This is a genomic window from Pseudomonas sp. 2(2015), assembly GCF_000955865.1.
GTDB lineage: Bacteria > Pseudomonadota > Gammaproteobacteria > Pseudomonadales > Pseudomonadaceae > Aquipseudomonas.
Map to the genome: position 1 here is coordinate 851,296 of NZ_JYOF01000003.1, position 55,573 is coordinate 906,868.

52 protein-coding genes, 5 tRNA genes and 1 pseudogene (1 of these 58 cut by a window edge) are annotated in these 55,573 nt (G+C 62.8%); 19 read left to right on the forward strand and 39 right to left on the reverse strand.

Translation table 11 applies throughout. The features are described 5' to 3' along the window. Positions 1-508, reverse strand: the 5' portion of a protein-coding gene (locus UB48_RS06780) for a YceD family protein (protein WP_045195168.1). It extends 20 nt beyond the left edge of the window; 508 of the gene's 528 nt are visible here — the first part of the coding sequence; it begins with the start codon at positions 506-508; the stop codon falls past the left edge of the window. A 95-nt stretch (positions 509-603) separates the two neighbouring features. Between UB48_RS06780 and UB48_RS06785 the strand changes: the two genes are divergently transcribed. Further along, positions 604-1,182: a nucleoside triphosphate pyrophosphatase gene (locus UB48_RS06785; RefSeq protein WP_045195170.1), complete on the forward strand. Its 579-nt coding sequence runs from the start codon at positions 604-606 to the stop codon at positions 1,180-1,182. Between the two features lie 52 nt (positions 1,183-1,234). On the opposite strand, the gene UB48_RS06790 is transcribed toward UB48_RS06785, so the two are convergent. Genes UB48_RS06790 through rluC form a run of 3 tightly spaced genes read right to left on the reverse strand, consistent with a single transcriptional unit; the run spans position 1,235 to position 3,858 of the window. Beyond that, on the reverse strand, positions 1,235-2,227 hold the full coding sequence (locus UB48_RS06790) for a S49 family peptidase (protein WP_045195172.1): 993 nt from the start codon (positions 2,225-2,227) through the stop codon (positions 1,235-1,237). Next, entirely contained in the window at positions 2,220-2,912 is a 693-nt protein-coding gene (locus UB48_RS06795; RefSeq protein WP_045195174.1) for an HAD family hydrolase, read from the reverse strand. Before UB48_RS06795 ends, UB48_RS06790 begins: the two co-directional genes overlap by 8 nt. Continuing rightward, complete coding sequence (gene rluC, locus UB48_RS06800; protein ID WP_045195176.1) at positions 2,902-3,858, reverse strand: 23S rRNA pseudouridine(955/2504/2580) synthase RluC; 957 nt, start codon at positions 3,856-3,858, stop codon at positions 2,902-2,904. The genes UB48_RS06795 and rluC overlap by 11 nt, the downstream gene beginning before the upstream one ends. A gap of 744 nt (positions 3,859-4,602) precedes the next feature. Between rluC and rne the strand changes: the two genes are divergently transcribed. After that, a complete protein-coding gene (gene rne, locus UB48_RS06805; protein WP_045195178.1) occupies positions 4,603-7,770 on the forward strand; it encodes a ribonuclease E in 3,168 nt (1,055 codons plus the stop codon). Positions 7,771-8,603: 833 nt separating this feature from the next. Here rne and murB read toward each other — a convergent pair. The 8 genes from murB to UB48_RS06845 form a co-directional block, all read right to left on the reverse strand. Further along, positions 8,604-9,623: a UDP-N-acetylmuramate dehydrogenase gene (murB, locus tag UB48_RS06810; protein ID WP_045195180.1), complete on the reverse strand. Its 1,020-nt coding sequence runs from the start codon at positions 9,621-9,623 to the stop codon at positions 8,604-8,606. Further along, positions 9,620-10,084 carry a low molecular weight protein-tyrosine-phosphatase gene (locus tag UB48_RS06815; RefSeq protein WP_045195182.1) on the reverse strand — a complete coding sequence of 155 codons (465 nt, stop codon included), beginning with the start codon at positions 10,082-10,084 and terminating at the stop codon, positions 9,620-9,622. Before UB48_RS06815 ends, murB begins: the two co-directional genes overlap by 4 nt. Next, complete coding sequence (gene kdsB, locus UB48_RS06820; protein ID WP_045195184.1) at positions 10,084-10,848, reverse strand: 3-deoxy-manno-octulosonate cytidylyltransferase; 765 nt, start codon at positions 10,846-10,848, stop codon at positions 10,084-10,086. The genes UB48_RS06815 and kdsB overlap by 1 nt, the downstream gene beginning before the upstream one ends. Then, complete coding sequence (locus tag UB48_RS06825; RefSeq protein WP_038994143.1) at positions 10,845-11,030, reverse strand: Trm112 family protein; 186 nt, start codon at positions 11,028-11,030, stop codon at positions 10,845-10,847. The genes kdsB and UB48_RS06825 overlap by 4 nt, the downstream gene beginning before the upstream one ends. A gap of 38 nt (positions 11,031-11,068) precedes the next feature. Next, positions 11,069-12,079, reverse strand: a complete 1,011-nt coding sequence (gene lpxK / locus UB48_RS06830; protein WP_045195187.1) for a tetraacyldisaccharide 4'-kinase — start codon at positions 12,077-12,079, stop codon at positions 11,069-11,071. Further along, entirely contained in the window at positions 12,079-12,510 is a 432-nt protein-coding gene (locus tag UB48_RS06835) for a biopolymer transporter ExbD (protein ID WP_045195189.1), read from the reverse strand. Before UB48_RS06835 ends, lpxK begins: the two co-directional genes overlap by 1 nt. Further along, positions 12,507-13,142, reverse strand: a complete 636-nt coding sequence (locus UB48_RS06840) for a MotA/TolQ/ExbB proton channel family protein (protein WP_176794233.1) — start codon at positions 13,140-13,142, stop codon at positions 12,507-12,509. The genes UB48_RS06835 and UB48_RS06840 overlap by 4 nt, the downstream gene beginning before the upstream one ends. 70 nt (positions 13,143-13,212) lie before the next feature. Then, the gene (locus UB48_RS06845; RefSeq protein ID WP_045195191.1) at positions 13,213-15,435 is read right to left on the reverse strand and encodes a DNA internalization-related competence protein ComEC/Rec2; all 2,223 of its coding nucleotides are present in this window, start codon (positions 15,433-15,435) and stop codon (positions 13,213-13,215) included. Between the two features lie 143 nt (positions 15,436-15,578). On the opposite strand from UB48_RS06845, the gene UB48_RS06850 reads away from it, so the two are divergent. Next, positions 15,579-16,121, forward strand: a complete 543-nt coding sequence (locus tag UB48_RS06850) for a DUF2062 domain-containing protein (RefSeq protein WP_045195193.1) — start codon at positions 15,579-15,581, stop codon at positions 16,119-16,121. Here the strand turns inward: UB48_RS06850 and UB48_RS06855 are convergent. The 3 genes from UB48_RS06855 to UB48_RS06865 form a co-directional block, all read right to left on the reverse strand. Beyond that, entirely contained in the window at positions 16,089-16,868 is a 780-nt protein-coding gene (locus tag UB48_RS06855; protein WP_045195195.1) for an ABC transporter permease, read from the reverse strand. The genes UB48_RS06850 and UB48_RS06855 overlap by 33 nt on opposite strands. Further along, the gene (locus UB48_RS06860) at positions 16,865-17,797 is read right to left on the reverse strand and encodes an ABC transporter ATP-binding protein (protein ID WP_045195197.1); all 933 of its coding nucleotides are present in this window, start codon (positions 17,795-17,797) and stop codon (positions 16,865-16,867) included. The genes UB48_RS06855 and UB48_RS06860 overlap by 4 nt, the downstream gene beginning before the upstream one ends. 154 nt (positions 17,798-17,951) lie before the next feature. Next, positions 17,952-18,575, reverse strand: coding sequence for a glutathione S-transferase (locus tag UB48_RS06865; RefSeq protein WP_045195199.1), 624 nt, complete (start codon positions 18,573-18,575; stop codon positions 17,952-17,954). Positions 18,576-18,758: 183 nt separating this feature from the next. Here UB48_RS06865 and UB48_RS06870 point away from each other — a divergent pair, with 183 nt between their 5' ends. Together UB48_RS06870 and UB48_RS06875 are read left to right on the forward strand one after the other, a co-directional pair. Continuing rightward, positions 18,759-21,206 carry an acyl-CoA dehydrogenase gene (locus tag UB48_RS06870; protein WP_045195201.1) on the forward strand — a complete coding sequence of 816 codons (2,448 nt, stop codon included), beginning with the start codon at positions 18,759-18,761 and terminating at the stop codon, positions 21,204-21,206. A gap of 68 nt (positions 21,207-21,274) precedes the next feature. Continuing rightward, positions 21,275-21,682 carry a PA2817 family protein gene (locus tag UB48_RS06875; RefSeq protein WP_045195203.1) on the forward strand — a complete coding sequence of 136 codons (408 nt, stop codon included), beginning with the start codon at positions 21,275-21,277 and terminating at the stop codon, positions 21,680-21,682. 103 nt (positions 21,683-21,785) lie between these two features. Here the strand turns inward: UB48_RS06875 and UB48_RS06880 are convergent. From UB48_RS06880 to UB48_RS06900, 5 genes are all read right to left on the reverse strand, one after another. Then, a tRNA-Gly gene (locus UB48_RS06880) sits at positions 21,786-21,861 on the reverse strand. Between the two features lie 91 nt (positions 21,862-21,952). Continuing rightward, positions 21,953-22,028: transfer RNA gene (locus tag UB48_RS06885), tRNA-Gly, on the reverse strand. A gap of 5 nt (positions 22,029-22,033) precedes the next feature. Further along, positions 22,034-22,109 (reverse strand) — tRNA-Glu (locus UB48_RS06890). 103 nt (positions 22,110-22,212) lie between these two features. Further along, positions 22,213-22,288: transfer RNA gene (locus UB48_RS06895), tRNA-Gly, on the reverse strand. A 2-nt stretch (positions 22,289-22,290) separates the two neighbouring features. Further along, positions 22,291-22,366 (reverse strand) — tRNA-Glu (locus UB48_RS06900). Between the two features lie 335 nt (positions 22,367-22,701). On the opposite strand from UB48_RS06900, the gene UB48_RS06905 reads away from it, so the two are divergent. Beyond that, a complete protein-coding gene (locus tag UB48_RS06905) occupies positions 22,702-23,469 on the forward strand; it encodes a hypothetical protein (protein WP_045195204.1) in 768 nt (255 codons plus the stop codon). Positions 23,470-23,562: 93 nt separating this feature from the next. Here UB48_RS06905 and UB48_RS06910 read toward each other — a convergent pair whose 3' ends face one another. Together UB48_RS06910 and UB48_RS06915 are read right to left on the reverse strand one after the other, a co-directional pair. Beyond that, positions 23,563-24,045: a GAF domain-containing protein gene (locus UB48_RS06910; protein WP_045195205.1), complete on the reverse strand. Its 483-nt coding sequence runs from the start codon at positions 24,043-24,045 to the stop codon at positions 23,563-23,565. Continuing rightward, positions 24,042-24,932: an ATP-binding protein gene (locus tag UB48_RS06915; protein WP_045195206.1), complete on the reverse strand. Its 891-nt coding sequence runs from the start codon at positions 24,930-24,932 to the stop codon at positions 24,042-24,044. The genes UB48_RS06910 and UB48_RS06915 overlap by 4 nt, the downstream gene beginning before the upstream one ends. 82 nt (positions 24,933-25,014) lie before the next feature. Here UB48_RS06915 and UB48_RS06920 point away from each other — a divergent pair, with 82 nt between their 5' ends. Further along, the gene (locus UB48_RS06920) at positions 25,015-27,375 is read left to right on the forward strand and encodes a response regulator (RefSeq protein ID WP_082075403.1); all 2,361 of its coding nucleotides are present in this window, start codon (positions 25,015-25,017) and stop codon (positions 27,373-27,375) included. Here the strand turns inward: UB48_RS06920 and UB48_RS06925 are convergent. Next, positions 27,368-27,853, reverse strand: a complete 486-nt coding sequence (locus tag UB48_RS06925; protein WP_045195209.1) for a glutathione peroxidase — start codon at positions 27,851-27,853, stop codon at positions 27,368-27,370. The two genes, UB48_RS06920 and UB48_RS06925, sit on opposite strands and share 8 nt — an antisense overlap. A gap of 15 nt (positions 27,854-27,868) precedes the next feature. Then, on the reverse strand, positions 27,869-28,261 hold the full coding sequence (gene msrB / locus UB48_RS06930) for a peptide-methionine (R)-S-oxide reductase MsrB (RefSeq protein WP_045195211.1): 393 nt from the start codon (positions 28,259-28,261) through the stop codon (positions 27,869-27,871). A 167-nt stretch (positions 28,262-28,428) separates the two neighbouring features. Between msrB and UB48_RS06935 the strand changes: the two genes are divergently transcribed. Next, complete coding sequence (locus tag UB48_RS06935; RefSeq protein ID WP_045195213.1) at positions 28,429-29,640, forward strand: pyridoxal phosphate-dependent aminotransferase; 1,212 nt, start codon at positions 28,429-28,431, stop codon at positions 29,638-29,640. A 225-nt stretch (positions 29,641-29,865) separates the two neighbouring features. Next, positions 29,866-30,753, forward strand: a complete 888-nt coding sequence (htpX, locus tag UB48_RS06940; RefSeq protein ID WP_045195215.1) for a protease HtpX — start codon at positions 29,866-29,868, stop codon at positions 30,751-30,753. Positions 30,754-30,800: 47 nt separating this feature from the next. Here htpX and UB48_RS06945 read toward each other — a convergent pair whose 3' ends face one another. Continuing rightward, positions 30,801-31,451, reverse strand: a complete 651-nt coding sequence (locus UB48_RS06945) for a thiopurine S-methyltransferase (RefSeq protein WP_045195217.1) — start codon at positions 31,449-31,451, stop codon at positions 30,801-30,803. A 104-nt stretch (positions 31,452-31,555) separates the two neighbouring features. Here UB48_RS06945 and UB48_RS06950 point away from each other — a divergent pair, with 104 nt between their 5' ends. Next, on the forward strand, positions 31,556-32,323 hold the full coding sequence (locus UB48_RS06950) for a class III extradiol ring-cleavage dioxygenase (RefSeq protein WP_045195219.1): 768 nt from the start codon (positions 31,556-31,558) through the stop codon (positions 32,321-32,323). Positions 32,324-32,439: 116 nt separating this feature from the next. Here the strand turns inward: UB48_RS06950 and UB48_RS06955 are convergent. Next, a pseudogene (locus tag UB48_RS06955) lies at positions 32,440-34,135 on the reverse strand (DEAD/DEAH box helicase). Positions 34,136-34,456: 321 nt separating this feature from the next. Continuing rightward, positions 34,457-35,212: a spermidine synthase gene (locus UB48_RS06960; RefSeq protein ID WP_045195222.1), complete on the reverse strand. Its 756-nt coding sequence runs from the start codon at positions 35,210-35,212 to the stop codon at positions 34,457-34,459. Positions 35,213-35,342: 130 nt separating this feature from the next. Here UB48_RS06960 and UB48_RS06965 point away from each other — a divergent pair, with 130 nt between their 5' ends. After that, on the forward strand, positions 35,343-36,689 hold the full coding sequence (locus UB48_RS06965) for a class II 3-deoxy-7-phosphoheptulonate synthase (protein WP_045195224.1): 1,347 nt from the start codon (positions 35,343-35,345) through the stop codon (positions 36,687-36,689). On the opposite strand, the gene UB48_RS06970 is transcribed toward UB48_RS06965, so the two are convergent. Both UB48_RS06970 and UB48_RS06975 read right to left on the reverse strand, forming a co-directional pair. After that, a complete protein-coding gene (locus tag UB48_RS06970) occupies positions 36,670-37,911 on the reverse strand; it encodes a winged helix-turn-helix domain-containing protein (protein ID WP_045195226.1) in 1,242 nt (413 codons plus the stop codon). The two genes, UB48_RS06965 and UB48_RS06970, sit on opposite strands and share 20 nt — an antisense overlap. 58 nt (positions 37,912-37,969) lie before the next feature. After that, on the reverse strand, positions 37,970-38,200 hold the full coding sequence (locus tag UB48_RS06975) for a DUF1127 domain-containing protein (RefSeq protein WP_045195228.1): 231 nt from the start codon (positions 38,198-38,200) through the stop codon (positions 37,970-37,972). A 97-nt stretch (positions 38,201-38,297) separates the two neighbouring features. On the opposite strand from UB48_RS06975, the gene UB48_RS06980 reads away from it, so the two are divergent. Beyond that, a complete protein-coding gene (locus tag UB48_RS06980; protein WP_045195230.1) occupies positions 38,298-39,152 on the forward strand; it encodes a LysR family transcriptional regulator in 855 nt (284 codons plus the stop codon). Here UB48_RS06980 and UB48_RS06985 read toward each other — a convergent pair. Continuing rightward, complete coding sequence (locus tag UB48_RS06985; RefSeq protein ID WP_045195232.1) at positions 39,142-39,891, reverse strand: sulfite exporter TauE/SafE family protein; 750 nt, start codon at positions 39,889-39,891, stop codon at positions 39,142-39,144. The genes UB48_RS06980 and UB48_RS06985 overlap by 11 nt on opposite strands. 111 nt (positions 39,892-40,002) lie before the next feature. Between UB48_RS06985 and UB48_RS06990 the strand changes: the two genes are divergently transcribed. The 3 genes from UB48_RS06990 (at position 40,003) to UB48_RS07000 (ending at position 42,033) form a co-directional block, all read left to right on the forward strand. Continuing rightward, positions 40,003-40,959, forward strand: a complete 957-nt coding sequence (locus UB48_RS06990) for a LysR family transcriptional regulator (RefSeq protein WP_045195234.1) — start codon at positions 40,003-40,005, stop codon at positions 40,957-40,959. 56 nt (positions 40,960-41,015) lie between these two features. Next, positions 41,016-41,477 carry a MarR family winged helix-turn-helix transcriptional regulator gene (locus UB48_RS06995; RefSeq protein WP_045195236.1) on the forward strand — a complete coding sequence of 154 codons (462 nt, stop codon included), beginning with the start codon at positions 41,016-41,018 and terminating at the stop codon, positions 41,475-41,477. A 127-nt stretch (positions 41,478-41,604) separates the two neighbouring features. Continuing rightward, positions 41,605-42,033, forward strand: coding sequence for an organic hydroperoxide resistance protein (locus UB48_RS07000; RefSeq protein ID WP_045195238.1), 429 nt, complete (start codon positions 41,605-41,607; stop codon positions 42,031-42,033). A gap of 69 nt (positions 42,034-42,102) precedes the next feature. Here UB48_RS07000 and UB48_RS07005 read toward each other — a convergent pair whose 3' ends face one another. Next, complete coding sequence (locus UB48_RS07005; protein WP_038994110.1) at positions 42,103-42,675, reverse strand: elongation factor P; 573 nt, start codon at positions 42,673-42,675, stop codon at positions 42,103-42,105. A gap of 48 nt (positions 42,676-42,723) precedes the next feature. After that, positions 42,724-43,854 carry an elongation factor P maturation arginine rhamnosyltransferase EarP gene (gene earP, locus UB48_RS07010; protein ID WP_045195241.1) on the reverse strand — a complete coding sequence of 377 codons (1,131 nt, stop codon included), beginning with the start codon at positions 43,852-43,854 and terminating at the stop codon, positions 42,724-42,726. A 122-nt stretch (positions 43,855-43,976) separates the two neighbouring features. On the opposite strand from earP, the gene UB48_RS07015 reads away from it, so the two are divergent. Then, entirely contained in the window at positions 43,977-44,363 is a 387-nt protein-coding gene (locus UB48_RS07015) for a hypothetical protein (protein ID WP_045195243.1), read from the forward strand. A 4-nt stretch (positions 44,364-44,367) separates the two neighbouring features. Then, positions 44,368-44,850: an elongation factor GreAB gene (locus tag UB48_RS07020; protein ID WP_045195245.1), complete on the forward strand. Its 483-nt coding sequence runs from the start codon at positions 44,368-44,370 to the stop codon at positions 44,848-44,850. Between the two features lie 17 nt (positions 44,851-44,867). On the opposite strand, the gene UB48_RS07025 is transcribed toward UB48_RS07020, so the two are convergent. Continuing rightward, positions 44,868-45,800 carry a LysR family transcriptional regulator gene (locus UB48_RS07025; protein WP_045195247.1) on the reverse strand — a complete coding sequence of 311 codons (933 nt, stop codon included), beginning with the start codon at positions 45,798-45,800 and terminating at the stop codon, positions 44,868-44,870. Between the two features lie 123 nt (positions 45,801-45,923). Here UB48_RS07025 and UB48_RS07030 point away from each other — a divergent pair, with 123 nt between their 5' ends. Then, positions 45,924-46,673 (forward strand): 3-oxoacyl-ACP reductase family protein, encoded by a 750-nt coding sequence (locus tag UB48_RS07030; protein ID WP_045195248.1) that lies wholly within the window; start codon positions 45,924-45,926, stop codon positions 46,671-46,673. Positions 46,674-46,679: 6 nt separating this feature from the next. Here UB48_RS07030 and UB48_RS07035 read toward each other — a convergent pair whose 3' ends face one another. Next, positions 46,680-47,567: a LysR family transcriptional regulator gene (locus tag UB48_RS07035; RefSeq protein ID WP_045195250.1), complete on the reverse strand. Its 888-nt coding sequence runs from the start codon at positions 47,565-47,567 to the stop codon at positions 46,680-46,682. Positions 47,568-47,673: 106 nt separating this feature from the next. Between UB48_RS07035 and UB48_RS07040 the strand changes: the two genes are divergently transcribed. Next, positions 47,674-48,867 carry an MFS transporter gene (locus tag UB48_RS07040; RefSeq protein WP_045195252.1) on the forward strand — a complete coding sequence of 398 codons (1,194 nt, stop codon included), beginning with the start codon at positions 47,674-47,676 and terminating at the stop codon, positions 48,865-48,867. Here the strand turns inward: UB48_RS07040 and UB48_RS07045 are convergent. From UB48_RS07045 to UB48_RS07065, 5 genes are read right to left on the reverse strand one after another with little or no spacing between them, the layout of a single operon-like run. Next, positions 48,864-50,192 (reverse strand): TolC family outer membrane protein, encoded by a 1,329-nt coding sequence (locus tag UB48_RS07045; protein WP_045195254.1) that lies wholly within the window; start codon positions 50,190-50,192, stop codon positions 48,864-48,866. The genes UB48_RS07040 and UB48_RS07045 overlap by 4 nt on opposite strands. A 24-nt stretch (positions 50,193-50,216) precedes the next feature. Next, positions 50,217-51,515 (reverse strand): HlyD family type I secretion periplasmic adaptor subunit, encoded by a 1,299-nt coding sequence (locus tag UB48_RS07050; RefSeq protein WP_045195256.1) that lies wholly within the window; start codon positions 51,513-51,515, stop codon positions 50,217-50,219. Next, on the reverse strand, positions 51,512-53,254 hold the full coding sequence (locus UB48_RS07055) for a type I secretion system permease/ATPase (RefSeq protein WP_045195259.1): 1,743 nt from the start codon (positions 53,252-53,254) through the stop codon (positions 51,512-51,514). Before UB48_RS07055 ends, UB48_RS07050 begins: the two co-directional genes overlap by 4 nt. 46 nt (positions 53,255-53,300) lie before the next feature. Continuing rightward, positions 53,301-53,711 (reverse strand): AprI/Inh family metalloprotease inhibitor, encoded by a 411-nt coding sequence (locus UB48_RS07060; RefSeq protein WP_275559164.1) that lies wholly within the window; start codon positions 53,709-53,711, stop codon positions 53,301-53,303. A gap of 24 nt (positions 53,712-53,735) precedes the next feature. Then, on the reverse strand, positions 53,736-55,199 hold the full coding sequence (locus UB48_RS07065; protein WP_045195261.1) for a serralysin family metalloprotease: 1,464 nt from the start codon (positions 55,197-55,199) through the stop codon (positions 53,736-53,738). Positions 55,200-55,573: the final 374 nt, after the last annotated feature.

Below are 55,573 nucleotides of genomic sequence, written 5' to 3' on the forward strand. Positions count from 1 at the left end.
TTAACTGCGCCAATACACTGAACGGGTTGGACCGTGTTACCTCGTCCTTGCTCGGTTCGGGCTCATCGGCGCCCGCCGGCTGCTGGCATTCTTCCGGATGATGAGCAGGCACGATAGGCAAGGCGAGCAGAAGCTCTTCCTCGACCAAGGCCTGCAGATCCAAAGGATCTTCGCCCAGTTCCAGCACGTCATAACCTTTCGGCAACGACTGGGTATTCGCACCCTCCTTCACCACGGCGTAAGTACATTCGCTGTGGATCGGCAGGGTGACCAGCTCAAGACAACGCTGGCAAACCATCTTGACCTCGACGCGCAGGTCGGTGTGGATAACCACAGCCTTCTGCTCGTCGCGCTCAAAATCGAATTTAGCCTGCACCGTACCGACAGTGTCGGAAAGCGGGTCGCAGAGTCTCTCCAAATCGGCGAGCTGCAGTGTTCCTTCGAGGGAAACACCACGATCGGCCAATTTGCGCGGGTCAACGTGAGGTGGAATCGGGTCATTCAACATAGGCGCAGCATTCTAGGGATGACCCCCGCCCCTGTCAAAGGAAATTCGGCTCCGTTCAGCATGTTAGAATCGTTTCACCTGTTCAGGAGTCTATCATGCTGCCTTTATTACTGGCTTCCAGCTCACCCTACCGACGCGAACTGCTCGAGCGTCTGCGTCTGCCCTTCAGTTGGGCATCGCCGGATATCGACGAACATCGGCTGGACGAAGAGCCCGCCCTTGAGCTGGTCAAGCGCCTGGCCCGGGAGAAAGCCCAGGCCCTGGCCGGCAGCCATCCCGGGCACCTGATCATCGGCTCCGACCAGGTCGCGGTGCTCGGCGAGCAGATCCTCGGCAAGCCGCACACCTTCGAGCGCGCCTGCGAGCAACTGCTGGCAGCCAGCGGCAACCATGTGACCTTTCTCACCGGCCTGGCGCTGCTCAACAGCGCCACCGGCCACTGCCAGGTCGACTGCGTGCCGTTCACGGTAAACATGCGCGAACTGGACCTGCCACGCATTGAGCGCTACCTGCGCGCCGAACAGCCCTACGACTGCGCCGGCAGCTTCAAGGCCGAAGGCCTGGGCGTCAGCCTGTTCCAGAGCACCCACGGCGTGGATGCCACCAGCCTGATCGGCCTGCCACTGATCCGCCTGGTAGACATGCTGCTGGCCGAAGGCGTCAGCCTGCCCTGACGCGCACAAAAAAGCCGACCTCGATGGTCGGCTTTTTCAATGCATCAGGCAATCAACGCAGCGATGGCCCCTGAAAGCCCATCCACATCGCCAGGTGCTCGGCCACACTGGCCCCCAGGCGCTTGGAGAAGCGATCGAACGGCGACTCCTCGACGGTGAAGTCAACCAGCTCCTTCTCCCCTACCACCTCGCGTGCCACGTAACCGGCGCTGCCCAGGCCATCCACCAGGCCCAGGGAGAGGGCTTGCTCGCCCGACCAGATCAGACCACTGAACAGCTCAGGGTGCTCCTTGTCCTTGAGGCGCTCGCCACGACCCTGCTTGACACTGGCAATGAACTGCTTGTGGGTGGTTTCCAGCACGCCCTGCCAGAACGCCGTCTCTTCAGGCTTTTGCGGCTGGAACGGATCAAGGAAGGCCTTGTGCTCACCCGCGGTGTAGGTACGACGCTCGACGCCGAGCTTTTCCATGGTGCCGACAAAACCGTAACCGGCAGCCGTTACACCGATGGAGCCCACCAGGCTGGCCTTGTCGGCGTAGATCTGATCAGCGGCACTGGCGATATAGTAAGCGCCGGAAGCGCCGAGATCGCTGATCACCGCATACAGCTTGATCGTCGGGTATTCGGCACGCAGGCGGCGGATTTCATCGTAGATGTAACCCGACTGCACCGGACTGCCGCCCGGGCTGTTGATACGCAGGATCACCGCCTTGGTTTTCGGGTCCTTGAACGCTTCGCGCAGGCCGCTGATGATATTGTCGGCACTGGCCGGCTCCTGGTCGGCGATCATGCCGCGCACCTCGACCAGTGCGGTATGGCTGACGCTGCGCGAGGCCGCCTTGTCCATGTTCATCAAAGGCGTGAACAGGGCAAAAATGCCGAACAGGTAAACAAAGGTCAGCAGCTTGAAAAAGATCCCCCAGCGCCGCGCCCGACGCTGCTCCTGAACACCGGCCAGAAGGGTTTTCTCCAGCAGCTTCCAGCTCTTCTGTTCTTCGTTGCTGTCGTTACTTTCGGCGCTGGGCGCCTTCCACTCGTCAGCCATGCTCACCTACCCTGGAATGTACTGCTGCAGGCGTGCAGCGAAGCCAGGCCTGCAACTGTGAAAAATGATCGATACACACCTGTGGCCCGAAGGCACTCAAGGCCTCAAGCGACATGGCGCCGTAACCCACCGCCACCGAATGCATGCCGGCATTGCTGGCCATCAACAGATCGAAGGAAGAATCTCCGACCATCAATGCACGCTGCGGTTCGACCTGGCAATGGGCAAGAATCTCTTCAAGCATCTGCGGGTGCGGCTTGCCGCGGCTTTCGTCGGCTGCACGGGTGATATCGAAGTAATCTTCCCAACCGTTGGCGCGCAAGACCCGGTCGAGCCCGCGCCGGGCCTTGCCGGTCGCTACCGCCAGGCGATAACCCTCGGCACGAAAGGCCTCCAGCGACTCAACCACACCCTCGAACAGCGGCGAAGGCTGGTCATCCAGGGCCATGTACACGTCGGCATAGTGCTGGCGAAACTGCACGATCTGCTCGGCATCCAGCTGCGGATACAACACGCTGATGGCCTCGGGCAACGCCAGGCCAATGATACCTTTGACCGCGTCATCCGCGCAGATGGCATAGCCGGCGCGACCGGCGGCCAGGTGCATGGCCTCGACGATACGGCCAATGGAGTCGGCGAGGGTACCGTCCCAGTCGAAGATCAGCAGGTCGTAATTACGCTGCACCCAGGCGCTCCACGGTCTTTGCCCACATTTCGTCTACCGGCGCTTCGAGCTTGAGCTCGCCACCATCGGGCAGCGGCACGGTCAGGGCGTAGGCATGCAGGAACAGGCGCTTGCCACCCAGATCACGGATCTCACGGGTGAAATCTTCATCGCCATACTTGCTGTCGCCAGCAATGCAATGCCCGGCATGCAGGGCATGCACGCGGATCTGGTGGGTACGACCGGTGATCGGCCGCGCCTCGACGATGGTGGCAAATTCGCCAAAACGGCGCAGCACGCGGAAGATCGTCAGCGCTTCCTTGCCTTCGTCGTTGACCTCGACCATGCGCTCGCCGGAGCGCAGGTTGCTCTTGAGCAACGGCGCATTGACCTGCTTCTTGGCGGTGGCCCAATGACCGCGGACCAGGGCCATGTAGCGCTTGTCGACACCGTCGCCGCGAAGGGCAGCGTGCAAATGGCGCAACATGCTGCGTTTCTTGGCAATCATCAACAGGCCCGAGGTGTCGCGGTCCAGGCGATGGACCAGCTCCAGCTCCTTGGCGTCCGGGCGCATCTGACGAAAGGCTTCGATCACGCCGAAATTCAGGCCGCTGCCACCGTGCACGGCGATGCCGGCCGGTTTGTTGAGCACAATCAGCGCCTTGTCTTCATAGACAATCGCCGCCTCAAGGCGCTGAAGCAAGCCCTGGGCCACCGGTACCGGCTCGTCGCGCTCGGGCAGACGAACGGGCGGCACGCGCACGATGTCGCCCGCCTGCAGCTTGTACTCGGGCTTGATCCGGCCCTTGTTCACGCGCACTTCGCCTTTACGCAAAATGCGGTAAATCAAGGTCTTGGGAACACCCTTGAGCTTCGTTACGAGGAAATTATCGATTCGTTGGCCGGCAAGTTCCGGCGCGACCTCGATCAGCTGGACGCCGGAGGTCGGAGGGGCAGTAGTCGTCATTTGCCAATCATAACAATTTTTTATGGATTTGAAGCACTTAATGATTGCTGCTATAGTCGCGAACGCCGCCAAAAGCGGCTGGCCAGCGGACTCACGGCTTTCAGCCGGCCCTGACCGACGCAATTCTCGAGGACGCGAGGCCGTCCGACGGGGCTTTCGCCAGTTTACAGAAATGCCTGGAATCGCCACCAGCGCCGTGCAGAGAAGACCGATAAAAAACTACAAGAGCGGTATTTCACCCTCCCCCACGTTTTTTTCGCTGCCACTCTGTCAGTGCCGTCAATTTCACGCAGTCATGGCGACGGCTTCGGAAATACCAGCCTTGGACATAAAAGGCGCGGGCTCCCGTATGGAGCTGGCGAAAATGCAACCCGTTGCGGATTCAGCGCGCGGCAGCACCCGAATTATCAGGGATACGTGTAGGGTGGAGATGCACAACCGTCGGACCGTGTAGTACTGCGTCCAGTCCACCGGCCTATTGGCCAGGCGACCGGACCCGGTCTTGATCAAGATGCCCCACGGGCGTCCACGGCCGAAGGCTGATTCCTCCTCCTGACTGAGTGCATTTGACACCACAGCAAGCAGGACGCGTCGTCGCGACTTCGGCAGTACTGGGTGACCAGTCGGACTCGAAAGTTGCTGGACACGGGGGTGGCCCGCCACCCCTTGCGCACCTGACACCGACCGTGAGAAGTCGTGTGTGCCGAACGCCGTTTCCGGCAGCCCGGAAACCGACGGTATTACATGAAAAGAATGCTGATTAACGCGACTCAACCCGAAGAGTTGCGTGTAGCTCTGGTGGACGGCCAACGTCTCTACGACCTGGACATCGAGTCCGGCGCGCGTGAGCAGAAGAAGGCCAACATCTACAAAGGCCGGATCACCCGGATCGAACCTAGCCTGGAAGCCGCTTTCGTCGACTTCGGCTCCGAGCGTCACGGCTTCCTGCCGCTGAAGGAAATCTCCCGCGAATACTTCAAGAAGTCGCCCGAAGGCCGGGTGAACATCAAGGAAGTGCTCAGCGAAGGCCAGGAAGTCATCGTCCAGGTCGAGAAAGAAGAGCGCGGCAACAAGGGCGCCGCCCTGACCACCTTCATCAGCCTGGCCGGTCGCTACCTGGTGCTGATGCCGAACAACCCGCGTGCCGGCGGCATCTCCCGTCGTATCGAAGGCGAAGAGCGCAACGAACTGCGCGAAGCCCTCAACGGCCTGGTCGCCCCTGCCGACATGGGCCTGATCGTGCGCACTGCCGGCCTTGGCCGCAGCAGCGAAGAAATGCAGTGGGACCTCGACTACCTGCTGCAGCTGTGGACCGCGATCAAGGAAGCTTCCCAGGACCGCGCCGCGCCATTCCTGATCTACCAGGAAAGCAACGTCATCATCCGCGCCATCCGTGACTACCTGCGTCAGGACATCGGCGAAGTACTGATCGACAGCATCGACGCCCAGGAAGAAGCCCTGACCTTCATCCGCCAGGTCATGCCGCAGTACGCCAGCAAGATCAAGCTGTATGAAGACAGCGTGCCGCTGTTCAACCGCTTCCAGATCGAAAGCCAGATCGAGACCGCCTTCCAGCGCGTCGTCGACCTGCCGTCCGGCGGCTCGATCGTTATCGACCCGACCGAGGCCCTGGTCTCCATCGACATCAACTCGGCGCGCGCCACCAAAGGCAGCGACATCGAGGAAACCGCCCTGCAGACCAACCTGGAAGCGGCTGAAGAAATCGCCCGCCAGCTGCGCCTGCGTGATATCGGCGGCCTGATCGTGATCGACTTCATCGACATGACCCCGGCCAAGAACCAGCGCGCCGTGGAAGAAAAAGTCCGCGAATGCCTGGAAGCCGACCGTGCCCGCGTACAGGTTGGGCGCATCTCGCGCTTCGGCCTGCTGGAAATGTCCCGTCAGCGCCTGCGTCCTTCGCTGGGCGAAAGCAGCGGCATCGTCTGCCCACGCTGCAGCGGCACCGGCATCATCCGTGACGTCGAATCGCTGTCGCTGGCCATCCTGCGCCTGATCGAAGAAGAAGCCCTGAAAGACCGCACCGCCGAAGTCCGCGCGCAAGTGCCGATTCCGGTTGCCGCCTTCCTGCTCAACGAGAAACGCAATTCGATCACCAAGATCGAGCTGCGCACCCGGGCGCGTATCGTCATCCTGCCGAACGACCACCTGGAAACCCCGCATTTCGAAGTCCAGCGCCTGCGCGACGACAGCCCGGAAGCCCTGAGCAGCCAGTCCAGCTACGAAATCGCCGCCGCCGAGACCGAAGAAGTCCAGCCGACTGCCGCTACCCGCACCCTGGTGCGCCAGGAAGCTGCGGTCAAGACCGCTCCGGCCCGCGCCAACGCTCCAGTACCTGCCGAAGCTGCCGCGCCAGTGGCTGCTCCAGTCCACGCTCCTGAGCCAAGCCTGTTCAAAGGCCTGGTGAAGTCGCTGGTCAGCCTGTTCGCCGGCAAGGACGAGCCTGCCGCCGCCCCTGTGGTTGCCGAGAAGCCCGCCACCGAACGCCCGCAGCGCAACGAAGAGCGCCGCAACGGTCGCCAGCAGAGCCGCAACCGCAACGGCCGTCGCGACGAAGACCGCAAGCCGCGTGAAGAGCGTGCCGAGCGCGCCCCGCGTGAAGAGCGTCAGCCTCGCGAAGCCCGCGAAGAAGCACCGGCCCGCGAAGAACGTGCACCACGCCAGCCGCGCGAAGAGCGTCAAGCTCGCGCCCCACGTGAAGAGCGCCGCTCCCGTGAAGAGCGTCCGGTCCGCGAACTGCGCGAGCCGCTGGACGCTGCTACCCCGGCGGTCCGTGAAGAACGCCCTGAGCGCGCCCCACGTGAAGAGCGCCAGCCTCGTGAAGAACGTGCTCCACGCGAAGAACGCGCCCCACGTGAAGAGCGCGCACCGCGCGAAGAACGTGCACCGCGTGAAGAGCGTGCCCCACGCGAAGAGCGCGCCCCGCGCCCACCGCGTGAAGAACGCCAGCCGCGCCCGGCCGAACAGGCTGCCGACGCTGCTGAAGAGCAACTGCCGAACGAAGAGCTGCTGCAGGATGACAACCAGGAAGGTACCGAAGGCGAACGCCCTCGCCGCCGCTCCCGTGGCCAGCGTCGTCGCAGCAACCGTCGTGAGCGTCAACGCGATGCCAACGGTAACCTGGTAGAAGGTTCGGAAGACGGCAGCGACGAGCAGCCTCAAGCCAGCGAACTGGGTGCTGAACTGGCCGCAGGCCTGGCCGTGACCGCCGCTGTTGCCACCAGCAACATCAGCGCCGCTGCCGAAGCCCAAGCCAACCAGCAGGCTGAACGCGCCACCGCTACTGTCGAAGAGCAGGCGGTTGTTGAAGTCGCGGCCAGCGAAACCGTCGTCGAAGCAACTCAGCCAGTAGTTGAAGCGGCTGAAGTCGCCGAAGTGGTTCAAGCAACTGAAGCAACCGAAGTGGTAGAAACTGCCCAGGTCGCTGAAGTCGCTGCCGCGCCGGTTGTCGAACAGCCCTTCACTGCCCCGGTCGAAGCAGCAGAAGCCGTAGAAACCAGCATCGCGCCGGTTATCGAAGCCCCTGTTGCTGCCCCGGCTGAAGTGGTCGAGCCGGTTGCTGCGGTCGAGCCAGCGCCTGAAGTCCAGACACCTGTAGTGGCCGAACCGGTAGTCGTTGCTGAAGTGGTCGAAGCGCCTGCGCCAGTAGTTGCCGAGCCTGCAGCGGTTGAAGAGCCAGCGGTTGAAGCTCCTGCCAGTGCTCTGACCAGCAACGGTCGCGCACCGAACGACCCACGTGAAGTACGCCGTCGCAAGCGTGAAGCCGAAGCTGCCGCAGCCGCTGCTGCAGTGGCCGCCGCCGAAGCCAGCGCTGCTGTAGTCGCTGAAGAGGCGCCTGCTGCACCGGCTGAAGAAGTGGTTGAAGAGAAAGAAGAGCACAAACCGCTCGTCTGATCTTCCAGGCTGAAAAAAAGCCCCGCCAGGTGACTGGCGGGGCTTTTTTATGGTTCTTCACGGAATCCCGGGGGCTATGATTCTTGGGTTGGGTTGCGGGCTTATCCATTCGGTGTGGCGCCGCTGTTGGCCCCTTCCGCCCTTACGGCGGGTCCCTTTTGTTCTTGGCAAAAGTAACCAAAACCGCTCGCTCCAGCATACGGCCCTACGCTGCGCTCCGGGTTCCTTCGCTACGGTGCCTTCCAGGGGCATCGCGGCCTACGACTTGCTACGCCAAGTCTACATCTCGCGACTTCGGCTCAGGCCGAAGGGTGCTGCGCACCAGCCCCCTCCAGACACCTACGCTCAGCCTCCTGAAGTCGCGAAGTTACGGGCGGCGCCTGCACTGACGTATCTGCGAAAGCAGATGTTGGCGAAGCCATGCTGACGCAGGAGCGGGACAGCCCGCTGATAAAACGAGCACCAACTTGATCTTGATATTCATGCACGCACTTCCAGACGCCGCGAAAAGCGACTTCAGGAGGCCGAGCGTAGGTGCCTGTAGGGGCGGTGCGCAGCACCTTCGGCGGCAGCCGAAGACGCGAGATGTAGACTTGCGAAGCAAGTCGTAGGCCGCGATGCCCCGGAAGGTGCCGTAGCGAGGGGACCCGAAGCGCAGCGTAGGGCCGTATGCAGGAGCAAGCGGTTTTGCCTACTTCTTCCCAAGAGAAAAGTAGGCCGCCGTAAAGGCGGAAGGGGCCAGCAGCAGCCCCACACTAAATGGATAAACTCGCAGCCTCAACATCCCAACCCGGGATTCCGTGAAGAGCCTTTTTTATTGCCGTTGGGAGCGGTTAATAAAGGTTTGGCTCCATCTCCAGCTCAACCCCGAAACGCTCGAGGATATCGGCCTGGATCTTCTGCGCCAGCTGATGCAACTGCACACCGGTGGCCTGGCCATAGTTGACCAGCACCAGCGACTGCAATCGGTGCACCCCGGCATCGCCTTCGCGATGGCCCTTCCAGCCCGCCTGTTCGATCAGCCAGCCGGCAGCCAGCTTGAACTGGCCATCAGCCTGTGGATAAGCCACCAGCCCCGGATACTGCAAACGGATCTTGTCGGCCAGCACAGCTGCCACCACCGGGTTCTTGAAGAAACTTCCGGCATTGCCCAGCTCGACCGGGTCAGGCAGTTTTTCCCGGCGGATGCTGCAAATCGCATCACTGACATTTTGCGCAGTCGGCTGGCTGATGCCTTGCTCGTTCAGGCGCTGGCGCACCGGACCGTAATCCAGGTGGGCATGCATGAGCCGGCTCAAGGCAAAGCGCACCCGCAGGATCAACCAGCGCCCAGGATTGCGCTTGAACAGGCTGTCGCGGTAGGCGAAGGCGCACTCTTGCAGGCTGAAGTCGCGCAGCTTGCCCGTCTGGCGATCCAGTGCGGTGAGCCCGGCGAACACGTCCTTGATCTCGACGCCATAGGCGCCAATGTTCTGCATCGGCGCGGCGCCGACCGTACCCGGAATCAGGCTGAGGTTCTCAAGCCCGGCCAGGCCTTGGGCCAGACTCCATTGCACAAACGGGTGCCAGGGTTCGCCAGCTTCGGCCTCGACCACCACCCGCTCACCATCGTCAGACAAGATGCGCAGGCCACGGCTGGCCATGCGCAGCACCAGCGCCTGGATATCGGCAGTCAGCAACAAGTTGCTACCGCCTCCCACCACCAGCACCGGTACTCCCTGATCAGCCGCCTGGGCCAAGGCCTGACGAGCCTCTTCGTCGTTGTGGGCTTCAGTGAAAAACTGGGCCTTAACGTCGATACCGAAGGTGTTAAATGGCTTGAGCGAAACTTGTTGCTGCCACTGCCCGCTCATAGACGACCCTTGAGTTCGGTGACCAAACGGCTGCAGGCGATTTCGATCAGGTCGAGGACCTGTTCGAAATCCTCCTCGGCGCCGTAGTAAGGATCCGGCACCTCATCCAGCGCGCCGTCATAGCGGCGCAGGAACAGGTCCAGCTCGGCTTTGGCCGTGGCCGGGCGCATGCCCTGCAGATGGCCAAGATTGCTCTTGTCCATAGCCAGGATCAGGTCGTAGTCATTGAAGTGCGCGGCCTTGATTTGCTGCGCACGCTGCTGCGACAAGTCATAGCCACGAATGCGCGCGGTGCGGCAGGTGCGCGCATCAGGCTGCTTGCCGACATGCCAGTCGCCAGTGCCAGCCGACGCCACTTCGACCAGTTCGGCCAGGCCTTCGGCGCGCAATTGCTGACGCAGCACGCCTTCGGCGGTAGGCGAGCGGCAGATATTGCCCAGGCACACGAACAAAACCCGCATCAGGCCTCCAGCAAGCGCCGTACGCGCTCCAGGTCTTCAGGGGTATCGACGCCCACGGGCGGCGCATCGATGGCATCGGCAACGTGAATACGCACGCCATGCCAGAGCGCCCGCAACTGCTCCAGCGATTCGGTCTTCTCCAGCCAGCACGGGCCCCAGGCGACGAAGTCCTGCAAGAAGCCGGCGCGATAGGCGTACATGCCGATGTGGCGACGGTACGGCACGCCTTGCGGCATCTGCTCACGGTTCTGGGCAAAGGCATCCCGCGCCCAGGGCAACGGTGCGCGGCTGAACGTCAGGGCCAGGCCATTGCAATCGCTGACCACCTTGACCGCATTGGGATTGAACAGCGCTTCGACGTCACTGATCGGCTCGGCCAGGGTGGCGATGCCGGCCTCGGGATGGGCCGCCAGGTTGGCCGCCACCTGATCGATGATCACCGGCGGAATCAGCGGCTCGTCACCCTGCACGTTGACCACGATGGCATCGGCAGCCAGGCCCAGCTTGGCGGCGACTTCAGCCAAACGGTCGGTACCGGAGTCATGGTCTTCGCGGGTCATCAGCACTTCAGCGCCAAAGGCCTCGCAGGCCTTGAAGATATCCGCGTCGTCGGTGGCGATTACCACACGGTTGGCGCTGCTTTTGCGAGCCTGTTCCCAGACGTGCTGGATCATCGGCTTGCCGGCAATCGGCAGCAACGGCTTGCCGGGCAAGCGCGTGGAGCGCAGCCGCGCCGGAATCACAACGGTAAAGGCCAGGCTCATTTGTCCAGACGCTCGTCATCGGTCAGGGTACGGGCTTCGCTTTCGAGCATCACCGGGATACCGTCGCGGATTGGATAGGCCAGACCCGCGCCCTTGCTGATCAGCTCGGTCTTGTCGGCGCTGAGCTTGAGCGGGCCCTTGCAGATCGGGCAGGCAAGGATATCGAGCAGTTTGGTGTCCATGGAAATTCCTCAGGCCAGTGGCCGGAAAAAGAAACGAATCAGGAGGGCCGCGACCCGGGCAGCAAGCGTGCAAGCTGTGTGTCGAGCCAGGCCTTGAAGGCCGGCGAAGGCACAGCATCGACCGCAAGGTACCACCAGTCGTCGGCAGCGAAGGCGCGGCATTTGACCGCGTCCTTCTCGGTCATGACCAGGGGCAGCGCAGGGCTGAAGCTCAGGGCCTGGGCGCTGTATTGGGCATGATCGGCAAAAGGGTGTGGCACAGGTCGCCAGTTTAGCCCCTGCAAGGTATTGAAGAAACGTTGCGGGTTGCCAATGCCGGCCACCGCGTGCACGGCCTGGCCTGGCTCAAAGAAGTCGAGGCCACGGCGCTCGCCACTGCGCAGGTTGACCAGTGCAGTAGGTTGCAGGGCAAAGGCAAAACCGTCTTCGCGGTCGGTCGTGGCGCCGTTGTAAAGCACCGCGTCGACGTCCTGCAGGCGTTCCACCGGCTCGCGCAGGGGGCCGGCCGGCAGGCAGCGGCGGTTACCCAGGCCACGGGCGGCATCGATCAGTACCAGCTCCAGGTCGCGGGCCAGGCGGTAATGTTGCATGCCGTCGTCACACAGGATCAGGTCCAGCGGCTCGCTGGCCAGCAATGCCTGAACCGCACGCGAACGGTCCGGGTCGATCATCAGCGGCACGCCGCTGCGCTGGACGATCAGCAAAGGTTCATCACCCGCCTCAGCCGCGCTTTGCTCGGCACGCACGCGCCACGGCAACTGTGGCGGCCTGGCGCCATAGCCACGGCTGACCACGCCGACACGCAGGCCCTGCTGGCGGCAATGCTCGATCAACCAGAGGATCATCGGTGTCTTGCCGGTGCCGCCGACGGTGATGTTGCCCACCACGATGACCGGCACCGGCGCGCGGTAGCTGCGGCTCTCGCCACTGAGAAAGCGCGCGCGCTTGCCCAGCACCACGCGACGATAGAGGGCTTCGAGCGGACGCAGCAGCGCCAGGGCCGGATGCCCGGCGTACCAGGCATCGAGCAGACGATCGGCAAAGGCCATCAGGGCGTCCCCTGAGCCGCCTCGACCGTGGTCATGCGCAACTGGCTGAAACCGAGCTTGCCGGCCGCATCCATGGCAGTCACCACCGCCTGGTGCGGGGTCTTGCCGTCGGCGCTGATCGACAACGGCAGTTTGGTGTCCCCTGCGGATTCCTGCTGCAGGGCTTCAATGAGGGTCGCCAGGTCGCTCTTGGGCAACAGGTGGTTGTTCACCGAATAGACGCCGTCGGCGCTGATGGTGATGTCCAGTTGCTTGAGCTCCGAATCCGGTGCCGGCGCGCCGCTGACCGACTCCGGCAGCTCGACACGCAACTGGGTTTCGCGAGTGAAGGTGGTGGTGACCACGAAAAACAGCAGCAGGATGAACACCACGTCGATCAGCGAGGCCAGGTTGATGTCCACGGTCTCCCGTGGCTTGCGCCGGAATTTCACGCCTTGCCCTCGGCCAGGTCGACATCACGGTCGCCCTGCACCACTTCGACCAGCTTGATCGCTTCCTGCTCCATACCGACCACCAGCTCGTCGATACGACGCTGCAGGAAACGGTGGAAGAACACCGACGGAATACCGACCATCAGGCCGGCCGCGGTGGTGATCAGTGCCTTGGAGATACCGCCGGCGAGCACTGCGGCATTGGTGGTCATGCCGGTACCCATGAAGGCGCTGAAGATGTCGATCATGCCCAGCACGGTGCCGAGCAAGCCCAGCAGCGGCGCCATGGCGGCGATGGTGCCCAGGGCGTTGATGTAGCGCTCCAGCTCGTGAATGACACGCGCTGCGGCCTCTTCGATGCATTCCTTCATGATTTCGCGGCCATGGCGCGAGTTGGCCAGGCCTGCGGCAAGGATCTCGCCCAGCGGCGAATCGGCGCGCAGGGCCTTGAGCTTGTCACTGGTGAGCTGTTTGTCCTTGATCCACATCCACACCTGGCCCAGCAGGTGCGGTGGCGTGACCCGGCTGGCGCGCAAGGTCCAGAGACGCTCGGCGACGATCGCCATGGCAGCGATGGAACTCAGAATGATCGGCAGCATCATCCAGCCACCGGACTTGACCAATTCCCACACAGTAAGCATCCCCTCGAAAAAGTCCGCCACTTTACCATAGGACCCCAGGGGGCTCATCTGCCGAAGGTCGTCATCTCGGTTCACGCCAGAAACGCCGCTGGGCACGCAACCCCTCAGGCTCGCCGAACACACCCAGGCGCAGGCGCAAGGCACCGTGGTCGACATTGTCATAGGCCTGAATACCGTGCGTCCGATAGCGCGCCATGACCTCCGGGTGCGGATGCCCGAAGGCGTTGTAGCGCCCGCGCGAAATCAGCACGCCGCGCGGGCTAGCAGCCTTTAACAAGGCCTCGCTGGAGGAGCTGCGACTGCCGTGATGGGGCGATTGCAGCCAGTCGACCGTGGTCGCCTGCCAGCCCCGCGCCCAGGCCCGTTCGCCACGGGCATCGAGATCGCCGGTGAGCAGCAGTTTTTCGCCGTTTGCCTCGACCAGCAGCACACAGGAATCCTGGTTGCTGTCGCCAGCATCCTGCCACTGCCACAGTGAAAAATTCACCCCGTCCCACTGCCAGCGTTCGCCGCTGCTGCACGGCTGCGCTTGCAGCACTTCAGGCAAGGCCGCAGCCTCACCAGCCTGCACCCGCAGCACCGGCAACCCGCGCTGCACGGCGCGGGCGCCCCCGGCGTGATCGGCGTCGGCGTGGCTGAGCAACATCAGGTCGAGCTTGCTTACCCCCAGCTTGCGCAAGCTGGGAAGCACTACCCGCTCGCCCAGATCGAAATCGCCCATGGCCGGGCCGGCGTCATACAACATGGCGTGGTGCCGGGTGCGCAGCACAAAGGCCAGCCCCTGGCCGACATCCAGCTGCCAGACCTCTACCTGCCCCTGCGGAACGCGCTCCCGGGGCGCAAACACCGCCAACAGCAACAATGGCCAGCCCAGCACCCGCATCGGTATGCCGCGCGGCAACAACACCAGCAATGCCCCCAGGCACACCAGCAACCAGGCCCAGAACGGCAATGGTTCTGGCATCCAGGCCGGTTGCCAAACCGCCACATGCGCCAGCAAGCGAAACAAACCGTCGAGCAGGCCGCCGGCAAGCCACAGCAAGCCTTCCCCCAGAACCGGCACCGGCAGCAACACAGTGCCGAGCAACGCCATTGGCAACACCGCAAGGCTGATCCACGGCACTGCCAGCAGATTGATCAGCGGCGCCGTCAGGCTCACCGGCAACCCTTGCGCCAGCAGCACCGGCAACAAGCCGATGGCGATCAACCACTGGGCGCGACTCCAGGCCAGCCAGGGGTTCCAGGCGCCAAGGCGACCGCTGAAGGTGAAGATCAGAATGGCCACGGCCATGAACGACAGCCAGAAGCCCGGCTGCAAGCTGGCCAATGGTTCCCACAGCAGCACTGCATCGAGCGCCAGCAACAACGGCAGCCCGACACCCAGGTGACGAAAGCGCAGGCGCCAGAGCAGCACCATGGCCAGCATCATGCAGGCGCGCTGCACCGGCACCTGAAACCCGGCCAGCAAGCCATAGGCCAGTGCTGCGGCAAAGGCCAGCGCACAGGCCCAAGGCAGCCAGGATAGCCGTTGCGGCCACCAGCCCAGGCGCGCCAGCCCGGCAATCAAGGCGTATACCAGCCCGGCCAACAGGCCAATATGCTGGCCGGAAATCACCAGCAAGTGCACCGTGCCGGTGGCCTGCAGCGCTTGCCAGTCCTGGCGCGCCAGAGCACCGCCATCGCCGAGTATCAAGGCCACCAGCGCCGCCTCCCGGCCCTGGGCATCAACGCTGAGCAAGCGTTGGCGCAGATCATCCCGCCAGGCCGCCGTTGCCGGCAGCAGCCGCTCGCCGGCCTTGACGCTGCCGGTGGCGCCGATGCGCCGGGCCAACAAACTGGCCTCCTGGTCCGGGCCGTGAGGATTGAGCAAGCCTGCGGGGCGCTTGAGGCTGACTGCCAAACGCCAGTATTCACCGCTGTTGACCGCCGGGCCGCCGAACCAGCTGAGCTGCATGCGCCTTGGCAATTGCCCCCGGCGCGACTCGGCATCGCTCAACTCGAACCTCACCGAGCGCGCACCCTGCTCCGGCAAACCAGTAACCCGGCCCTCTATCCACAGGGTACGGCCATCGAACTGCGCCGCCAGGCGCTCATCCAACGCCCATTGCGCCGAGACACAGGCCCAGCTCAAGCCCAGCAGAAACAGCCCGGCGGGCCACAGCCGCGTAGGCAGGCAGCAAAGCCCGGCAACTATCAGCAGGACAAGTGTCCAGACGGGCGGCAAAGCCGGCAGGAACCCGAGGCTGAGCAGCCCGAGTGCAAGCGCCAACATCCCTGTGCGCATAAGCGTGAAGCTCCAGAAGTAAACCACCCCCTGAGGCTTAGATCAGTGACGGCAACCGCTCGCTAAATAATTGTCACAAAGTCTGAATAAGGCACTTTTAGAATCCGTGCATACTGGCACCCTTCAGATTGCCGAGACCCCACATGCCGCGTCGTCTCTTCAAACGCTACATGCCCGATCCGACCAGCATCAGGGAACACAAATCCTTACGCTTTCTCGGCCGGCTGTTGCACGACCCCAACCTCTGGCACCTCAACCGGCATTCGGTTGCGCGCGCCATGGCTGTCGGCCTGTTCGCCGCTTTCATTCCGATTCCGATGCAAATGCTGCTGGCCGCAAGCCTGGCGATCATGGTCCGCGGCAACATGCCGATCGCGGTCAGCCTGGTGTGGCTGACCAACCCGATCACCATGCCGCCGGTGTTCTTCTGCACCTACCAGATGGGCGCCTGGCTGATGCAGATCCCGCCACGCACCCTGCCTGAAGAACTGACCTTCGAGTGGATCACCGACCAGCTGTCGACCCTGTGGCAGCCGTTCCTGCTCGGCTCAGTGGTGTGTGGCGTGCTGCTCGGCGCCCTCGCCTACTGCCTGACCATGCTCTACTGGCGCTGGTGGGTCGGCAGGCAGTGGCGCCGGCGCAAGGTCAAACAATCAGGTGCGCATTCCTCGCCCACTGACCAGTAACCGCGCGCAGCCGATATACAGCACTGCCGTGGCGACCAGCATGAAGCTGATGGCGACGCCGATGCGGATGTCCGACACGCCGAGAATGCCGTAGCGGAACGAGTTGACCATGTGCAATACCGGGTTGGCCATCGACACGGTCTGCCAGAACGGCGGCAACAGGGTAATCGAGTAGAACACCCCGCCCAGGTAGGTCAGCGGCGTCAACACGAAGGTCGGGATGATCGAGATGTCATCGAAGTTGCGGGCGAACACGGCGTTGATGAAGCCCAGCAGCGAGAAGATTGTCGCCGTCAGCAGCACCACGACAATGGTCACGCCCAGGTGATGAACCTGCAGGTCGGTGAAGAACAGCGACAGCAAGGTGACGATTACCCCTACCGCCAAGCCGCGCAACACGCCGCCCAGGGTGTAGCCGACGAGGATGGTATGCGGCGACACCGGCGACACCATCAGTTCCTCGATCGAACGCTGGAACTTGCTGCCGAAGAAGCTCGAGACCACGTTGCCGTAGGAGTTGGTGATCACCGACATCATGATCAGCCCCGGGACGATGTACTCCATGTAGGTGAAGCCGCCCATGTCGCCGATCTGCCGGCCGATCAGGTTACCGAAAATCACGAAGTACAAAACCATGGTGATCGCCGGGGGCAGCAGGGTCTGCGGCCAGATCCGGGTAAAACGGCGTACTTCGCGGTAGACGATGGTATTGAGGGCGACCAGGTTGGCGCTCAGTTCCGAACTCATACCGCCACCTTTGCCAGGTTTTTCTCAACCAGGGACACGAACAGCTCCTCGAGACGATTGGTCTTGTTGCGCAGGCTCTGCACCTCGATGTTCTGCAGCGCCAGCTGGCCGAACAGCGCAGTAATGCCCACTTCCTTGTCAACTTGCACTTCCAGGGTGTGCGGGGTGATCAAGCGGCACGGATAGCCGACCAGGTTTGGCGCCTGGGGCAGGTCCTGCTTGAGGTCGAGCAGGAAGGTCTCGACATGCAGCTTGCTCAGCAAGGCGCGCATGCTGGTGTTCTCGACGATGGTGCCGTGGTCGATGATGCCGATGTGGCGGCACAACTGCTCAGCCTCTTCCAGGTAATGGGTGGTGAGGATGATGGTGATGCCTTTCTGGTTGAGCTCGGTCAAAAAGCTCCACATCGACCGGCGCAGCTCGATATCCACACCCGCGGTCGGCTCGTCGAGGATCAGCAGGCGCGGCTCGTGGATCAGCGCGCGGGCGATCATCAGGCGGCGTTTCATGCCGCCCGACAGCGAGCGCGACGGCACATCGCGCTTGTCCCACAGGCCCAACTGGGTCAGGTACTGCTCGGCCCGCTCCTTGGCGACCTTGGCCGGGATACCGTAGTAACCGGCCTGGGTGACGACAATGTCGAAGGTCTTTTCAAACTGGTTGAAGTTGAACTCCTGCGGCACCACGCCGATGCAGCGCTTGAGCGCGGCGGGCTGGCGATCGAGGTCGTGACCAAAGATGTTGACGCTGCCGCTGGTCTTGTTGACCAGGGTCGAGAGGATGCCGATGGTGGTGGATTTGCCGGCACCGTTGGGGCCGAGCAAGGCGAAGAAGTCACCTTCGGCGACATCCAGGTCAATGCCCTTGAGGGCCTGGAAACCGTTGCCGTAGGTTTTGGTTAGCTGCCTTATGGACAGAGCAGAACTCATAGCGGGTCGCGTACCAGTGTGGAAGGTTCTAGACGCGGCCGGGCGAGGCCAGCCGCAGTGAATAGGAGCATGGTGCTTGTGCAGACCAGACAAGTACAGTCATGTGTATCGATATTAACTATCAGCTTGACCGCACTTTCCCGGTAACCGTCAATCAGGTCAGCGCCGTCATCACCGCCGTCTGATAGGCCGGACGCTCTTGCAGGCGCTCATACCAGGCGCGCAGGTGGCGCATCTCGGGGCGCTCGATGGGCATCTCGAACCAGGCGTAGGCAAAGCAGCCCAGGGGGATATCGCCCATGCCCAGCTTGTCGCCAGACAAATACGGCTGGTGCGCCAGGGCCTGGTCGGCAATCGACAGCAACTGCGCGCAGGTCTTGTGTGCGGCATTGATTGCCACCCAGTCCTGCTGATCGGCAGGCGTGCGCAGGATGCCCCAGAACAACGGCCGGAACGGCGTGGCCAGGGAGGAAGTAACCCAGTCCATCCACTTGTCGGCCTCGGCACGCTTGCGTGCGTCCTGCTCATACCAGCCCGACTCGCAGCCGTACTGCGCCGACAGGTAGCGCACAATGGCATTGGACTCCCACAGCACCAGGCCGTCGTCCTCGATCATCGGCACCAGGCCGTTGGGGTTCAGCGCCCGGTACTGCGGCTCGTTGACCAGGCCGAAGGCGCCACCGGCATCGATCGACTCATACTCAAGACCAAGCTCTGCGGCGCACCACAGTGCTTTCCTGACATTCGACGAATTCTTCCTGCCCCAGATCTTGAGCATGTCGTTTCCCTGATGATTTGGCTGGTCGCCCAGTCTACTCCAGGCGCTCGCGCTGGCAATCGTTTGGCGTGCAGGCGAACTCCTGAGGTCATGTCCTGTCACTGTTCAGACAAGCCGTTTAGCCGATGCGGTCTAAGCTTCGATGGATGGCGAAATGCCCCGATGTTTCACGGAGGAATTCCTATGTTGCTGTTGTGGTTAGTGGTCCTGGTGATCGGCGTGGCCTACCTGGCCCACCGTCGCATCGCCGCCTTGCCGGCGTTGGGCATCGTTGCCCTGTACCTGCTGGCGATGGGCATTTTCAGCCACGCCCCAGGCTGGCTGCTGACGATTTTCTGGCTGCTGCTGGCTGCCGTCGCCGCGCCCCTGCTGCTCCCCGACCTGCGCCGCAAAGTGCTCACCGCGCCCCTGTTCGGCTGGTTCCAGCGCACCTTGCCGCCAATGTCGCAGACCGAACGCGAAGCCATCGACGCCGGCACCGTGTGGTGGGACGGCGAGCTGTTCAGCGGCCGACCGGACTGGAACACCCTGCTCGGCTACTCCAAGGCCGAACTCACTGAAGAAGAACAAGCCTTTATCAACGGCCCCACCGAAGAACTCTGCGCCATGGTCAGCGACTGGCAAATTGGCCAGGACCTGGATTTGCCCCCCGCGGCCTGGGAGCACATCAAGAGCCACGGCTTCTTCGCCCTGATCATTCCCAAGGAGTACGGCGGCAAGGGCTTTTCGGCCTACGCCCACTCGCAGGTGGCAATGAAGCTGGCGACCCGCAGCGGCGACCTTGCTTCCACCGTGATGGTGCCCAACTCCCTCGGCCCGGCCGAACTGCTGCTGCACTACGGCACCGACGAGCAGCGCAATCACTACCTGCCGCGCCTGGCCCGCGGCGACGAGATCCCCTGCTTCGCCCTCACCGGCCCGCTGGCCGGCTCCGATGCTGGCGCCATGCCCGACACCGGGATCATCTGCAAAGGCCAGTGGCAAGGCGAGGAAGTCATCGGCCTGCGCCTGAATTGGGAAAAGCGCTACATCACCCTCGGACCGGTCGCTACCCTGCTCGGCCTTGCCTTCAAGGCCTACGACCCCGAACACCTGCTGGGCGATAAAGAAGAACTGGGCATTAGTCTCGCGCTGATTCCCACCGACACCCCCGGCGTCGAAATCGGCAAGCGTCACCTGCCCCTGGGCGCGGCGTTCATGAACGGCCCCAACAGCGGCAAAGATGTGTTCGTGCCGCTGGCCTTTCTCATCGGCGGCCAGGACATGCTCGGCAAGGGCTGGATGATGCTGATGAACTGCCTGTCGGTGGGCCGCTCGATTTCCTTGCCAGCCGTGGGCACTGGTGCAGCCAAGTACACCAGCCTGGTGACCGGCCAGTACGCGCAGATCCGTGAGCAGTTCAACGTGCCGCTGGCGGCCTTCGAAGGTATCCAGGAATCTCTCGCGCGCATTGGCGGCAACGCCTTCCTGATGGACAGTGCGCGACTGCTCACCGCCAAGGCCGTGGACCTGGGCGAAAAACCCTCGGTGCTGTCGGCGATTCTCAAGTACCACCTCACCGAGCGCGGGCGCGAATGCATCCAGCACGCCATGGACGTGCACGGCGGCAAGGGCATCATCATGGGCCCGAACAACTACCTGGGACGCAACTGGCAAGGCGCGCCGATCTTCATCACCGTCGAGGGCGCCAACATCCTCTCGCGCAACCTGATGATCTTCGGCCAGGGGGCGATTCGCTGCCATCCGTTCGTACTCAAGGAAATGGCCCTGGCCGGTCGCGAAGACCACGACCAGGCGCTCAAGGAGTTCGATCACCTGCTGATGCAGCATATTGGTTTTGCCGTCGGTAACGCCGCCAGTACCTTGGTGCTGGGCCTGGGCCTGGGCCATTTCGAGAAAGTCCCGGGCGACGCGTTAAGCCAAGGTTACTTCCGCGCCCTCAATCGCCAGGCGGCGGCGTTCGCCTTGCTCGCCGACCTGTGCATGATGCTCCTGGGCGGCGAACTCAAGCGTCGCGAGCGTTTGTCGGCGCGCCTGGGCGATGTGCTCAGTCATTTGTACCTCAGCTCGGCGGCGCTCAAGCGTTACCACGACCTGAATTCGCCCGAGTACCTGCAACCGCTGCTGCGTTGGGCCCTGGAGGAGAGCCTTGGCCAAGCCGAAAAAGCCCTGGACCGCTTGCTCGACAACTTCCCCAACCGCTTGCTCGGTCGCGCCCTGCGCCTGGTGGTGTTCCCCTTCGGCCGCCGGCATACCGGGCCCAGCGACGAACTGGACGCGGAGATTGCCGAACTGATCGGCCGCGCCAAGGGTGACCCGGCGCTGGAGGAGCTGCTTGCCGGTTGTTATCGGCCGCAAACGGACGGCGATCCGGTTGCCGCCCTGCAACAGGCCTGCGATTTACTCAGCGCCGGCGCGCCGCTGCGTAAAAAACTGCACCAGGCCGTCAAGAGTGGCCAGGTTGACCCTGCGCCAGGCGAGTCGATTATCGACGCGGCGCTGCACGCTGGCGTGCTGCAAGCCAGTGAAGCGCAAAGCCTGCATGCCGCTGAGTCGGCACGCCGGCGGGTGATCGATGTCGATGCCTTCGACAAGGAGCAACTGCTACCGGCCGACGGCAAGATTCGCTAAGGGCCGGGACATCGGGCGCCGGGAGCCGTATACTCCCGCGCCCGTTTTTGCTCAAGAGGACTGCCTGCATGGCTACCGATCGCCTGGAATACCATCTCGCCCTGCTCACCCACCTGCGCACCATCCTGGTTGCCCTGGGCGAAGCCGAGCAGGTGCCGGAAGAAAGCCACGCGTTGTTTCTGGAGCGCTTCGACGATCTGATGCTGCAACTGCCCGTCGACCCGGAAAGCACCTATCTTGGCCAGGACCTGATGTGCCAGGTCATCCAGCGTTATCCACAGGTCGCGCACCTGGTACCGCGCGACCTGCTGTGGTTCTTTGGCGGCGACTGCCTGCACTTCATGCCGGAGAACGAACTGGACATGTACCAGGAACTGGAAGAGCGCCGCTTCGAGGCCGAGCAGAATGATGAACCCTTCGACTGGAACCAGGAAAAGCAGCTGCTGAGCATGTCGGACGACGACAGCAAGCATTAAGCGATGAAGCTGCGCAGGGCTGACAACAGCCCTGCCGCACGCAGACAGCGGATAAAATCGAGACGAAAAAAAACGCCGTTCAAACGAACGGCGTTTCTTTATTTGGAGCGGGAAACGAGACTCGAACTCGCGACCCCGACCTTGGCAAGGTCGTGCTCTACCAACTGAGCTATTCCCGCAAATTTGTAGCGACCGGCCGGACCGGCAAGAACAAGCACTGACGCCCTTGTTCCATCACTACAGCGTAATCAAACGCTGGAGCACCATATTTGGAGCGGGAAACGAGACTCGAACTCGCGACCCCGACCTTGGCAAGGTCGTGCTCTACCAACTGAGCTATTCCCGCAAAAATGGCGTCCCCTAGGGGACTCGAACCCCTGTTACCGCCGTGAAAGGGCGGTGTCCTAGGCCACTAGACGAAGGGGACGACGCCCGAAACATGCAATGCATGCTTCAGTTACCAACTCAAACCATAAAGATCTGACGCTGGGTTTTTACAAGCCCTGCCGTTAAGCAAAGCCTTTGTAAACTGGAGCGGGAAACGAGACTCGAACTCGCGACCCCGACCTTGGCAAGGTCGTGCTCTACCAACTGAGCTATTCCCGCATTGGCGTCCCCTAGGGGACTCGAACCCCTGTTACCGCCGTGAAAGGGCGGTGTCCTAGGCCACTAGACGAAGGGGACACGCTACAACATTCACTCCCTGCCGCGTTCCGCTGTGTGCTTTACGCTGCAAGTGGCGCGCATTCTAGGGATGCTTTGATAAGCCGTCAACCCCTCTGTATAAATTTATTTAAATCAATGACTTCCCGGCGCTTTGCAGCCTTGCGCCAGGGCAACGCGCGCCTGAGGCTTGACGATTATTTTCTGACGCCCTACCCGCCTTCGGCCCAGCAGCCACGGCGATCTACCAGCAAAAGGCCATCAATCGCCCCCGGGCAACCGCCAAACAGCTCTATCCGGCTAAAAGCTTAGCCACTACACTCAAACAGTAAATCATCCTGTATGAGGCGTTAACGGTGACACCACTTCTGATCACCCTGCTTATAGTAGCGGGGATCGCGTTATTGATCGTGATCGGCTACCTGAACAACGTGGTCGAGAACAACAAGCTCGAGCGTGCCCGGCTGAAGATCGAGCTGGCCGAACGTTTGCGCCGTTGTGGCGAAATCACCGAAACCTTTCCTGGCCAGTTGATGACCCCGGCCCTCAAGTTGCTGTTGACCCGCCTGGAACTCAACCTCAACCAGCGCCAGTTGGCCCTGGACAAGCACAGCCGCGATATTCGCGCACGGATCGCCGAACTCGAAGGGCTGATTGCCAAAGGTGAAGCACTGCCGGTGAACAACCCGCCGATGCCGATCCAGACCGAAGCCCGGGCCAAGGATGTGCGTTTTTTGCTGGAAGGCATGCACAACCAGATCACCCGCGCCGCCCAGGAAGGCTTCCTGCCGACCAACGAGGCCAAGTACTGGGTCAAGGAAATTCGCCACATCCTGGTGCTGCTGCACATCGAGTTCTTCAACAACCTCGGCCAGCAGGCGCTGCAACAGAACCAGCCCGGGCACGCGCGCCTGGCCTTCGAGCGTGGCGTGCAATACCTGCGCAAGCAGCCTGACCCGGTGATTTACCGCGAACAACTGGAATACATGGAGAAGCTGCTGGCCCGCGCCAATGCCCAGGTGCTGAGCCAACTGGAACCGGCCGAGGACGAAACCAACGCCCTGACCGAAGGCCTGAAGACCGACACCACCGAAGACTGGAAGAAGAAAGTCATCTACGACTGAGTTCTGGTTGACCCGATCGCCAGCAAGGCCGGCTCCCACAAGGTTGGTGTACATGGGAGCTGGCCTTGCCAGCGATCGAGCGCAAAGCGCTCGTCAGCAATCGGTCAGTCGCAGGAAAACCCCCGCCAAACGCTCCAGCCCCGCCTGATCCACTTCACTGAAACGTGCAAGCTTAGGGCTGTCGAGGTCCAGCACGCCAATCAACCGGCCATCCTTTACCAGCGGAATCACCAGCTCGCTGTTCGATGCACTGTCGCAGGCAATGTGCCCGGGAAACGCGTGCACATCTTCCACCCGCTGGGTTTCCCGGCTGGCCGCAGCCGCGCCGCACACACCACGCCCGAACGGGATGCGCACGCAGGCCACCTGCCCCTGGAATGGCCCCAGCAGCAGTTGCTCGTTGCGGTTGAGGTAGAAGCCGGCCCAGTTCAGGTCTTCGACCTGACTGTAGAGAAACGCCGAAAACTGCGCGGCGTTGGCGATGAAGTCACGCTCATCGGCCAGCAGGGCTTCCAGTTGTGCCGCCAGCAGACCGTAGCCTTCGAGGCCGGCGCCGGTAGCGTTGAGGTCGATCATGATTTTTGCTCCAACAGTTTCAGTCCCACCCAATAACGGGCGAACTGGTAGGCACAACGGCCGTTACGGTTGCCGCGACCGGTTGCCCAGCGCACGGCGAGAATGTCCAGTTCCTCGTCGCGGCGCCAGGCCAGGCCAGCGCTCTGCGCCAGCTGGGTGATCCAGTGCTCGACCACGTTGAGGAAATGCTCCTGGGTGAAGGGGTAGAACGACAGCCACAGGCCGAAGCGGTCAGACAGGGCAATTTTGTCCTCCACCGCTTCGTTGGGATGCAGCTCGCCGTCAACCATCTTCCAGTTTTCGTTGTCGCTCTGTTTTTCCGGCACCAGGTGGCGGCGGTTCGAGGTGGCATACAGCAGCACGTTATCCGGCGCCTGTTCGAGCGAGCCATCGAGTACGCTCTTGAGCACCCGGTAGTCGCCCTCCCCGGCTTCGAACGAGAGGTCATCGCAAAACAACACGAAGCGTTGCGGCAGTTTCTGCAGTTGCTCGACCACCCGCGGCAGGTCGGCCAGGTGATCACGCTCGATTTCGATCAGGCGCAGGCCGGCTTCGGCATGCTCGGCCAGCAGTGCGCGCACCAGCGACGACTTGCCGGTACCGCGCGAGCCCCACAGCAGTGCGTGGTTGGCCGGCATGCCATCGAGAAACTGGCGGGTGTTGCGCCCCAGTTGCTCGCGCTGCTGGTCGACGCCGATCAGGTCGGACAGGCGCATGTCGAGGCTGACCTGCAGCGGCAGCAGGTAGCCGCTACGGCCATCGCGCTGCCAGCGCGCAGCCAGGCATTGCGACCAGTCGATGCTCGGGCGTGGCGCCGGCAACAGGGGCTCAAGGCGCGCAAGTACGGTTTCGGCGCGCTCCAGAAAAGCATTCAAACGTGAGTCCACAAGAATTCCTCAAGACAGATGCAAGGACAAAAGCACAGCTGAATGTGTGACAGGGCGTGCCAGCAGCCGGGACTGATCGGCTATGCTTGCGCAGCGCACGGAACGTGAAACTGGCTCGGGACTCATGGATATCAAGTTCACCAATCGCCTGTCCTACAAGCAAGCCCGGCTGACGGTCCTGGTCGGCTTCATCCTGGGTACATTGCTCAGTCTCATCCAGATCGGTATCGATTATGCCAGTGAAGACGCCTCCATCAACCGCGAGATGCAGGCGCTGCTGCAAATCAGCCATAACCCGGCTTCGCGCATCGCCTATAACATCGATGCCGAACTGGCCCAGGAACTGACCCGCGGCCTGCTGCAATCGCCGGCGATCACCCGCGCCTGGCTGATCGACAACAACGACACCGTCCTCGCCGATGTTCAGCGCCCACGCCAGGAAAGCAGCTACCGGCTGATCAGCGATTTCCTCTTCGGCGAATCGCGCCAGTTTCGCGACCAGCTGTTTCTCAGCCATATGCCCGACGAATACCTCGGCACCCTGTACCTGGACGTCGATACCTTTGCCTTTGGCAGCCGCTTTCTCAAGCGCGCCGAAGTCACCCTGCTCAATGGCTTTGTGCGCAGCCTGGTCCTGACCGGGATTCTTCTCGGCCTGTTCTACATAATGCTGACCCAGCCGCTGGTGCGGGTGATCAGCGCCCTGAGCAACAGTGATTCGCGCAACCCGGCGCAGTCCAAACTGTCGTTTCCACCCGGCCACGAGCAGGACGAAATCGGCGTGCTGGTCAAGGTCGCCAACCAGCAGTTCGTCAGCATGGCCACCGAGATCCAGCAGCGGCGCAACGCCGAAAACCGCCTGACCGACTACCTCAACGAGCTGGAGAACATCGTCTCGGCGCGCACCAACGAGCTCAAGGCCAGCAACACTCGCCTCAGCCAGTCCAACGAAGAACTCGAAGACGCCCGGCGCCGCGCCCTGGACATGGCCCAGGCACGCGCGGCCTTTCTGGCCAACATGAGCCACGAGATTCGCACCCCGCTCAATGGCCTGCTGGGGATGATCGCGCTGTCACTGGACAGCCCGCTCAATGCCGAGCAGCGCCAGCAGCTGTCGATTGCCCACGACTCGGGCAAGGTTCTGGTCGAGCTGCTCAACGATATTCTCGACCTGTCCAAGTTCGATGCCGGGCAACTGGAGCTTGAACGCATTCCCTTCGACCTCGGCGCGCTGGTCGAAGACACCGCCAACCTGCTGTCGCAGAACGCCGCGCCCAGTGTCGAGCTGACCTGCCTGATCGACCCGCAGTTTCCCTCGATGGTGCTCGGCGACCCGACACGGGTACGGCAGATTGTCAGCAACCTGCTGTCCAACGCCTTGAAGTTCACTCGCTTTGGCCGTGTCGATGTGCGCCTTTGCAGCTACGCCGGCGGCGTTCGCCTGGATGTCTGCGACACCGGCATCGGCATCCCCAGCGAAGCCCAGGTACGGATCTTTCAGCCCTTCACCCAGGCCGGCGCCGGTATCACCCGCCAATACGGCGGTACCGGCCTGGGCCTGGCGCTGACCAATAACCTCTGCGAAGCCATGCAAGGGCGCCTGAGCATCAGTTCCGAAGCCGGCTTCGGCAGCCAGTTCAGCGCCGAGCTGCCATTGCCCAGCCATACCGCGGCGGTGCCCGCGCAACCTTTGCATGGCAGCGTTGCGGCCATCAGCAATGCCAGCAGCGGCCTGGCCGAACTGCTGCAGACACTGCTGCCCGGCTGGGGCCTGGACTACCAGCGCTACGACACGCCAGAGCAACTCAAGGACGCGAACCCGGACCTGCTGATCACCGACGACCTGGATTGCCTGTTCAGTTTGCGTCCGCAGGTCAGTGCGCCAATCCTGCTGGTTACCGCCTATGGCAATTTCCTGCCCGGCGAACAGGCCGCGCACCTGGCGCCCTTGCAGCAGCAGGCCCGACCGCTGGCCCGCAACGCCCTGTATCAGACACTGCGGCGCACCCTGCACGGCGCCGACCACATCAACCAGTCACCGCTTGGCGGCGCCTCGCACAGCGAACGCCGTGCACGCATCCTGCTGGTCGAGGACAACCCGGTGAACCAGTTGGTGGCCAAGGGTATGCTGGCCAAGCTCGGCTGTGAGGTCAGCGTCGCCGCCCATGGCGCCGACGCCCTCGAACAGCTGGAGCAGTCACCCTTCGACCTGGTGCTGATGGACTGCAACATGCCGGTGATGGACGGCTATGAGGCCAGCCGGCGGATCCGCCAGAGCGGGCGCTGGCCAGACCTGCCGATCGTCGCCCTGACCGCCAACGCCATGCCCGAAGAGCGCGAGCGCTGCCGGGCTGCGGGGATGAGCGACTACCTAGCCAAGCCGTTTCGCCGCGAGGAATTGCTGGCGCTGATCGATCACTGGGTGCCGTTGACGGCTACCTGAGCAGTTTCTCGATCGAACCGGCCAAGGCGTCCGGCTTGGTGCTCGGAGCATAGCGGGTGACCTTGCCGGTGGCCGGATCGAGCAGGAACTTGGTGAAGTTCCACTTGATGCCTTCGGAGCCGAACAGCCCTGGGGCGCGCTTTTTCAGCTCGATAAACAGCGGATGGGCTCCGGCGCCGTTGACTTCGATTTTGCGAAACAACGGGAAGCTGACCCCAAACTTGAGCTCGCAGAACTGCGCAATCTCGCTCGCATCGCCCGGCTCCTGCTTGCCGAACTGGTTGCAGGGAAAGCCCAGCACCACCAGCCCCTGCTCGCGGTAACGTTGCCAGAGCTGCTCCAGGCCCTTGTATTGCGGGGTAAATCCGCACTGGCTGGCGGTGTTGACCACCAGTACTGCCTTGGCCGGGTAATCGGCCAGGGCTTTTTGCTCACCGGTCAGGGTAATGCAGGGAATCTTCAGCATTGCGTCGGCCATGACCTTGCTCCTTTGTCAGCGTGGCACCAGGTCCAGGCAGACCGAGTTGATGCAGTAGCGTAGCCCGGTCGGCGGCGGACCGTCGGGAAATACGTGGCCCAGGTGGGCGTCGCACTTGGCGCAGGTGACTTCGGTACGAATCATGCCGTGGGAGGTATCGCGAATTTCGATCATCGCGCTGTCGGCAATCGGCTCATAGAAGCTAGGCCAGCCGCACCCGGAATCAAATTTGCTGCTCGAATCGAACAGCGGCTCGTTGCAGCAGATGCAATGGTAGACGCCGTCGGTCTTGGTGCCGTTGTATTTGCCGCTGAACGGCCGCTCGGTGCCCTTCAGGCGGCACACGTTGTACTGCTCGGGGTCGAGCATGGCGCGCCATTCTTCAAGGGTTTTCGCGAGTTTTTCCATCATCAGGCCTCATCTGTCCAAAAACCCCGCGCCATGGCTTTTCCACAGGGCGGGCGGCACGTATATTATTGCGCCTCATCAGACATCAGTCTGGCACCCGCGTCATACGCATTTCAAACGTTTTCACAGCGCAATGCGCGGCGATCTTTTCTAATCGGGATCACATCATGCAGGTCAGCAAATCGAACAAGCTCGCCAATGTCTGCTATGACATTCGCGGCCCGGTGCTCAAGCACGCCAAACGCCTGGAAGAGGAAGGCCATCGCATCCTCAAGCTGAACATCGGCAACCCGGCGCCCTTTGGTTTCGAGGCGCCGGACGAGATCCTCCAGGATGTGATCCGCAACCTGCCGACCGCCCAGGGCTACAGCGACTCCAAGGGCCTGTTCAGCGCACGCAAGGCGGTGATGCAGTACTACCAGCAAAAACAGGTCGAAGGTGTCGGTATCGAAGACATCTACCTGGGCAACGGCGTCTCCGAGCTGATCGTGATGTCGATGCAGGCGCTGCTCAACAATGGCGACGAAGTGCTGATTCCGGCCCCGGACTACCCGCTGTGGACCGCCGCGGTGAGCCTGGCCGGCGGCAACCCGGTGCACTACCTGTGCGACGAGCAGGCCGACTGGTTCCCGGACCTGGACGACATCAAGGCCAAGATCACCTCCAACACCAAGGCCCTGGTGATCATCAACCCGAACAACCCGACCGGCGCGGTGTACTCGCGCGAACTGCTGCTGGGCATGCTCGAGCTGGCCCGCCAGCGCAACCTGGTGGTGTTCTCCGACGAGATCTACGACAAGATCCTCTATGACGAAGCCGTGCACATCAGCACCGCCTCGCTGGCCCCGGACCTGCTCTGCCTGACCTTCAACGGCCTGTCCAAGTCCTACCGGGTGGCGGGCTTCCGCTCCGGCTGGCTGGCCATCTCCGGGCCCAAGCATCACGCCATGAGCTACATCGAAGGCATCGACATGCTGGCCAACATGCGCCTGTGTGCCAACGTGCCGAGCCAGCACGCGATCCAGACCGCCCTGGGCGGCTACCAGAGCATCAACGACCTGGTACTGCCACAAGGCCGCCTGCTTGAGCAGCGCAACCGCACCTGGGAGCTGCTCAACAGCATCCCCGGGGTCAGCTGCGTCAAGCCGATGGGCGCGCTGTATGCGTTCCCGCGCATCGACCCGAAAGTCTGCCCGATCCACAACGACGAGAAATTCGTCCTCGACCTGCTGCTGTCGGAAAAGCTGCTGATCGTCCAGGGGACTGCCTTCAACTGGCCGTGGCCGGATCACTTCCGCGTCGTGACCCTGCCACGGGTCGACGACCTCGAGCAGGCCATTGGCCGGATCGGAAACTTCCTGAAGACATATCAGCAGTAACCTACTGCGCATATGGAAACGTCTGCGCCGCCCTCGGCGCAGACCTTACAGACCCAGCATTCAGCCCTTACATCACCCGCCGCTCTGGCGTGCGGGTTGCTGGAATTCGTCTGTAATAAAGGCAAGTACACAGTTTGAAATAGTCGCCCGGTTGAATCACTGCAGCGCGCACCTTATATACCCCGCATACGTGACACTTTTATCCGTCAGGAGAACGTAACAACCATGATGCGCATCTTACTGTTTGTGGCCACCAACCTCGCGGTTGTGCTGATTGCCAGCATTACCCTGAGCCTGTTTGGCTTCAACGGGTTCATGGCGGCCAACGGGGTTGACCTCAAACTCGACCAGCTGCTGATTTTCTGCGCGGTGTTCGGTTTTGCCGGCTCGCTGATCTCGCTGTTCATCTCCAAGTGGATGGCGAAGATGAGCACCGGCACCCAGATCATCAGCCAACCGCGCACCCGCCACGAACAATGGCTGCTGCAGACCGTCGAGGAACTGTCCCGCGAAGCCGGCATCAAGATGCCCGAAGTGGGTATCTTTCCGGCCTACGAGGCCAATGCCTTCGCCACCGGCTGGAACCGCAACGACGCCCTGGTAGCGGTCAGCCAGGGCCTGCTCGAGCGCTTCTCGCCCGATGAAGTGCGCGCCGTACTGGCTCACGAGATCGGCCACGTGGCCAACGGCGACATGGTCACCCTTGCCCTGGTGCAAGGCGTGGTCAACACCTTCGTGATGTTCTTTGCCCGCATCATCGGCAACTTCGTCGACAAGGTGATCTTCAAGAACGAAGAAGGCCAGGGTATCGCCTACTACATCGCGACCATCGTCGCCGAACTGGTACTGGGCATCCTGGCCAGCATCATCGTCATGTGGTTCTCGCGCAAACGCGAGTTCCGCGCCGACGAAGCCGGCGCCCGCCTGGCCGGCACCAACGCGATGATCGGCGCCCTGCAGCGCCTGCGCTCGGAACAAGGTGTGCCGGTGCACATGCCCGACACCCTCAACGCCTTCGGCATCAACGGCGGCCTCAAGCAGGGCCTGGCCGGCCTGCTGATGAGCCACCCGCCGCTGGAAGAGCGCATTGAAGCCCTGCGCCGTCGCGGCTGATCGGTAGCAGCAATAAAAAAGGGCGACTTCGGTCGCCCTTTTGCATTTCAGCGCTGCAGGCGGTACACCCGCTCAAATAGCATCGGCACCCCGGCCTGAACGAACTTCGGGCTCTCGGCGAGAATATCCCGCGCCTCAAGCTCATGCGGCTGCCAGTCAGCGAACAGTTGCCGCACCTGGGCATCAACCACCGCAAAGGGCGGGCCCGGCAGCAGGGCCTGGTCGTAATCCATGGTGATCAACAGCCCCCGGCACCCGGACGCCAGATAGCCACTGAGCAGCGCGGCATAGCGCTGGCGCAACGCAGGCGGCAAGGCAATCACTGCGGCCCGGTCATACAGCGCGGTGCAGTCGGCGATATCCTCGGCGCTCAGGGCGAAGAAATCACCACACCACAGCTGCAGGTTGCCACTGCGATAGGTCTTGAACGCGCCCCGCTGGCCGACTTCGGGCGTCAACCGCTGTTCGTTGAAGAAATCCTCCACCGCCCGCTGGGACAGCTCGATGCCGAGCACCTGATGGCCCTGCCCGGCCAGCCAGGCCAGGTCGAGGCTTTTGCCACACAACGGCACCAGCACCTTGCTGCCGGGCGCCAGGCCCAGGCTGGGCCAGTACTGTTGCAGGTCGCCGTTGACCTGGCGCTGGTGAAAGCCGATCTGGTTATCTGCCCAACGCTTGTGCCAGAACTCTGCCTGCATGGCATACCTCGAATTATTCGATCAGATTATGCGAAAACTTATATTGGAATCAGATCAATGATCTGCCGGAAGATGGGCCCATCTTAACCGCCAGGACCCTCTCCATGCTGCCCAGCCTGTTTATTTCTCACGGCTCGCCCATGCTCGCCCTCGAGCCCGGTGCCAGCGGCCCGGCCCTGACGCGCCTGGCCGCAGAGCTACCGCGACCCAAAGCCATCGTGGTGGTCTCGGCGCACTGGGAGAGCCGTGAGCTGTGGGTCAGCAGCCACCCGCAACCAGAAACCTGGCATGACTTCGGTGGCTTTCCTGCCGCCCTGTATGCCGTGCAGTATCCCGCTCCTGGCGAGCCGGCACTGGCCAAGCGCTTGATCGGCCTGCTGGGCGATGCCGGGCTAGCCGCGCGCCTCGACCCCAAGCGCCCGTTTGATCATGGCGTGTGGGTGCCGCTGTCGCTGATGTACCCGGCAGCCGACATCCCCGTAGTACAGGTGTCTCTGCCAAGTCAGATGGGCCCGCAGCTGCAGGAGCAGGTGGGCAAGGCGCTGGCGCAATTGCGCGAGGACAACATCCTGCTGATTGGCTCGGGGAGCATTACCCACAACCTGCGCGAGCTCGACTGGCAGGCTGGACCCGAAAGCGTCGAGCCCTGGGCCCTGGCGTTTCGCGACTGGATAATCGACAAGCTGGCAGCCGATGACACCCCCGCCTTGCACGACTACCGCCAGCAGGCGCCGTTTGCCGTGCGCAATCATCCCAGTGATGAGCACCTGTTGCCGCTGTATTTCGCCCGGGGTGCGGGCGGGCGATTCGGGATTGCCCATCAGGGGTTTACGCTGGGGGCGCTGGGGATGGATATTTACCGATTCGACTGATCAGCATTGCGACCGCTTCGCGCTCGATCGCCGGCAAGCCCGGCTCCCACAGGGCCAGTGTGCATAGGCCAAAAAAAATCCCCGAACCAGTCGGGGATTTTTTTATCGCTCGCGGATCAGTCTTCGCGGTAGCGGCGCAGCTTCAGCTGCTTGCCGGCAACACGAGTGTCCTTGAGCTTGGTCAGCAGACGCTCCAGACCTTCCTCCGGCAGCTCGACCAGGCTGAAGCTGTCGCGCACCTGGATGCGGCCGATCGCTTCGCGGGCCAGGCCGCCTTCGTTGAGGATCGCGCCCAGCAGGTTCTTGGCGGCGATACCGTCACGCGCGCCCAGCGCGGTACGGCAACGCGCACGACCTTCGCCCAGCGGCATGGGTGCACGACGCTCACGCTCGCCACGCTCTGGACGATCGCCAGTGCGCTCACGCGGGGTGTAGGTCGGAACCAGCGGCTGCTCTTTCTCGACCGCTTCCAGGGTCAGGGCCTGACCGTTGGTAGCCTTGCGCAGCAGGGCAGCGGCCAGGGCACGCGGGCTGCAACCGATGTCGGCGGTCAGGCGATCAAGCAGATCACCGTGGGTCGACTCGGCGTCAGCAACCAGCGGCGCCAGGCTGTTGGTCAGCTTCTTGATGCGGGCATCGAGAACGGCCTGGGCGTTCGGCAGGCGAACTTCAGCAACCTTCTGACCGGTAACACGCTCGATCACCTGCAGCATGCGACGCTCGCGCGGGGTAACCAGCAGCAGCGCACGGCCTTCGCGACCGGCACGGCCGGTACGGCCGATACGGTGAACGTAGGACTCCGGGTCGTACGGCATGTCGACGTTGAACACGTGAGTGATGCGCGGTACGTCCAGACCACGGGCAGCGACGTCGGTAGCGACGACGATGTCCAGGCGGCCATCTTTGAGCGAGTCGATGACGCGCTCACGCTGGTTCTGGGCAATGTCACCGTTCAGCGCAGCGGCTTTGTAGCCTTTGGCTTCGAGGGCGCTGGCCAGGTCCAGGGTGGCTTGCTTGGTACGCACGAAGGCGATCAGCGCGTCGAACTCTTCCACTTCCAGCAAACGCAGGACAGCAGAAACCTTCTGGTCGGCGTGGACCATCAGGTGGGCTTGTTCGATAGCGGTAACGGTCTGGGTCTTGCTCTGGATCTTGACGTGCTTCGGCTCGCGCAGGTGGCGCTCGGCGATGGCACGGATGGATGCAGGCAGGGTGGCCGAGAACAGTACGGTCTGACGGCTTTCCGGCATGGCCTTGAAGATCACTTCGAGGTCATCCATGAAGCCCAGCTTGAGCATTTCGTCGGCTTCGTCGAGCACCAGGTGGTTGACGGTTGCCAGGACTTTCTCGTCGCGACGCAGGTGGTCGCACAGACGGCCCGGGGTAGCAACGACGATTTGTGCGCCGTTACGGATAGCTTTCAGTTGTGGGCCCATCGGGGCACCACCGTATACGGCCACCACGGTTACGCCCGGCATTTGCTTGGCGTAGGTTTCAAAAGCGGTGGCTACTTGCAGCGCCAACTCACGGGTTGGCGCCAGGATCAGGGCTTGCGGCTCGCGCTTGCTCGGGTCGATGCGGTGCAGGATTGGCAGAGCGAAGGCAGCGGTTTTACCGGTGCCGGTCTGCGCCTGACCGATCATGTCGTGACCAGCGAGAATAATCGGGATCGATTGCTGCTGAATGGCGGACGGCTCTTCGTAGCCGGTAGCCAGCACTGCAGCAACAATGCTCGGATGAAGTTCGAGAGCGGCGAAGCCGCCGGTTTCCTGGGTCATGGGTCTGCCTCTAAGTGCATCCGCAAAGACCCATGCTCCAAAGCTGCACATGCCTTGTAAGACCCGAAGGTCACCCTGGCAGCTTTGTCGGCGGGGATTTGCGAAAACGATTGAAGAAAAAAAGGAACGTCAAGGAGAGTCCGCAGTGCGGACGCGCAGCCGAAGCTGGCTTCGGGGAATTGCACACCTTAAACGAGGTCCGGTGAAAGACCGGCGCGTACTATACCTGAATTCGCCATTCACGGGAGATTTTTTTCATGAAACACGCCAGCGCCAGGCCACGTAACGGCGGGCCCGGAAAGTGGACGACACTGGCGGCTGAATCGATTTTCCGCCAGTGACACAGTGACGCGCCTCAGGACGCCGGGCGAATCGCACCGATCAGCGGTTGCAACGAGTAGCCCAGTTGCGGCGCCAGCGCCTCGGCCCGCGCGGTCAGGCCCGGCAGATCGAGCTGCTGGTCGAGGTCAGCCGGGACCATGAGGATCACATTGCCCTCCTTGACCGGCAATTCCCAATAGTGGCGATGATAAAGGCCGCGCAGCAGCGCCGCACCCAACGGCTTGCCGTCGTCGCTGGCCCACTGGTTGATCACCAGCCAGCCGCCGGGGTTCAGGCGCTTCTGGCAGTTTTCCAGAAAGCTCCAGGCCAGGTGGGCGACACCCGGGCCGTGGTCGGTGTAGAGGTCGACGAAGATCAGGTCGGCGGATTCGGCCGTCTCCAGCAGCTCCATGGCATCGCCGATACGAATGTACAGGCGCGGGTCGTCATCCAGGCCCATGTACTCGATGGCCAGGCGCGGTACATCCGGGCGCAACTCGATGGCTTCGACGTCTTCCAGCGGCAGGAACTTCAGGCAGGCCTGGGTCAGGGTGCCGGCACCGAGCCCCAGGAACAACGCGCTCTCGGGCTCGGCGTGAGCCAGCGCGCCGATCAGCATGGCACGGGTGTAGTCGTACTCCAGCCAGCTCGGGTCGGCGGTGAACACGCAACTCTGCTCGATCGCCTCGCCAAATTCGAGAAAGCGATAGTCGTCGACTTCCAGCACGCTGATGGTGCCGTACTGGTCCTGCACCTGGGCCAGCAGTCGCTCTACCCGTTCCACTGTCATGCTGTCTCCCGGCAGACGCCGCCGTATCGCGCAAAAAACCGCCATTGTCTGTCAATAGCGCCAGTGCAACAAGGCATGCGCCACCTGTTAACATGGCAGACAGCCCCTTTCCGACCAGATCGAGCCCGCAATGAACCACCCCTGGAGTCCTGACAGCTGGCGCGCCCTGCCGATCCAGCAGCAACCAAGCTACCCCGATGCCGCCCATCTGCTCAAGGTCGAGCAGACCCTGGCCAGCTATCCGCCGCTGGTGTTCGCCGGTGAAGCGCGGGAGCTGCGCCGCCAGTTTGCCGAAGTCACCCAGGGCCGGGCCTTCCTGCTCCAGGGCGGTGATTGCGCCGAAAGCTTCGCCGAGTTTTCCGCAGCCAAGATTCGCGACACCTTCAAGGTCCTGTTGCAAATGGCCATTGTCATGACCTTCGCCGCCGGCTGCCCGGTGGTCAAGATCGGGCGCATGGCCGGGCAATTCGCCAAGCCGCGCTCGGCGGGCGACGAGACCATTGGCGGCGTCACCCTGCCGGCCTACCGTGGCGACATCGTCAACGGCATCGGTTTCGACGAAAAAAGCCGGATCCCCGACCCGGAGCGCCTGCTGCAGGCCTACCACCAGTCCACCGCCAGCCTCAACCTGCTGCGCGCCTTTGCCCAGGGCGGCTTTGCCGACCTGCACCAGGTGCACAAGTGGAACCTGGACTTCATCGCCAACTCGGCGCTGGCAGAAAAATACAGCCAGCTGGCCGACCGCATCGACGAAACCCTGGCATTCATGCGCGCCTGCGGCCTGGACAGCTCGCCACAGCTGCGAGAAACCAGCTTCTTCACCGCCCACGAAGCGCTGCTGCTGAACTACGAAGAGGCCTTTGTACGCCGCGACAGCCTGACCAACGACTACTATGACTGCTCGGCGCACATGCTCTGGATCGGCGATCGCACCCGTCAGCTCGATGGCGCCCACGTCGAGTTCCTGCGCGGGGTGAACAACCCGATCGGGGTCAAGGTCGGGCCAAGCATGAACACCGAAGAGCTGATCCGCCTGATCGACGTGCTCAACCCCAGCAACGACCCCGGCCGCCTCAACCTGATCGTGCGCATGGGCGCCGACAAGGTCGGCGAACACCTGCCGGCGCTGATCCGCAGCGTCGAGCGCGAAGGCCGCCAGGTGCTGTGGAGTTCCGACCCGATGCACGGCAACACCATCAAGGCCAGCAGCGGCTACAAGACCCGCGATTTCGCCCAGATCCTCAGCGAGGTCAAGCAGTTCTTCCAGGTGCACCAGGCCGAAGGCAGCCATGCCGGTGGTATCCATATCGAGATGACCGGGCAGAACGTCACCGAATGCATCGGCGGCGCACGCCCCATCACCGAAGACGCCCTCTGCGACCGCTACCACACCCATTGCGACCCGCGAATGAATGCCGATCAGTCGCTGGAGCTGGCGTTCCTGATCGCCGAAACCCTCAAGCAAGTGCGTCGCTAACGCGGCCAGCGGCCAGCGCCACGCGCAAGCGTGCGGCGCTGGCGCGCGGGCAGTGCAACTGCACCTCGGCCAGGCCCAGCCAACTGGCCATGCGCTGCAGGTTGTCGGCCAGGGCCTGCATGCCCGCGTCATCCAGCCCCGGCTGCTCTTCGTGCACCGCGTGGATTGCCAGGCAGTCATTGGCACGCTCGGCGCGCAGGTCGACCCGCGCGGCAATGCGTTCGTTGTGCAAAAACGGCAACACGTAATAGCCGTACACGCGCTTGGGCGCCGGCGTGTAGATCTCCAGGCGGTAACGAAAGTCAAACAGCCGCTCGGTGCGCTCACGCGCCCAGACCAGCGAGTCAAAGGGTGAAAGCAAGGCGCTGCTGCTCACTTTGCGCGGCACCTTTGGCGCCTCCAGGCAATACGCCGCTTGCGTCCAGCCCTGTACCGCACAGGCTTGCAATTGCCCCTCCTCGACCAGTTCGGCCAGGCGTGCGCGGCTGTCGCCGGGGGCCAGGCGAAAGTAGTCGCGCAGGTCCTTCTCGGTGGCCACGCCCAGCGCCTGTGCGGCATGCAATAAAAGCCCACGCTGAGCGTCGGCCTCCGGCAGTGGTGGTTGCTCAAGCAATGCAGCCGGCAGTACCCGCTCGGGCAGATCGTAGAGGCGCTCGAAACCGCGGCGTCCAGCGACATTGACCAACCCCGCGGCAAACAGCCATTCCAGCGCGTGCTTCTCCGCGCTCCAGTCCCACCAGGGCCCGGCGCGCTCCTGGCGGGTCGACAGGCTGCCAGCGCCGAGGGCGCCCTGCTCGGTCACCGCCGCCAGCACCCGGGCAATGGTCGCTTGCTGTTCACGGCCAAAACGCGCCAGCTGTTGATAGATACCCAGGCCCTGACGTGCACGCTCCATGCGCCAGCGCAGCAGTGGATACAGCTGCAGCGGCAACAGCGAGGCCTCATGCCCCCAGTATTCGAAGAGTTTGCGTTGACGGTTGCGCCCCCAGGCCAGCTGATCAAGCAGCGCCTGTGGATAACTGCCAAGACGGGAAAACAGCGGAAGGTAGTGCGAACGCACCAGGGCATTGACCGAATCGATCTGCACCACACCCAGGCGCTCGATCATCCGGCTAAGTTGCGCGGCACCGAGCGACGGGCTCGCCTGCCGATTGTTGAAGCCTTGAGCCGACAACGCCAGGCGGCGCGCCTGGGCCAGGGTAAGGGACTGTGTGGTGGGCATGCCCGGCTCCTTGTGAACAAGCCCACTTACACTAGTCGTGGCACCTCCATGACGCGACTCATTTTTTCAGCGGATCATCCCAGAACGGGCGCTCCACCTCGCGCAGGATATCCGCGCGGCTCAGGCCGATATCATCCAGCGCCGCATCGCTCAGGCGCGCCAGTTCACGGCGCTGGCGATGCAGTTGGCGCCAGCGCAGCAGTTGCTGACTGAAGCCTTGGCCAAGGTAGTAAAACCAACTGTGCCGGGACGCTGAGTACTGCAGAACAAGCGACTTCTGACCTTTCATCGTCTTACCCTCCTGTTGGGATGACGACAGTGTCAGCTCGGGCATAAGATCAATCCAACGAATGTTTCTTATGTAATACATCTAGGAGATTGATGCCTTGTCCCAGTACCAGAGTATCGATTCCGACGTACTGCGCACCTTTGTCGCCATCGCCGAACACGGCGGCTTCACCCGCGCCGGCGAAGTGGTCAACCGTACCCAGTCGGCGGTAAGCATGCAGATGAAGCGCCTGGAAGAGGACATCATCCAGCGCCAGCTGTTCGAGCGCGATGGCCGCCAGGTGCGCCTGACCGCCGAGGGCCAGGTGCTGCTGGGCTATGCCCGGCGGATCCTCAAACTGCACGGCGAGGTGTTCAATACCCTGCGCATGCCGCACATGGTCGGGGTGGTGCGCATCGGCACCCCGGACGACTACGCCATGCGTTTTTTGCCGGGCATCCTCTCAAGTTTTGCCCTGGCCTATCCGCTGGTTCAGGTCGAGGTGCACTGCGAAAGTTCACGGCAGTTGATGCAACGCCAGGATCTGGACCTGACCATCGTCACTCGCGAGCCTGGCAACGAAATCGGCCAGTTGCTGCGCCGCGAGCGCGCAGTGTGGGTGCAGGCCCAGGGCTTCTGCCCGCATGAGCACAACCCGCTGCCGCTGGCGATGTTCAACTGCGATTGTTACTGCCGGACCTGGGCCTGCAACGCCCTGGACGCCATTGAGAAGGAGTACCGGATCGCCTATACCAGCGCCAGCACCGCGGCGATCATGGCCGTGGTCAGCGCCGGCCTGGCCGTCACCGCGCAATTGCAGAGCCTGATCACCAGCGACTTGCAGATCATCGGCGAGGCCGAAGGCCTGCCGCCACTGCCCACCGCCAGCATCATGCTGCTGCGCAATCGCACCACGCAGTCGGAAATGACCGACTGCCTGGCCGACTACATCATCGAGGGCTTCAGATCTTGAACGCGAGCATTACCGCGCACAGCACCAGAAAGCCGCAGAACAGTGAACGCAGGACTTTTTCCGGCAGGGCGTGAGCCAGTTTCACACCCCAACTGATGCTCAGCAGGCCACCGACCGCCAGCGGGATGCCCATGCTCCACTGCACATGTTGATGCAGGCCGTAAGTCAGCAAGGTAACGGCCGTGCTCGGGGCCGCCAACGCCAGCGACAAACCCTGGGCAACCACCTGGGTGGTGCCGAACACGCTGGTCAGCACCGGCGTTGCCACCACCGCCCCGCCGACCCCGAACAAACCGCCCAGCACCCCGGCGCCGCTGCCCAGCACACCCAGCCACGGCCAGGGTTGGCGCAGTTCGCTGGACGGTTGCGCCGTGCGCATGAACATCCGCGCCAGGTTCCAGGCCGCCAGCGCCACCAGAAACAGCACGAAGCCAAAGCGCATCGCCTGGGCATCGACGCCCACCGCCCAGATCGAACCCAGCCAGGCAAACACAAAACTGCTCGCCGCAAGAGGCAGCGCATGCCTGAGTTCAATGCGATTGCGCTGGTGATACCGCCACAGTGCCAGCAGCACGTTGGGCACCACCATCACCAACGCCGTGCCCTGGGCCAGTTGCTGGTCGAGGCCGAACAGCACCCCCAACGCCGGAATCGCGATCAGCCCGCCACCAATGCCGAACAACCCGCCTACGGTGCCCAGTGCCGCGCCTAGCGCTATGTATATCGCCCACTCGATCATTGCTGTCTCTCTTAAGTGCCAAGCGCTGCATGCTACCGAGCTGGCGCTAGCGGGGAAACGCACAGCAACGCACAATGGCTGTGCCATTTACGCAAAAGCAGATCTGCCGCCATGAACCCCGACGCCCTGACCGAACAACTCAGCCTGTTTCTCGATGTGCTGGAAACCGGCAGCTTCTCCGCTACTGCCAGGCGTCATCCATTGACGCCCTCGGCGGTGGCACGGCGTATCGACAACCTGGAAAGCGCAGTCGGCAGCCGCCTGTTCGTGCGCAGTACCCATGCGGTAAGGCCGACGCCGGCGGGCAATGCCTTTGCCGAGCGCGCCCGGCGAATTGTCGAAGAACTGCGCCTGGCCCGGGCTGAAGCGGTGTCGCTGAGCAATGCCCCGGAAGGCCTGATTCGCATCGACGCCCCGGCCGCCTTCGGCCGCCGCCACCTGGCCCCGGCCATCGCCGATTTCCTCGTTGCCTATCCCGGCCTGGACGTACAACTGCGCCTGATCGACAGCTTCGTCGACCTGCACGGCGCGCACCTGGGCGAAGTCGACCTGGTACTGCGCGCTGGCCCGCTGGCCGACACTCGCCTGGTGGCCACGCCGCTGGCTTATATGGTGCGCATTGCCTGCGCCAGCCCCGGCTATCTGGCCCAGCGCGGCATTCCCGCCAGCCCGGCTGAACTGCCTGAACACGATGGCCTGGACTGGGACGGCCTGGCCCCGCCCTTCGCCTGGCGCTTCGCAGTCGAGGGGCAGGTGCGCCTGTACCGCCCGACGCGCATGCGCATGAGTGCCAACAATGCCGAAACCCTGCTGTTCGGCGCCCTCGCCGGCCTGGGCATCGCCCACCTGCCCACCTGGCTGATCAGCGAGTACCTGCTGCGCGGCGAATTGCTGCCGCTATTCTGTGACAACGGATTGCCCAGCGCCGAAAGCAGCGGCATCTATGCCCTGCGCCTGGAACATGAAACGAACTCTCGCAGCCGTTTGCTGCTCGAATTCCTCAAGAGCCGCTTCAGCCCGATCCCGCCATGGGACCTAGCGCTGCAAAGCGAGCTGCGCTGGCAGTAAGTGCGCTAATGACTTGCGTGCTAAATTTAAAGGACTCAACCCATGAAAGGATGTGCATGAACGCCGACCCGAAAGCGCCCGCTCCCTGCGACGAACTGCGCCTGGATAACCAGGTGTGCTTTGCTCTGCATTCGACTTCGCTGCTGATGACCAAGGTCTACAAGCCGCTGCTGCACAAGCTTGGGCTGACGTACCCACAATACCTGGCGATGTTGGTGCTGTGGGAACAGGACGGCCTGACCGTCGGCGAGATAAGCCAGCGCCTGCTCACCGATCCAGGCTCGCTCACTCCCTTGCTCAAGCGCCTGGAAGCCGAAGGCCTGCTCAAGCGTACCCGCAGCCGTGAAGATGAACGGGTCGTGCTGGTGCAGTTGAGCGACCAGGGCCGCGCCTTGCAAGCCCGGGCCAAGGATGTGCCGCACTGCATCCTCGCCGCCAGTGGCGAGAACCTCGAACGCCTGCAAAAGCTGCAGGCCGACTTGCTGGAACTGCGCGCCAACCTGCAAAAAAGCCTCTGAGGGCTATGCTGGGAAATGACCGTTCGTAGGTCAGCCGAAAAATTATCTTGCGCACTAAATAATTGCGCGCTAATTTAATTTCCGTACCCACTCAGCGCCGCGGCGCCACTCACAAGCGAGGCTCATCATGCAAAAAGTCACTCCGCTGTACATTGCCCAAGCCACATCCACCGGTGGCCGCGACGGTAAATCGAGCTCCAGCGACGGCAAGCTGGAAGTCAAACTGAGCACCCCCAAGGAACTGGGCGGCGCCGGTGGTGACGGCACCAACCCCGAACAGCTGTTTGCCGCCGGCTATTCGGCCTGCTTTATCGGCGCCCTGAAGTTTGTCGCCGGCCAGCAGAAAAAGGCCCTGCCTGCTGACAGCTCGATCACTGCCAAGGTCGGCATCGGCCAGATCCCGGGTGGCTTCGGTCTGGATATCGACCTGAACATCAACCTGCCGGGCTTGGACCAGGCTGAGGCACAAGCACTGGTCGACGCCGCTCACCAGGTCTGCCCGTACTCCAATGCCACCCGTGGCAATGTCGATGTACGCCTGCATGTGACTGTCTGAGTGATAAAACCCCAGGCATAAAAAAACCCGGCCAAGGCCGGGTTTTTCGATTGCGCAGGAATGCCAGGCTTAGACCTTGGCACGGCCCTTGTAGGAGCCGCCTTCGCGAGTGTCGATCTCGATCCAGTCGCCGATTTCGATGAAGTCAGCAACGCTCAGCTCGGTGCCGTTCTTCAGCTTGGCAGGCTTCATGACCTTGCCCGAAGTGTCGCCGCGAGCGGAACCTTCGGTGTAGTCAACCTGACGCACGATGGTGGTTGGCAGGTCAACCGAAACCAGGCGCTCTTCGAAGAACACGGCTTCGCAGACGTCTTCCATGCCTTCTTCGATGAACGGCAGAACGGCCTCGATGTCTTCGGCGTTCAGCTCGTACATGGTGTAGTCAGTGGTGTCCATGAAGGTGTAGGTGTCGCCGTTGATGAACGACAGGGTCGCTTCTTTGCGATCCAGGATTACGTCGTCCAGCTTGTCGTCGGCCGAGTAGACGGTTTCAGTCTTGTAGCCGGTCAGCAGGTTCTTCAGCTTGGTTTTCATGATCGCGCTGTTACGGCCCGACTTGGTGAACTCAGCCTTCTGAACCAGCCATGGATCGTTGTCGATACGGATCACGGTACCGGGTTTCAGTTCTTTACCAGTTTTCATTGCGATATATCCGAATTTGGATGGATTTACAAAAATCGAGGCCGCATATCATAGCCAATTTCGGTAAAACTGTACCAGCGCCGTGGCAAGGTCCGGCTGAGCGGCCTGCGCGGCGCTCCAGCGGCGGGCGTGCTGGTCGAGTTCGTCCCAGTGCAGCAGCACCTGCTGCCAGGCCTGGCCCATGTCGCAGTCCATGTTCCAGGCGCGCCACAATTGCACCAGCGCGTCGCCTGCCGCAGCGCTCAAGCCCTGGATGTACAGATCAAGAAACGCTTCGAGTTTTTCCCAGTGGGCATACTCTTCCTGCACATAAATATGCCAAAGCAGCGGTCGTGCCGCCCATTGCGCGCGAACGAAAGAGTCTTCACCGCGCACTGCATTGAAATCGCAACTCCACAGCAGCCGGTCGTAATCGTCCTGGCAGACGAACGGCAGGATCTGCACGGTCAGTGCGCCGCGCCGGGCAACACTGCCGACGCACAGCGGCTCGCCGAGCCAGGCCTGAACATCGCCCAGCACCCGGCCTTCAGGCACCAGTAGATGATTGGCGCGGCTGTCGCCAGCCAGGGCCTCGAGCCAGCTGGCCACGCCGGGGTTTTCGTAGGCGAACAGCGAAATCAGGCGGGCGTTTGCCGCTGGCGTCACGCCCAGGTGCTGCAGAAACGCGGTGCGTGCGGCAGGGTTCTGCTGCAGCACGTCGCGTTGTGCCAACAGGTTCGCCTCACGCAGCAAGCCGCCGGTTTTGCGGGTGAAGCCCGGAAAGAAAAACACCTTGCGCAAGCCATTGGCCTGGGGCGACGGCAAACCATGGCAGCCTTCGACCCAGTCTTCGGCGCTGAGATAATCCAGGTTCAGCCACAATGGCGCACGTGGCTGATCGAGCATCGCCTGCACATAAGCGGGCGGCAACTGACAAGCGAACGCGCCAATCACCACCTGCGCTACCGCCGTGTCCTGCCACTCGCCAGGCCATTGGCGCACATCAACGCCCTGTTGCCATTGCTGGGCGGCATCGGCCCGGGCCGCGGGACAAATACGCACGAACGCCTTCAGGTCATCCACCCACAGGCGCACCGCCTGGCCCTGCTCGGCCACCAATTGCCGGGCCAGGCGCCAGGTCACGCCGATGTCGCCGTAGTTGTCGACGACACAACAGAAGATGTCCCAGTGCGCTTTCATCGCGGGCCCCTTGGAAAAAGCGCCGATTGTCCGGGTAAATCATCGCAGACAAAAGCGTGGCAGGTAAAAAACCTGCTGCACCATGCGACAATGGCCACCCGTGTCCTGGCCAGGAGGCCATCATGCCCCGCCCTCGCGAACTGAAAATCACCCTCAAGCCGCTGCAACTGATCCTGTGCATTGCCCTGGGCCTGTGGCTTGGCGCCGTGGCCATCGCCCTGAGCCTGTGGCTGGCCGGGCGCCTGCTTCCTGCGACGGTGCCGCCGATCGGCCAGGTGCTAGCGCCGCCTGCTATCGCCCCGGCGCCCCCGCCGGCGGCAGACCCGCAACAGCAGATGTTCGAGCAGTACCAGCAGATCCTACGCAACCAGCAGGTACAGCAGGCCGAAGAACAGGCACAAGGCAGCATGCGCAACCTGTCCAACCCCAAGTGCCAGTTCTGGCTGCAGCAAAACCGCAACCTGCCCACGGAAAAAAGTCGCGCCCATGTCCTGGAATTTTGCAACTGACACCATGAACAAAGCCGACCTGCTGCAACGCATCATCGATACCCTGACCTTCGACCTGGACGTCGCCCAGCGCGCGGCGCAAACCGCCTATGAAGCGGCCACCGCCGAAGAGAACATCGCCGAGAACAAGTACGACACCCTAGGCCTTGAGGCTTCGTACCTGGCCACCGGGCAAGCCCGGCGCATGGAAGAGATCCGCCAGGCGCGGGCGGCGTACCAGCAGTTGCTGCTGCGCGACTATGACCCGCAACGCGGCATCCAGGTCAGCAACCTGGTGACCCTCGAGGCCGAGAATGGCAGTTGCCAGCAGTTATTCCTCGGCCCCGAAGGCGCGGGCCTGAAGATTGGCCAGGGCGAGCACCTGGTCACGGTGATCACCCCGCGCTCGCCACTGAGTCAGGGCCTGCTCGGCAAGGTCGAAGAGGATGAGGTCAGCCTGGTGCTCGGCGGCGTGCCCCAGCGTTACTTCATCCTCAAGGTTCTGTGATCAGGAAGGCTGCGCCTTCACAAAGATCCCAAGGCATCAAAGCGCTGCGCCAACCCCTGGCTGGCAAACTGCTCGATGATAAAATCGACAAAGGCCCGGGTCTTGCCCGGCAACAGTTTGTGTTCGGCGTAGTACAGCGAGATGTTGCCGTCGTCCACATACCAGCCCGGCAACACTCGCAGCAGCCGCCCGGCCTGCAGGTATGGCACGGCAAATGGCATGCTCACCAGCGCTACGCCCAGGCCCTGCTCCGCTGCCGCGCAGGCGGCTTCCGAATCGCTCATGGTCATGCGCAGGCGCAGGCTCAACGGACTTTGTTCCCGCTCGCGGCTGGTCAGCGGCCAGGAGCGCACGCGCCCGGTTTGCGGCGAACGGATGAGGATGCCATCGAGTGCGTGCAAGTCGCCAGGCTGGGTGATCGGCGGATGCTGCTGCAGGTAGGCCGGCGCCGCTACCAGAATCCGGTGCGCCGGAGTCAGCTTGCGCGCCACCACGCCTTGCGGCAGATCGAAGCCGCCGCCAATGGCCGCATCGAAACCCTGGCCAATCAGGTCGACCTGGCGGTTATCAAAATGCCAATCGGGGCTGATGGCCGGGTAGCGCCGCAGGAACTCAGCCAGCAACGGCACAATGTACAGACGGCCGAACACCGTGCCCATGCTCACTTTCAGGGTACCGGCCGGCTGCCCTTCGGCACTGGCAAGGTTAGCCACGGCGTACTGGATGGTCTGGAAACTCGCCGCTACCTCACCGAGAAAACGCTGGCCGGCCTCGGTCAGGGTCAGGCGCCGAGTACTGCGCTGGAACAAGCGCACACCCAGACGTGCCTCCAGGCGGGCGACGTTCTTGCCCACTGCCGCCGGGGTCAGGCTCAGGCGCCGCGCGGCTTCGGCAAAGCTGCCGACCTCGGCGCTGCGGACAAAACACTCGATACTGCTGAACGACTCCATCGCGGCGATTCCATACTTTTGGTTTACACAGACTATAGCGATTACTGGCTACCGGCAGGGTAATCAGCGGCCGATACTGAGCACCATCCAAGGCATCCGGCCTTGTTCTTTCGGGAGCACAGCATGTCGACCCAATCCAGCCTCAACGGTAAAGTAGCCCTGATCCAGGGTGGCTCGCGCGGTATCGGCGCTGCCATCGTCAAACGCCTGGCCGCCGAAGGCGCCAGTGTCGCCTTCACCTACGCCAATGCCACGGCCCAGGCCGATGCCTTGCAGCAGAGCATCATCGCCGCCGGCGGCAAGGCCCTGGCAATCAAGGCCGACAGCGCCGATGCCAGCGCCGTGCAGCAAGCGGTGGCAAGCACCGTCGAGGCCTTCGGTGGCCTGGATATCCTGGTCAACAACGCCGGGGTACTGGCCGTCGGGCCACTGGCGGATTTCAGCCTGGAAGACTTCGACCGTACCCTGGCGGTGAATGTGCGCAGCGTTTTCGTCGCCACCCAGGCCGCTGCCCGGCACATGGGCCAGGGCGGGCGGATCATCAACATCGGCAGCACCAATGCCGAGCGCATGCCCTTCGCCGGTGGCGGCCCCTATGCCATGAGCAAGTCGGCGCTGGTCGGCCTGACCCGCGGTCTGGCCCGTGACCTCGGCCCCCTGGGCATCACCATCAACAACGTCCAGCCGGGGCCGGTGGACACCGACATGAACCCGGCCCAGGGCGAGTTCGCTGAAAGCCTGATGGGCTTGATGGCGGTGGGTCGCTACGGCCACGTCGATGAGATCGCCAGCTTCGTCGCCTACCTGGCCGGCCCGGAGGCGGCGTACATCACTGGCGCAAGCCTGAGCATCGATGGAGGCTTCGCGGCCTGAGGCCAGTCAATGACCGTCCCTGTCGGCCAGGCGCTGTTCAATCAACTGGACAAAGGCCCTGGCGGCCGGGGTCGGGTGCGTCGACCAGATCGCATAAACGTGACGCACCGGCGCATCCTCAACCGCTACCGACGCCACGCCATTGAAGCTGTTGGCAATTCGCGCCGGCACCAGGCCGATCGCCAGGCCGCGCTTGGCGAATTTCTCCACCAGGCGGATGTTGGTCATTTCGAACTGCACCCGATGGCGCACTCCGGCGGCAGCAAAGGCTTCGTCAGTTTGCCGGCGCGCGCCGCTACCGGCGGGAAAATCCACCAGCGGCTGGGCTTCAAGATCGGCCAGAGACACGCGACTCTTGCCTGCCAAAGGGTGCTCGACAGCCATCACCGCCACCAATTCTTCTTCGGCCAGCAGGCGGTACTCGACGCCTTCCAGCCGCTCGCCCGGCCAGATTCCGATAAAACCCACGTCCAGGCGTCGCTCGCGCACGTCGGCGATCAGCAACTCGCTCTTGGCCATCAGCCAGCGGATGTCCACCCGTGGATGTTGGGCATGAAAATCAGCCAGCAGATCGACCAGGTCCAGCTCGGTCAGCGAGGTGATCTCGCCGATCGACAATTGCCCGCGCACTTCACCGCAGGCGGCGGCAACATCCTCGGCAATCCTTCGAGTCGCCTCCAGTGCTGGCCGCGCGCTTTGCACAAAAGCTTCCCCCGCAGGCGTCAGGCGCACGCGCCGCGAGCTACGCTCGAACAGGCTGACGCCGAGGGTTTCTTCCAACCGGGCAATCTGATGGCTCAAGGCCGACTGCACCACATGGCAGCGCTCGGCGGCGCGGGTGAAGCTGCCGGTGTCGACTACCGCCAAGGCATATTCAATCTGCTTGAGATTCATGGATCGATCTATTTTCAAGATGGATAGAATGAAAACGATACATTGGCGTCATGCTAGCGCATTTCCCATACTGTCACCTCCAACTGCCACTGATTAGAGACGGTCCATGACCTCTGCCACCCACCCCCTGAGCCGCGGCCTGATTTTGCTGATGGCCACTGCCACAGGCCTCGCGGTCGCCAGCAACTACTACGCACAACCCTTGCTGCACAGCATCGCCGAGCATTTCGGCCTGACCACCGCCAGCGCCGGGGCCATCGTCATGGCCGCACAACTGAGCTACGGCGCCGGCCTGTTGCTGCTGGCACCGCTGGGCGACCTGTTCGAACAACGCAAGCTGATCGTCAGCATGATTGCCATCAGCACCCTGGGCCTGCTGATCAGCGCCTTTTCGCCAAGCTTGATATGGCTGCTGATCGGCACCACCCTCACCGGCCTGTTTTCGGTGGTCGCCCAAGTGCTGGTGCCGATGGCGGCGGGCCTGAGTGATCCGGCGCAACGCGGGCGGGTGGTCGGCACGCTGATGAGCGGGCTGCTGCTGGGCATCCTGCTGGCGCGCACGGCTGCCGGCTTCATGGCTGAACTGGGTAGCTGGCGCAGCATCTACCTGTTGGCGGCAGGATTGATGGGGCTGTCGGCGATCGCCCTGCTCCGCGCCCTGCCCGAGCGTCACCAGCACGCTGGGCTCAGTTATCCGGCGCTGCTCGGCTCGGTGTTCCGCCTGTTCGTCGACGAGCCGATCCTGCGCTTGCGCTCGCTGCTGGGGCTGTTGTCGTTCAGCCTGTTCGCCTTGTTCTGGACGCCGCTGGCCTTTCTGCTGTCGGCCGAGCCTTACCACTATTCCGACGCAGTGATCGGCCTGTTTGGCCTGGCCGGTGCCGCCGGGGCCCTGTCGGCCAACTGGGCCGGGCGCCTGGCCGACCGCGGCAAAGGCCCGCTGGGCACCACGGTGGGCTTGCTGGTACTGCTGCTTTCGTGGGTACCGCTGGCCTTTGCGCAGTCGTCGCTGGCGGCATTGCTGGTTGGCGTGCTGTTGCTCGACCTGGCGGTGCAACTGGTGCACGTGAGCAACCAGAACGCGGTGATTGTCCTGCGTCCGGAAGCGCGCAACCGCCTGAATGCCGGCTACATCACCTGCTACTTCATCGGCGGCGCCCTCGGCTCGCTGCTCGGCACGCAGCTGTTCCAGCGCTATGGCTGGGACGGCATCGTCATCGCCGGCCTGAGCATCGGCGCCCTGGCCCTGCTGGTCTGGGGCCTGGCTGAGCGCCAGCGCGCCGTGCGCCCGGGTATCGCCTAACGGCGCACAAAGGCTTCATCGACCCTCGCCAGGTGCTCCTCGCGCAGGGTCCCGGCGTAGTAGTGCAGCTTGATCCAGGCCAGCAAATAGTCGTAGCGGGCCTGGGCCAGGTCGCGGCGGGTGGTCGCCAGTTGCTGCTCGGCATTGAGCACATCGAGGTTGACCCGCTCGCCACCCAGCACACTCTGGCGGGTCGATTGCACCAGCGCCTCGGCCGAAGTCAGCGCGCGCTGATAGGCACGCAGGCGGCTGACGCCGGACTGGCAGGCGTTGTACTGGCGGCGCAGCTCAATCAGGGTGGTACGGGTATTGCCGTCCAGTTCATATTCGGCCTGCTCCAGGTTGCGGCTGGCCTGACGGGTGGCCGCCGACACCCCGCCCCCGGCAAACAACGGCAGGCTGACTTCGATGCCGATGGTGTTGGTGTCATAGCGCTGGTTATAGGTGTTGCCACTGTCGGACTGCATTTGCCGAGAAGTCGCGTAAGCCGTGACCTTGGGCAGGTGCCCGGCCCGGTTGCGCTCCACCTCGAATCCGGCCACTTGCAGGGCCTGGCGCTGGGACGCCAGTTGCGGGTTGTTGGCCAGGGCCAGCTCATGCCAGGCCTCGTAGGTCGCTGGCTGCAGCGCCAGCAGGGCAAAGCCGTCGTTGAGCGGCGCCAGCTCGTCGATGCGCGCCGAAGGCTCGCCGATCAGCGCCCCCAGCTCGCGCAGGGCGGCGTCCTGGTCGTTACGGGCCTGGATCTCCTCGGCGTCGGCCAGCTCATAGCGGGCCTGGGCTTCGAGGATGTCGGTACGGGTGCCCTCGCCCTGCTGGAACAGTTGCTGGTTCTGCTGGAACTGCTGTTGATAGGCCTGCTTGCTGGCGACACTGATACTGATCTGGTCGTCGGCAAACAGCGCCTGGGTATAACTGGTCATCACCCGCACCAGCAGCTCCTGGCTCTTGTCGCGAAATGCTTCATCGGCGAACAGCGCCTGGGCCACGCCCTTGCGGTAACTGGCGTAGGCCTCGTAGTCGAGCAACGGCTGCTGAAGGATGAAGGTCGAGCCGTAGCTGTTGTAGTGGCGGTCTTCATCTTCGCGCCGCGAATCGCCCAGGTAGCGGGCCTTGGAATCGTTGCGACCCTTGTTGTAGTTGTACGACAGGTTTGGCAGCAAACCGGCGCGGCCGATGGCGCGGTTTTCCTGCCCGGCGTCGCGGGCCTTGAGCGCGCCGAGGAACACCGGGTCCTTGCGCAGCGCCTGTTCATACACCTGAAACGGCCCCATGGCCTGCGCGCCCGCCCCTGTTGTCAGGGCGAACGCCGCCAGCAGCCCGGTCATCAAGCTTCTCATCCACGGGCTTCCTTATTGTTCGGTCAACGCGGTGCCTGCCCGGTCGAGCAGGGGTTTGAACAGGTAATTGAGCATCGAGCGCTCGCCGGTACGCACGAACAATTCGGCCGGCATGCCCGGCTTGATCACCAGCCCGTCCAGGCGTGCCAGGGCCTGCTCGCTGACGGTGCTGCGCAGCACGTAATACGGCTGGCCGGTCTTGTCGTCGAGCAACTGGTCGGCGGAAATCAGCGCCACCTCGCCCGACACCCGCGGCGTGCTGCTCTGATTGAAGGCGGTGAAGAGGATATCCACAGGCAGCTGCATCGCGACTTTATCCACAAGGTTGACCGGCAAGCGCCCTTCCACTTCCAGGGCGGTGCCCTGGGGCACCACCTCCAGTAAGGTTTCGCCGGCGCGCACCACCGCGCCCTCGGTATGCACGCCAAGGTTGACCGCAATGCCGTCGGCCGGGGCGAGGATCTCGCTGTGCTGCAGGTCGAAACCGGCCGAGGTCAGTTGCTGCTCAAGGGTCAGGCTTTTCAGTTGCGCTTCGGCCAACTGGCTGCGCACCTCTTTCTGATATTCCTCGCGCCGCTGCTGCAGGTTCAGCCGCGACTCGACAATGCCCTGCTCCAGCCGCGCGCTGTCGCCGCTGTTTTGCGCCAGGTCGCGCTGGACCTGGGACAACTGGCGCTGATACTCGAGCAAGCGGTTGCGCGGAATGTAGCCCTGAATTGCCAGCGGCTTGAGGTTCTCCAACTGCTCACGCAGCGAATCGGCCTGGGCCTGCAGGTCGCCCCGGGCGCGGCGCATGCCGGCCAACTGGGCCACGGCGCCATCGATACTGGCGGTCAGCCCGGCCTGCTCGCGGGCCTGGGCATCACGGCGGCTGCTGAACAGCTGGCGCTGGCTCTCGAGCACCAGGCTCAGCTGCGGGTCGGGGTTGCTGGCAAGCTGCGGTGGAAAGATGATTGCGCCGAGGTTGTCGCGCTCGCTCTGCCAGCGCGCCAGGCTGGCCCAGGCCAAGCGGTACTGGGCCTGCAGCGATTGCACATCGGCCTGGACCTGGGTCTGGTCGAGGCGAAACAACGGCTGACCCTGTTTAACCAACTGGCCTTCGCTGACCAGGATGCGGCTGACCACGCCACCGGCCAGGGATTGCACCGCCTTGCGCTTGCCCGAGACCACCACGGTGCCCTGCACGGCAATGCCTTGATCGAGCGGCGCGAGGGTTGCCCAGGCAATGAACCCGCCAAAACCGACCAGGGTCAGCAGCCAGCCCAGGCGCACGTAAAACCGGGCACTGCGGCTTTTATCGACCTGGCTCATGCGCCACCTCCGGTTGCCAGTGCGGCATTTGCGGGCTGGCGCTGGGCCTGCTCCTGAGCCCGGCTCAGGGCCTGCATGACTTCATGGGTCGGGCCAAAGGCCTGCATCCGGCCCTCGCTGAGCACCAGCAGTTTATCCGCCTGGGCGAGGGCGGCCGAGCGGTGCGTAACCAGCACCACGGTGCGGCCCTGGGCTTTCATCTGGGCGATGGCAGTGGCCAGCGCCGCTTCGCCGCTGGTGTCGAGGTTGGAATTGGGTTCATCGAGCACGATCAGGCTCGGCCCGCCGTACAGGGCCCGGGCCAGGGCGATGCGTTGCTTCTGCCCGCCTGACAGGTCGCCACCGTCTTCGCCCAGGCGTGTGTCATAGCCTTGCGGCAGGCGCAGAATCAGTTCGTGCACGCCGGCCTGGCGCGCGGCTTCGACCACCTTGAGGCCGTCGAGCTCGGCAAAGCGGGCAATGTTCTCGGCAATGCTGCCGCGCAGCAGTTCGATGTTCTGCGGCAGGTAGCCGATATGCGGGCCGAGGGCCTCGCGGTCCCAGCGGTGCAGGTCGGCGCCGTCCAGGCGCACGGTACCGGCCAGGGTCGGCCAGACGCCGACCAGCACCTTGGCCAGGGTCGACTTGCCCGAGCCGGAGGTGCCGAGCACGCCAAGTACCTCACCGGCCCCCAGATTGAAACTGATCTGCTGCAAGGTGGCCACGCGCTTGCCTGGCGGCCCGGCACTGACCTGCTCGAAACTGAGGCGCCCGCTTGGCGCTGGCAAGGCCATCGGCGCCGGTGGCTCGGGAAACGCGCGCAGCAGGCCATCCAGGCGCTGATAGGCCATGTGCGCGCCACTCCACTGCTTCCACACGGCAATCAGCTGATCGATAGGGCTGAGCACCCGGCCCATGAGGATGGAACCGGCAATCATCATCCCCGGGGTCATCTGCCCCTCGATCACCAGCAGGGCACCCAGCCCTAGCACCAGCGACTGCAGGCACAGGCGCAGCGACTTGCTCACCGCGGTGATCACCGCCGAGGTATCGCTGGCCTGGTTTTGCAGGTTCAGAAAGCGCGAATGCAAGGCAAACCAGCGCTGGCGCAAAGCGCCAAGCATGCCCATGGCCTGGATGCTCTCGGCATTGTGCAACTGGCTGCTGGCCAGGTGCGTGGACTGCTGCTGGAAACCGCTGGCCTCAACCAGCGGCTTGTGAGTCAGGCGTTCATTGAGCACCGCCAGGGCAATCAGCAGCAGCGCCCCGGCACAGGCCATGACACCCAGCCAGACGTTGAAGAGGAAAATCACTACCAGATAAATCGGAAACCAGGGTGCATCAAAGAAGGCAAACAGTGCAGGACCGGTGACAAATTGCCTCACTTGCGTGAGGTCGTTAAGTGCTTGCCCGGCCTGCCCGTCGCCCTGGCGCAAGTTGCGCTCAAAGGCTGCACGGTAGACGTGGAGGTTAAAGCCCTGCTCCAGCTGGTTGCCAACCCTGATAACAATAAAACTGCGGATCGCTTCCAGCGCGCCGATAAATACGAAGAAGCCGACTACCATCAACGTCAACATCCACAGGGTTGTTTCGTTTTGCGAAGACAGTACCCGATCATACACTTGCAGCATATAAATCGAGGGCACCAACATAAGCAGGTTAATCAACGCGGTAAAACAACCCACACTCAATAGCGTGGACTTGTGATCGGCCAGTGCTGCCCACAGGGGCGCCCCGGCTTTATGAGTCGGCTTGTTCATTGTCCGCCTTTCTATCCCTGAAAAATCGGCAATCGCCTACAAGGCTTTATTCTTTATTCTTACGTTCCAGCAAGAGTATCTTTCCGGATATGGAAGTCCATTTGAAGATACCTGGTTTATAACGATTGAAATGCACCAGTGCGCTGCCGCTGCCACCTAACAAAGCCAGGGTGTCGGGTGTCGGCAACCAACCGCTGGGACGTTGGCGCTTGCCAATCAGCTTCTGCGCGCACTTCAAGTCGCCGCGCAAGGTTTGCGCTGCATCCAGGTGCAATTCACAACCCGCGGCCCGATCGTTTTCAGGGTAAAGCGTCCAGTCACCGGCCAGTTGCGCGGGCGTGGGGAGTAGCAGGCTGCTTGCCATACCGACCTCGGTCATCAACATCAGGGGAATCGCGCCAAGCGCGATCATTCGCTTCAAAGCCATTATCTGCCCGCCTCGGAAAGAGCGGCGCATGTGCGCCGCCCTTTCAGGTTGCTATCAGACCACGATATCCGTGGCGACCGCCTGACCTACAGTGGTCACCAGGAAATCAGACAGGCTGTTGCCGGACAAGTCGATCGACAGGCTACCGAGGTTGCTTGCCTGATCGAAGCTCAGCACCGCTTCGCCGGCATGGCCGGTGAAGGCATCAACGAACTGCAGCGGCAGCTTGTTGACAGCAAAGGCCGACATTGCCGACAGATCGATCTTGTCCTGACCGCTGACGAAATCCATGATCCGGTCGGGATTGCTCGGGGTCGAATCGCTGCTGGCAGCGAAGATGAAGGTGTCGGAACCGGCACCACCCCAGAGTTTGTCGGCACCGCCGCCGCCGTAGATGATGTCGTTGCCGGCACCACCCTTGAGCTCGTTGGCCACGGCGTTGCCGATCAGCAGGTCGTTGCCCGAGCCGCCGATGGCGTTCTCGACAATGGCACCCTTGGCAATGGAAATATTGCCGATCATGCCGCCGACGTCGGAGAACGACGCGTCATTGAGGTTGATCTTCTGGTTCTGGGTAAAACCGGAGAAGTCCAGGGTGTCGTTGCCGCCACCGTCCCACACCGAGAAGACGATTTTCGACGAGGCCGAGGTGGCCGAGTAGAAGTCGCGGTCAGCGGTGGAGTTGAAGCCGTACACGGTGTCGCCGGAGCGGGTCGCGTAGTTGGCGCCATAGAGCTTCTGGATGGCGGCAATGTCATCCATCAGCGGTGCCGAGGAGTACACCTGCACACCGCCCTTGGTGAAGTTCTGGCTGGTGTTGCTCTCGCCCCAGTAACTCATGACGCTGTAGCCACGGGTGTCCTGGCCGTAGGTAGCATCGGCATAGGTCGGGTAGCCTTCGCCGGCGTTGTAGTCGCCGGGGTGGGACAGGCCCAGGACGTGGCCGATTTCGTGGGTCAGGGTCTGACGGCCGTAGTTGCCGTTTTCCGGGTTGACGTTGGCCTGGTACTGATTGTTGATCAGGTACCAGGATTCGCCCTTGTGCGAACCCGGGCCATCGAACGGCAGGTAGGCGAATGCCGCGCCGCCGGTGCTGCCATCGCTGTAGTTGCCGAAGGTCATGTGACCGTCGCCGCCCGAGGCGCCTTCCTTGAAGGTGACCTTGGCCACGTCCGCCCACGACTGCATGGACAGTTTGGCCTGGGCTTTCTGCTGCGCGGAAAAGGCGCTGAACGAGCCCAGCCCCTGACCGTAGAAGTCAGAAGGTGCCTTGGTCAGGAAGGTATAGGTCAGGCTGATGGTGCCGTCCTTGTTCAGGTCTTTCCAGGCAGCGCCGTCGCGCAGCAACTGGGTAGCGGCCTGGTCGACCGAGAACGAAGGTTTGCCATTGACTGTCGCACTGCCGCCGCGATCATATTGATGGCCGAAACTATTGATCAGGCTGTAAGCGGAACTTGCACCGTGCGGTTGCAATACAGAGCCAGCTGAAACAATAGCGCTTTCTTTGACTTTCGACATACAGACACTTCCTTGTTTACAAAAAAGCAGTTGTTGTCCGATAGGACGCTCCTGCGGCGAGATCGTCCTATCACTCGCCTGAATGAGGCGGGGAAAAACTGACACAGGTGGAATTGAACTGTCCAGCTTTTTTTGACGTCAATTTTCAATAAGACTAATTGTTTATTGTCCTACACGCGCAAACCCTTGATTTAGCCAATGCGTATACATTTGCGCAAACGACGATATATCGAGACTGACAAAAACCCCGGCCCTAGACGAAAACTGACCCGACAGTTTTAGTTGCATAATCGAAGTTTAATTATAAGAATGCGACATGCCGTTATAACCCGGTGATTCTGAGCCTTTACTTTTTTTGACAACTAGCGGGTGAC

Excerpts from the sequence above, each read along its gene's own strand:
- UB48_RS07040 (WP_045195252.1), top strand. The coding sequence starts at position 47,674 with ATGACCTCTGCCACCCACCCCCTGAGCCGCGGCCTGATTTTGCTGATG.
- UB48_RS06935 (WP_045195213.1), top strand. The coding sequence starts at position 28,429 with ATGCAGGTCAGCAAATCGAACAAGCTCGCCAATGTCTGCTATGACATT.
- lpxK (WP_045195187.1), bottom strand. The coding sequence starts at position 12,079 with ATGGCCTTTGCCGATCGTCTGCTCGATGCCTGGTACGCCGGGCATCCG.
- UB48_RS06865 (WP_045195199.1), bottom strand. The coding sequence starts at position 18,575 with ATGCTCAAGATCTGGGGCAGGAAGAATTCGTCGAATGTCAGGAAAGCA.
- UB48_RS07055 (WP_045195259.1), bottom strand. The coding sequence starts at position 53,254 with ATGAACAAGCCGACTCATAAAGCCGGGGCGCCCCTGTGGGCAGCACTG.
- UB48_RS07015 (WP_045195243.1), top strand. The coding sequence starts at position 43,977 with ATGCCCCGCCCTCGCGAACTGAAAATCACCCTCAAGCCGCTGCAACTG.
- UB48_RS07045 (WP_045195254.1), bottom strand. The coding sequence starts at position 50,192 with ATGACCGGGCTGCTGGCGGCGTTCGCCCTGACAACAGGGGCGGGCGCG.
- UB48_RS06920 (WP_082075403.1), top strand. The coding sequence starts at position 25,015 with ATGCTTGCGCAGCGCACGGAACGTGAAACTGGCTCGGGACTCATGGAT.
- UB48_RS06825 (WP_038994143.1), bottom strand. The coding sequence starts at position 11,030 with ATGGACACCAAACTGCTCGATATCCTTGCCTGCCCGATCTGCAAGGGC.
- UB48_RS06855 (WP_045195195.1), bottom strand. The coding sequence starts at position 16,868 with ATGAGTTCGGAACTGAGCGCCAACCTGGTCGCCCTCAATACCATCGTC.
- UB48_RS07025 (WP_045195247.1), bottom strand. The coding sequence starts at position 45,800 with ATGGAGTCGTTCAGCAGTATCGAGTGTTTTGTCCGCAGCGCCGAGGTC.
- UB48_RS06815 (WP_045195182.1), bottom strand. The coding sequence starts at position 10,084 with ATGCGGGTTTTGTTCGTGTGCCTGGGCAATATCTGCCGCTCGCCTACC.
- rne (WP_045195178.1), top strand. The coding sequence starts at position 4,603 with ATGAAAAGAATGCTGATTAACGCGACTCAACCCGAAGAGTTGCGTGTA.
- UB48_RS06845 (WP_045195191.1), bottom strand. The coding sequence starts at position 15,435 with ATGCGCACAGGGATGTTGGCGCTTGCACTCGGGCTGCTCAGCCTCGGG.
- murB (WP_045195180.1), bottom strand. The coding sequence starts at position 9,623 with ATGAGCGGGCAGTGGCAGCAACAAGTTTCGCTCAAGCCATTTAACACC.
- UB48_RS06990 (WP_045195234.1), top strand. The coding sequence starts at position 40,003 with ATGAACCCCGACGCCCTGACCGAACAACTCAGCCTGTTTCTCGATGTG.
- msrB (WP_045195211.1), bottom strand. The coding sequence starts at position 28,261 with ATGGAAAAACTCGCGAAAACCCTTGAAGAATGGCGCGCCATGCTCGAC.
- rluC (WP_045195176.1), bottom strand. The coding sequence starts at position 3,858 with ATGACGACTACTGCCCCTCCGACCTCCGGCGTCCAGCTGATCGAGGTC.
- UB48_RS07005 (WP_038994110.1), bottom strand. The coding sequence starts at position 42,675 with ATGAAAACTGGTAAAGAACTGAAACCCGGTACCGTGATCCGTATCGAC.
- htpX (WP_045195215.1), top strand. The coding sequence starts at position 29,866 with ATGATGCGCATCTTACTGTTTGTGGCCACCAACCTCGCGGTTGTGCTG.
- UB48_RS07065 (WP_045195261.1), bottom strand. The coding sequence starts at position 55,199 with ATGTCGAAAGTCAAAGAAAGCGCTATTGTTTCAGCTGGCTCTGTATTG.
- UB48_RS07000 (WP_045195238.1), top strand. The coding sequence starts at position 41,605 with ATGCAAAAAGTCACTCCGCTGTACATTGCCCAAGCCACATCCACCGGT.
- kdsB (WP_045195184.1), bottom strand. The coding sequence starts at position 10,848 with ATGAGCCTGGCCTTTACCGTTGTGATTCCGGCGCGGCTGCGCTCCACG.
- UB48_RS06970 (WP_045195226.1), bottom strand. The coding sequence starts at position 37,911 with ATGCCCACCACACAGTCCCTTACCCTGGCCCAGGCGCGCCGCCTGGCG.
- UB48_RS07030 (WP_045195248.1), top strand. The coding sequence starts at position 45,924 with ATGTCGACCCAATCCAGCCTCAACGGTAAAGTAGCCCTGATCCAGGGT.
- UB48_RS06860 (WP_045195197.1), bottom strand. The coding sequence starts at position 17,797 with ATGAGTTCTGCTCTGTCCATAAGGCAGCTAACCAAAACCTACGGCAAC.
- UB48_RS06985 (WP_045195232.1), bottom strand. The coding sequence starts at position 39,891 with ATGATCGAGTGGGCGATATACATAGCGCTAGGCGCGGCACTGGGCACC.
- UB48_RS06960 (WP_045195222.1), bottom strand. The coding sequence starts at position 35,212 with ATGACAGTGGAACGGGTAGAGCGACTGCTGGCCCAGGTGCAGGACCAG.
- UB48_RS07060 (WP_275559164.1), bottom strand. The coding sequence starts at position 53,711 with ATGCGCCGCTCTTTCCGAGGCGGGCAGATAATGGCTTTGAAGCGAATG.
- UB48_RS06790 (WP_045195172.1), bottom strand. The coding sequence starts at position 2,227 with ATGGCTGACGAGTGGAAGGCGCCCAGCGCCGAAAGTAACGACAGCAAC.
- UB48_RS06850 (WP_045195193.1), top strand. The coding sequence starts at position 15,579 with ATGCCGCGTCGTCTCTTCAAACGCTACATGCCCGATCCGACCAGCATC.
- UB48_RS07020 (WP_045195245.1), top strand. The coding sequence starts at position 44,368 with ATGAACAAAGCCGACCTGCTGCAACGCATCATCGATACCCTGACCTTC.
- UB48_RS06965 (WP_045195224.1), top strand. The coding sequence starts at position 35,343 with ATGAACCACCCCTGGAGTCCTGACAGCTGGCGCGCCCTGCCGATCCAG.
- UB48_RS06975 (WP_045195228.1), bottom strand. The coding sequence starts at position 38,200 with ATGAAAGGTCAGAAGTCGCTTGTTCTGCAGTACTCAGCGTCCCGGCAC.
- UB48_RS07050 (WP_045195256.1), bottom strand. The coding sequence starts at position 51,515 with ATGAGCCAGGTCGATAAAAGCCGCAGTGCCCGGTTTTACGTGCGCCTG.
- UB48_RS06870 (WP_045195201.1), top strand. The coding sequence starts at position 18,759 with ATGTTGCTGTTGTGGTTAGTGGTCCTGGTGATCGGCGTGGCCTACCTG.
- UB48_RS06945 (WP_045195217.1), bottom strand. The coding sequence starts at position 31,451 with ATGCAGGCAGAGTTCTGGCACAAGCGTTGGGCAGATAACCAGATCGGC.
- UB48_RS06995 (WP_045195236.1), top strand. The coding sequence starts at position 41,016 with ATGAACGCCGACCCGAAAGCGCCCGCTCCCTGCGACGAACTGCGCCTG.
- UB48_RS06785 (WP_045195170.1), top strand. The coding sequence starts at position 604 with ATGCTGCCTTTATTACTGGCTTCCAGCTCACCCTACCGACGCGAACTG.
- UB48_RS06875 (WP_045195203.1), top strand. The coding sequence starts at position 21,275 with ATGGCTACCGATCGCCTGGAATACCATCTCGCCCTGCTCACCCACCTG.
- UB48_RS06910 (WP_045195205.1), bottom strand. The coding sequence starts at position 24,045 with ATGATCGACCTCAACGCTACCGGCGCCGGCCTCGAAGGCTACGGTCTG.
- UB48_RS07035 (WP_045195250.1), bottom strand. The coding sequence starts at position 47,567 with ATGAATCTCAAGCAGATTGAATATGCCTTGGCGGTAGTCGACACCGGC.
- earP (WP_045195241.1), bottom strand. The coding sequence starts at position 43,854 with ATGAAAGCGCACTGGGACATCTTCTGTTGTGTCGTCGACAACTACGGC.
- UB48_RS06950 (WP_045195219.1), top strand. The coding sequence starts at position 31,556 with ATGCTGCCCAGCCTGTTTATTTCTCACGGCTCGCCCATGCTCGCCCTC.
- UB48_RS06925 (WP_045195209.1), bottom strand. The coding sequence starts at position 27,853 with ATGGCCGACGCAATGCTGAAGATTCCCTGCATTACCCTGACCGGTGAG.